Origin of the sequence: Streptomyces sp. NPDC000151 (assembly GCF_040301705.1) — a bacterium.
Taxonomy (GTDB): domain Bacteria; phylum Actinomycetota; class Actinomycetes; order Streptomycetales; family Streptomycetaceae; genus Streptomyces.
Map to the genome: position 1 here is coordinate 1 of NZ_JBEPFC010000058.1, position 40,949 is coordinate 40,949.

The following is a 40,949-nucleotide window of genomic DNA, read 5'->3' on the forward strand; positions in this document are numbered from 1 at the left end:
CCGGCGGCGGCCTCCAGCGCCCGCGCCGTGGCGATCCGCTGCGGTCCCTCGGGCCGTACGAGCCAGGGCGCCATGCACACCAGCCACGCGACGGCCCCGCCCGCGACGGCGAGCAGCAGGTGGAAGGGGATCAGGCCCGGCTGCTGCGGCACGAAGAAGGCGGAGGCGGAGATGAAGGTGATGATGAGGTTGCCGGGCGGTCCGATACGGGTCGCGTCGCACATCATCTTGTGCACCGCCGCCAGCGCCGAGGCGATCAGCACGAGCAGCATGGTGTTGCCGATGAAGGCGGAGCTGACCAGGCCGACGGCGAGGCTGGCGATCATGGAAAGGACCACCCAGGCGACGGTCCGGGCGCGCGCGGCGTACGGCTTGTTGTGCGCGTAGAGCGCGCACATCGCACCGGCCGAGGTGTAGAGGACCAGGTCCATCCGGTCCAGGGCGAGCAGCGCCAGGTCGGGCACGGCGATGGCGGCGGCCGCGCTGAACGCGGGCTTGTGCCAGTGCCGCGTCTCCACGGGGCGACGCAGCCGCACGGTGCTCTTGACCGGCAGCGGCCGCGCCCGGATCACGCCACCACTGCTCTTCGTGTCCTTTTGTCTCAGTCGCGTCGGTCCAGCATGCTTGCCCATACGCAAATATTAACAGGTGTTTTACTAGTGAAGAATTAGCCCGCAGTGAAGGCAGGTCATGGGAGCCCCCGGCGGAGGCGGCTCAGCCCGAAGCGCAGCCGCCCCCGACCAGTGGCTGTCAGCCGCCGTCACTTGCCGTGCGTCATCCTCAACAGGGACGGTTCTTGACGTACAGCGCCCGCGGGTCGCGATCCGTGCCGTAGCGCACGTTCTTCGTCGCGCCCTTCTTCAGCCTGCCGCGCGGATCAGGGCGCGTTGGTACGACGACGGTGTAACAGGCTGTCCGCTTGTCGCACAGGTTCGTCAGCCGGACGTACCGCTTGTGCTTCTTCGTGAAGTACTTGACCACCTTGACGCACTGCGGTGCCCGATGGTGCCGGGACGCGGCCGCGGCCGGCTCCACCGACGCTATGCCCAGAGTCCCGCTCAGTGCGGCGGCAGCGATGACTGCAGCCAGAAATCTACGCATGGGTCCCCCCGTGATCGGTCACTTGACTATCGCATTTTCCGCGAGCCGGACAAGGGGCACCCTGCCCGTACAAGGGAGCACGCTGCGGTACGGGGGGCACGCGGGGCGCCCGACACGGGAGCACACCCACGAGAACGCTCTGGCCGTGCTACGAACCACGGGTTCGGCGGTCTCTCCGCCGCCGGCCGCCGCCCGCCGTAGGTCCGCAACCGGTCGCCGATCGACCGGACCGTCGCCGATCAACCGGATCGTCGCTGGCTGCCGCCCGTCGACCGTCTACAGGTGGTCGATCCGCAGATACCGCAGCGCCCGAGCGGTCAGCGTCATGACGTCCTCTGCCCCATCGCCCCGCGCCCAGTACTCCATCGCCACCGTGATCCCATCGATCAGCGCCGCGGCCAGCAGCCGGGTCTCCATGCTGTGGGGATCGCCGCCGGTACGCGGCGCGAGCACCGGTGCCAGCCGGTCCTGCAGCTCCCGCCCGGCTGCCAGCCAGCGCGTACGGAGCGGCGGTACCGAGCCCATCACCCGGAGCAGCCGCCGCGCCCGGTCCGCGTCGGCCAGGCGGCGCAGGGACGCCGAGTCGGCGAACGCCGCCTCGACGGCCTTGCTCAGTGGTTCGTCGGCAGGCCGCGCCGCCAGCTCGTCGACGAGGCCGCTGACGCTCGCCCTGAAGACCGGCGTGAGCGCGTCCTCCTTCGCCGGGCAGTACCGGTAAAAGGTACGCAGCGAGATGCCGGCCGCCCCTGCAATGTGCTCGACCGTCGTCGCTTCGTATCCCCGCTCGGAGAACAACTCTGCCGCCGCCTCGGCGATCGCCATCCGCGTCGCCTGGCGCCGCCCTTCGTCGATCGACGGCCGCCCCCGCCCCGCTGCCATACGCGTCACCCCTCTCCCGCCCGCTCCCCGCCGTCCCGTACCCCGGCACCGCCGCCGCTCGGGCATCGCCGCCCGGAACCTCGTCACTCTGCCACAGCCCCCACAACACTCACTCCACCCGCGAAGCCCGCAGCGCCCACGTCCCCCTCCCCGCCACCTCCTCGCCGCATTCCCCCTCTCCTCCCTCCTTCCTCCTCCTTTCTCCCTCCTCTCCTTGCCGCCCTTATTGGCACGACATGCCATTTAATCTAGGTTGGTCACTCCACTCGCCCGAGGCCGGCGGCGCCGGCAGCGAAGGAGCCACCGGCCATGCCCCCTGCCTCGCGCACCTACCTCGTCACCGGAGCGGCATCAGGCATTGGCGAGGCCACCGCGGCCCGCCTCCGGGCAGCGGGCCACACCGTCATCGGCGCCGACCGGACCGCCGAGGCAGCCGGCGTCGCGATAGCGGCCGATCTCGCCACGGAACAGGGCCGCGCCGAACTGGCCGCCCGCGCCCGGGAACTCACCGGCGGCCGGCTCGACGCCGTCATCGCCTGCGCCGGCCTCGCGCACTTCACGCCCGACACTCTCAAGGTCAACTACTTCGGCGCGGTCGCCACCCTGGAACGCCTGCGCCCGCTGCTCGCCGCCGGCACCGACCCGCGCGCGGCCGTTGTCGCCTCCGTCGCCGCCGTACACCCCTGCGACCCGGCCATCGTCGACGCCGCCCTGGCCGGCGACGAGGCGGCGACGACCGCGGCAGCGCAGAGCGCCATCGACCGAGGCGAGGGGCACCTCCTCTACGGATCGTCCAAGGCGGCCATCGTCCGCTGGGTACGGCGCACCGCCGTCACCGACGACTGGGCGGGCGCCGGCATCCCCCTGAACGCCATCGGCCCCGGCACCGTCCTGACCCCGATGACCGAAGGCATGCTCGCTGACCCCGCCACGCGCCAGGTCGTCGACACCGTCGTCCCGATGCCGCTCAACGGTCACGCCCGCCCCGAACAGGTCGCCCCGCTCCTGACCTGGCTCACCTCACCCGAGAACACCCACGTGACCGGCCAACTCCTCTTCATAGACGGCGGCGCCGAAGCCCTCCTCCGCCGTACGTGACGCACGAACCGGACCTGGCAGTCGGGCCCGCGACGACTGGAGGATCACGGGTGTCGCGTGGGGTGGACACGCGATACGCGATACCCGTGGCTCCGGCCGCCGCGGCAGCAGCAGAGCCGACCTCGTCACGCCGCTCAGACCGCTCAGTCCGCGCCGACCCGCGTCATGCCGCTCAGTGCGCGCCGACCCGCTCATGCCGCTCAGGCCGCGCCGGCCCGCGTCACGCCGCCGCCTCAGCCCTCTGCGGTCGTGATGGTCTCCTGTTGCTGGGACGACGCGGCGATGACTCGCAGGCCGCGGTCGGTGAACTCCTTTCGCACGGATTCCTCCGCCCTGTCGTCGGTGATGAACGTGTCAAAGACATCGGCGTCGCCGATCCGGGCGAAGCAGCGGGCACCGATCTTGGACGAGTCCGCGACGACGACGGCCCGCCGGGACCGCTCGGCCATGAGGCGGTTGACGCGGGCCTCCGCCTCGTCGTGCACGGTGGCCCCCATCTGCGGGTCCATGCCGTTCGCGCCGATGAACGCGATGTCCACGGAAATCTGCCGCAGCACCAGCTCGCTGAACGGGCCGACGAGCTCGAACGACCGCGACTGCGCGACGCCCCCCGTCAGCACGATCTTGATCTGCGGCCGTACGGCGAGCTCATTGGCGATGTTGAGCGAGTTCGTGACGACCGTCAGATGGGGGTGCGGACCGGCTTCCGCGAACTCCGGCCGGGTGGCCAGGGTCCGGGCGATCTCCGTGGTGGTCGTACCGCCGCTGAGCCCAACGACATCGCCGCGCCCGACCAGTTCGGCCGCTGCCCGGGCCACCGCCTCCTTCTCCGCCGCGCGATGGGCGTGCTTGTAACGGATGGGCAGGTCGTACGCCACGGAGCTCAGCACCGCACCGCCACGCGTCCGGGTGAGCAACTGCTGCTCGGCCAGCGCGTCCATGTCGCGGCGCATCGTCGCGGCCGAGACCTCCAGCGCGGTCGCCGCCTCGTCGACATCCACCCTGCCGCGCTCCCCGAGCAGCTCCAGCAGGGCATTCATCCGTTCATGGCGCTTCATGCGAAGACCCTAACCGCCGCCTGTCCGCCGTTCGCCGCGTTGGTGCGTCGGCTCCGGCACCGGCACGGGCTGTGGCACCGGCTCCGGCACCGGCTCCGGAGTCGGAGTCGGCGTCAGCCGCGGGCCGAGGCCGCCGGGGAGTACTGGCCCGGGAGGGCCGTCGTCGCGCCGAGGGCACTCAGTATTCGGGCCGCCTCGTCGGCGACCGCTGCCCGGGCCGGCTTGACGTACTTCCGCGAGTCCACCAGGTCCGGGTCGTCGGCCAGTGTGTCCCGGAGGGAGCGGGTGAAGACCGAGACCAGGTGGGTCGAGATGTTGATCTTTGTCATGCCGGCGGCCACCGCCCGGCGCAGCTCTTCGTCCGGTACGCCCGAGGAACCGTGCAGCACCAGGGGAACCGGCAGTTTCTCGTGCAGTTCGGCGATGAGCTCCTTGTCCAGTACGGCCGTCCGCTCCCGCATGGCGTGCGACGACCCGACCGCCACGGCCAGCGCGTCCACTCCCGTGGCCGTGACGTACGCCAGCGCTTCCTCCGGGTCGGTGCGCACGCCCGGCGCGTGGACACCGTCCTTGCCGCCGACCTCGCCCAGCTCCGCTTCGACGTACACCCCCCGCTCGTGGCACCAGGCGGTCAGCTCGGTGGTGGTCGCGACGTTCTCCTCGTAGGGCAGGGCCGAGGCGTCGACCATCACCGAACTCACCCCGGCCGCGACTCCCTCGTGCACCAACTCGGGCTGCGTGATGTGGTCCAAGTGCACCGCCGTCCGCGCGGAGGAGGCTTCCGCGAGCGCGAGGGTGGCGCGGGTGATCGGCAGCAGGCTGCCGTGATACCGGACGCAGTTCTCGCTGATCTGGAGGATGACCGGGATGCCCGTGCGCTCGGCGGCCGCGACCAGCGCCTCGGCGGTCTCCAGGTGAATGACGTTGAACGACACCGCGCCGACCCGTGCCTCATCGGCGGCCCGGACTATCTCTGACGTGGGGACGAGGGGCATGGAGCCGGCCTCCCTGGCGTGTGGGCGGATGAGGAAGACATGAGGAAGACAGTCAGGGCGGAGGAGGAATCAGGAAGGATCGCGAATAGGGAGGACAGGGAGGACAGGGGGATCAGGGGGGCAGGAAGGGCAGGGGATCAGGGGGTCGGCGGGGTGTTGTCGAGCATGACCGAGCGGGTGAGGCTGCGCGGGTTGTCGGGGTCCAAGCCGCGGGCGCGGGCCCGGGCCAGTGCGACGCGATGGATCAGTACGAGGTCTGCGAGCGGGTCACGGTCGTGCGCCACGAACCGGGCGCCGGTGCGGGTGACTTCGTCCGTCAGCCCGTCCGGCGCGGCGCCGAAGAGCCAGGTGACGCGGCCCGGGGCGGCGATGGATATCGGGCCGTGCCGGTACTCCATGGCCGGATACGACTCGGTCCAACTCTGCGACGCCTCGCGCATTTTGAGTGCCGCCTCGTTGGCCAGGCCGACGGTCCATCCCGTGCCGAGGAAGGAGAACTGCTCGGCGTCGACCCACTCCTGCGCGACGGGAGTGGTCAGCGCCTCCTCGGCGTCGCGTATCGCAGCGGAGAGGTCTTCGCCGAGGTGGGCGCGGAGCAGGGCCAGGGCTGTGGTGGCGAACCGGGTCTGTACGACGGAGCGTTCGTCGGCGAAGGGCAGCGCGACGGTCTCGTCGGAGAGCTCCCTCGCCGGGGTGTCCCGGTCGCCGAGCAGGGTCACCGTGGGAATCCGGCCCCGGACGGCCTCCAGTACGCGCAGGACCTCCGTCGTGGTCCCGGAGCGGGTGATGGCCACCACCGCGTCGTAACCGCGGTCCGCGCCCAGGAAGCTCTCGGAGGCGGGGAAAGCGTCGGTGACGCCGGCGCCTGCGGCTTCGCGCAGCGCGGCATACGACTGCGCCATGAACCACGACGTGCCGCAGCCGATGACGGCGACGCGCAGGCCGTGCTTCGGCAACGGGCCCGCTTCACCGCCCAGGCGCGCGGCCTTGCGCCACGTCTGCGGTTGGCTGCTCAGCTCCTGCTCCATGTACGACGTGCCGGTCATGGTGATCCCGCCCCTCCGTCAGTCGGCTAGTCGGTCAGTCGGCCGGTTGGTGTTTTGCGTGTTGGCGCTCAATGAGTGGCTGAATGAGTGAGTGAAGATGCAATTTTCGGCTTCGTTGCAATCAACTGTACGCATGAACGAGGAGGGTCGCCATCCCTCGTTCGGATGAGCCGTGGAGGGGATCGCTCGCGGGGGAGGGCCCGGGATGGACTGGGACGGACTGGGATGACTTGGGAGGAAGCGAGTGCGTGCAGAGGAAACGAAGGGGTGCGCGGGCCGGTTCCGGCTCGCGCACCCCTTCGCCGGGCTCTCGCCCGAAGTCTGCTCTTGTCCGTTCTTGTCCGTCTGCTCCCGGTCGTCGTCAGCTGGGCAGCTGCTGCCGGTAGCTCGCCAGGTCCGCGACGGTCTTGGTCGCGATGAATTCCGTGATCCGGTATTCGCACACGCCGGCCGTGACGAACGGGTCCTCCTGGGTGATCTTCTCCGCTGTGGCGCGGTCGTCGACCGAGGCGATGATGACGCCGCCGTCGCGCGGCTGCTTGCGGCCCGAGGCGAGGAAATGCCCGGCGGCGAAGTGCTGGTCCAGCCAGGCGACGTGCTGGTCGAGCGCGGCCTCTACGCGGTCGAGGGGAGCGGTGTAGGTCAATTCGAGTATGAACATCCCTGGAATATAGGACAGGGAATGCAGGGCAGGCGGAACGGGCGAGGGCGCGACGGATGACGGGTGAGGGATGACGGGTGACGGGGGACCGCAGGGGCGGGAGGGCGGTCGGGTGGTCCGTTCGCAGCAGTGGATGGGGCGTCGCGTGGCGGGCGATCGGAGGGCGGCCGAGGATGGAGGCCGCACCTGTCTCCTCACGGTTGGGAACAGCACATGATGCGTCGTCTCACTGTCATGCTCACCGCTCTCTTCGCCGCCGGGCTCCTTGCCACAGGGTCCGCCGTCGCGGCGCCCGCCGACGAACCGGACCAGCTGACCCCGCGGGAGCAGGCGGGGCTGGAGTTCGCCGGTGATGTGCTCGGCGCGCTCTTCGGCGGCGGCCAGGGCTGAGGCCTCGCGGCCACGCCGGCTCCGCACAAGAGGCCGTCTCCGCACAAGAAGGCCGTCTCCGCGCAAGAACGTCGGCACCGCACAAGAGCGTGGGCTCTCCAACGCCGGCTCTCAGGGGCCGTTCACCTCGTTGGCGATGTGGTGGGCCCAGTCGCGGACCCGGGTCGTGTCCCGGTGATCGGCAGACGGTGCCTCGTCGCCGCCGGGCCGCTCCCGGTCCCGGTCCCGGTCCCGGCCCCCGTCCCGGTCCGCCGTCGAGCGGTCGAGCAGGCCGCGGAGGCGGCGGGCCGGGCGGCCGGAGCGGCTGTAGCGACCGGACCGACCGGACCAACCGGGCCGACCGGGGCGGCCGCCGAACGTGATGTGCCCGCGGGCGCCCGCCCGGTTCATCGCGCGGCTCGCGCCGGGGACCGGCGGCACGTCGGGGTCGCTCGCCGAGGCGCTCGAAGTGCCGCTGCTGAACAGCCACACCGGGCGGGAGCGCAGCTGTGCCGCGTGCCGGCGGGCGAAGCGGCGGGCGTCGCGGTGCCAGCGGTGCGCGTGGAGCGCGCCGCCGAGGACGACGGCGTCGTACGGGCCCACGCTGACGACCTCCGCCGCGGGGCGCAGTTCAGTATCGAAGCCGTCCTCGCGCAGCACGGCGGCTATTTCCTCCGCGATGCCGTGGGTGAATTCGGCCTTGGTGCCGTAGGCGTAGGCGATCAGTACGCGGTACTTGGCCATGGCGCTTCCTGGGGTTCCGGGACGGGGCGCTTCCTGAGGGGGATCTCCTCCGTCTCGCGATCCGGCTCGCGAGCCGGCTCCGGGCCCTGGTTCCGGTTCCGCCCCGGCCCCCGCTCCCGTACGAGTTCCCGGTCCCGTACGAGTTCCCGATCTCGTACGAGTTCCCGGTCCCGTCCGAATCCCCGGTCCCGTACGCGTTCCGCGATGACCGCGGCCTGGATGCGGCGGCCTACCTTGAGCTTGGTCAGGATGGCGGAGATCCGGTTCTTGACGGTCTTCTCGGCGAGGAAGAGGCGGTCGGCGATCTGGCGGTTCGTCAGGCCCTCGCCGATCAGGTCGAGGATCTGCCGCTCCCGGGGGGAGAGGCGGGCCAGTTCCGGCGGGCCGGCGGGCGCCACTGGGCCGCGGACGCGGGCCAGGACGCGGGCCGTGGCGCCGGGGTCCAGCATCGACTGGCCGGCCGCCACCGTCCGTATGGCCGTCACCAGGTCGGATCCCTTGATCTGCTTCAGTACGTACCCCGCGGCGCCGGCCATGATGGCGTCGAACAGCGCCTCGTCGTCATCGAAAGAGGTGAGTATCAGGCAGGCAAGGCCGGGGAGCGTGCCGCGCAACTCCCGGCAGACGTCGATGCCTTCGTGATCCCCGCTGTCGGTACTGGAGCCCAGCCGTACATCGAGCACCGCGACGTGTGGCCGCAGTGCGGGGGCGCGGGCGAGCGCCTGGCGGGCGTCGGCCGCGTCGCCGACGACGGTCAGGTCCGGCTCGGCGTCCAGGAGGTCGCGCAGGCCGCGGCGGACCACTTCGTGGTCGTCCAGCAGAAAGACGCGGATGGGGGAGGTCTGCGCACCACCGCCGGGCTCCGTCATGGTCTCGGCTCCGTCCTTGTCCGTGTCCGGTCCTTGCCCGGTCCGTGTTCGGTCTCGCCTGGCCTGTGTTCGGTCCCGCCTGGTTCGTGTCCGGTGCTGCCCGGTCCGTGCCCAAGAGCGGCGGCGTCGGGGGGCGGCGACGTCCGGGCATCGCGTCCCTTCGGGACGACGCCCCCAGCCTGGTACACCCGCGCACGCACCACCATGGGCCGACAGGCCCCATCCGGGACCGGAGAGCCCTCGGAACCCTCGGCAAGAAGGCCAGGAGGGTGTCCGCCACCGAGAGCAGGAGGGTGTCCGCTCCCGAGAGGGGGTCAGTCCGCGACCGTAAGGGCCTGGGGACTGGCCTCCTTCATGCGGGTCTTGATCCATTTGATGTGGGTGAGGGTTTCCTTGTGGTGGGCCGTCACCTCGGTGAGGAGGTCCTGGTCGCGTACCGCCTGGGCGACCTGGCCCAGGCAGATCCAGTGCACGTTCACGGCCTGTGCCGCGAGGAAGAGCTGTCGCAGGTCGCGGAGCAGGAGGAGGCCGGACTCCGGGCGGCGGCCGAGGACCACGGAGGACGTGCGGCGTACGGAGTCCATGGCCGAGGAGACGGGCGCGGGCGGGCGGCGGGGCGGGGTGAGGCGTTTGCCGTAGCGCTCGGCGATGGCGCGTACTCGGGCGGCGTGCGTGTCGCACTGGGTGGCGATGGTGCGGCACGGGGAGGACGTGCCGTGGTCGGCGGCCTGGCGCTCGGCGGTCCTGCGGCAGGCGGTGGCGAAATCGGTCTCCGCATCGTGCAGTTCGGAGAGGAGCAGGCCGATCTTGTTCATGGGGGTCAGCCTTCCGTGGTGGGGGCCGTCGCCTTCGTCACCCGTACCGCCGTCACCTTGTAGAGCGGCTGTTTGGAGACCGGGTCCCACTGGGTCGGGGTGAGTTCGTTGGCCGCGCGGGTGTGAGCGGCGGGCCCGTCGTCCACAGGGCGGTCGAAGTACCCGTAATGGAAGGGGGCGAAGACGACCCCTGGGCGGGGGCCGGACAGGCGTACGGGGGCCTCGATGCGGCCGTGGCGGGAGCTGACGGTGACCGTGTCGCCGTCCTTGATGCCCAGCGGATCCGCGTCCTCCGGGTGCAGCTCGACCCACATCCCGGGGGCCGCGTCCTGCAGTTCGGGGCTGCGGGCGGTACGGGTGCGGGTGTGCCAGTGGTGGACCGTGCGGCCGGTCGTCAGGCGCAGCGGGTAGTCGGCGTCGAGGGGGTCGTGCGGGGGCTGGTAGGCGGCCGCCTTCAGGAACGCGCGCCCTGCCGGGTCGTGGGCGCGGTACTCGTCCTCCTCGTTCTGCGCGCCGGTGAGCAGGTCGTGGCCGTAGTCCTCGCAGTGGTCGGCGTGGGTGGGGAAGACGTGGTCCGTGTAGAGGCGTTCGGTGCCTTCGGGGGCGGCGGCGGTGCACGGCCACTGGATGCCGTCGCCGCCGCGCAGCCGTTCGTACGTGAGCGCGCTCTGGTCGCACGGGCGGCCCGCCGTCACCGCCGTGAAGGCCCGCCAGGCGTCCTCGGGCCGCTTCCACGGGAGCAGCGGCCGGCCGTCCTTGTCGCGGAAGTCCATCCGGTGCGCGTAATCGAGCAGGATGTCGAAGTCCGGGCGGGCCTCGCCCGGCGGGTCGACGGCCTTCTCCGAGAGGTGGACCGTGTGGTCGGCGTTGGTGCAGCAGCCGGTCTTCTCGCCCCACAGGGCGGCCGGCAGCACCACGTCGGCCAGTTCCGTCGTCTCCGTCGCGAACGCGTCGCTCACCACGATGAACAGCCGGTCCTGGCCGTATACGGACCGGATGCGGTGCAGCTCGGGGAGGGAGACGGCCGGGTTGGTGCCGGTGATCCACAGGAACCTGACGGAGCCGTCCTCGCAGTGGCGGAAGATCTCCATGGCGTGGGTGGGCGGTGACCAGTGAGGGACCTGCAGTACGTCGACGTTCCAGGCGTCGGCGAGCTCGCGTACCTGGGCGTCGTTCTGCCAGTTGCGGAAGCCCGGGAGAGTGCCGTTGGCGCCCGTCTCGCGGGTGTTCTCGGCCGTCGGCTGGCCGTTCATCTGGAAGACCGTGCAGCCCGGCCGTCCGATCATGCCGCGCAGCAGGTTGACGTTGTTGACCTGGACGGCGGCGGCCGTCGCCTGGTGCGACTGGTACACGCCCTGCAGCACGGTGGAGACCAGCCGCTGCCCCGCGCCCAGGAGGCGGGCGGCCTCGCGGAGGTCGTCGGCGGGCACGCCGCAGATCTCCGCCGCGTACTCCGGTGTGCAGTCCGCGACCGTCGCGCGCAGCTCCTCGAAGCCGACGGTGTGCTCCTGTACGAAGGCGTGGTCGATCCGGTCGGTGCGGATCAGCTCGTGCAGCAGGGCATTGAGGAGCGCGACGTTCGTACCGGGGCGCAGCGCCAGGTGGACGTCGGCCTCGCGTGCCGTGGGTGTGGTGCGCGGGTCGACGACCACCAGGCGCGGGCGGTCCGGGCCGTGCAGCCGGTCCAGCATCCGCGTCCACAGCACCGTCTGGGTCTCCGCCACGTTGTGGCCGACCAGGAAGAGCGTGTCGCACAGGTCGATGTCGGCGTACGAGCCCGGGTCGCCGTCGCTGCCGAAGCTCTCCACCAGCGCCCATTCGGCCGTCGCCGTGCAGAGCCGGGTGTTGCCGTCCAGGTGCGGCGTGCCGAGGCCGCCGCGGGCGATCAGCGCCTGGGCGTAGTACTCCTCGGCGAACAGCTGGCCGCTGGTATAGAAGGCCAGCGCGCCGGGTCCGTACCGTTCCAGTACGTCCTTGGACCGTTCCACGACGGTGTCCAACGCGGTGTTCCAGTCGGCGGGGCGCAGCCGGCCGCCGCTGCGTACGAGGGGAGTGGTGAGCCGGTCGGGGGAGTTGTTGGCCTGCCAGGCGAACAGGCCCTTCGGGCCCAGTCGTCCGCGGTTGACGCGGTCGCCGGCCCGGCCGCGGACGCCGACCACCCGGCCGTCCGCGACGGCGAGGTCGAGGCCGCAGCCGTTGGAGCAGAACACGCAGGTGGCGGGCGTCCAGTGGTCGACCTGCGGCTCGTCGACGGTGAGGTACTGGTCGACGCGCTCCGGCCAGGGGGTTCCGGGGGCGTACGGGGTCCTGGCGCCCCATACGTCGTCGACGCGGCTCCGGGCAGTGCGGTTACTCGTACCCGCCGCACGGTCCAGTGGCGTCCGGTTCCCGTTCCTGTGGTTCTGCTCCGGCATCGCGCGTGCCCTCCTGCCCTGCGCCGACTGCACCGGTCCTGTACGGGACGCGGGTTCCCGCCCGGCGGCGGTTCGCACCTGCCGGCACTCGGGGCCAGCCTCGCGCCCGCTACGGGGGGCGAGGGCACACGACACGCTTCGGGGACGGCACACCACCTGGACGCCGCCTCTCCACAACGGGGCCCGCGAGGGCCGGGGAGCGGGCCGTCGGGCAGCTCCCTGGACGCCGGATGCCCGGGTTGATCGAATGGTGGGATGACATCGTTCTGGACGGGCGAGCGGGTGCGGCTGCGCGGTATCGAGCCCGACGACTGGCGGATATTCATGGGCTTCGACGAACACTCCGCGCACCAGCGGTCGGGAGACATGATCCGTCCGCCCCGTTCCGCCGAGGGGTACCGCGCCTGGGCGAAGGAGCGGGCCGGGGCCGAGCCCGAGGGCGACCGCTTCAAGCTGGCCGTCGAGGCGCTCGACACCGGGGAACTGGTCGGTACCGTCGCCACCACCCACGCCGACCCCCGTACGGGCCGGTTCGAGTACGGCATCGCCACCGGCGCCGGCCACCAGGGCAAGGGCTACGCCTCGGAAGCCGCCGTACTGCTGCTGCGCTTCATGTTCGGCGAGCGGCGGTACCACAAGTGCGAAGCGCGGATATACGGCTTCAACGAGGCGTCGCTGGCGCTCCATCGTCGGCTCGGCTTCATCGAGGAGGGCCGGTTGCGGGAGCACGCGTTCTGCGCCGGCCGGCACCACGATGTCGTCATCATGGGGATCCTCGCCGAGGAGTTCGCCCGGCTGCACCCGAGCGGCGAGCTGTGATCACTGGTCTCCACTCCTCGCCGGACCCGGTAGCGTGGCGGGATCATGATGAACTCCGGAACGGTCTCCCGCGACGACGAACTGCGCCACTGGCCCACCGACGAGGCCGCCGCCCGCGCCGCCCAGGACCGGCTGCGCCGCCATGTAGTACTCGATGAGCCTGGCCCCGAGCCGGACTTCGACGGCACGGTGGCAGGGGTGGACGTGGCGTACGACGACGAGCGGGGCGTGGTCGCAGCGGCGGCCGTCGCGCTGGACGCCCGTACGCTGCGCGTCGTCGACGAGGCGACGGCGGTCGGCCCGGTGTCCTTCCCGTACGTCTCCGGGCTGCTCGCCTTCCGGGAGATCCCGACCGTGCTCGACGCGCTCGACCAGCTCGAGCGCGTCCCCGACCTCGTGGTCTGCGACGGGTACGGGCTTGCCCACCCGCGCCGCTTCGGGCTCGCCTGCCACCTCGGGGTGCTCACAGGGCTGCCGGTGATCGGCGTCGGGAAGAACCCGTTCACCTTCACGTACGAGGCGCCGGGGCGGGAGCGCGGCGCCACCTCGGCGCTGCTGGACGGCGGCGAGGAGGTCGGCCGCGCGCTGCGGACGCAGCCGGGTGTGAAGCCGGTCTTCGTGTCCGTGGGGCACCGCGTCGGGCTGGACCGCGCGTGCGCCCACACGCTGCGGCTGGCGGTGAAGTACCGGCAGCCGGAGACCACCCGGGCCGCCGACGAGCTGTGCCGGAGGACGCTCGCGGAGGCGTGAGCGGGCGCCGCACTCCGTAGGCGCTGCACTCCCCAGGCGCTGCACTCCGGAGATGCCGCATCCCGTGCGGCGCCCCGTCGGCCCCGCCGCCCCGCCCGCCGCGCCTCAGTCCGTGCCGACCACCCGGAAGCGCAGCCCCGCCCGCGTCAGCCGTTCCCTGAGCGCGTCGCCCATCGCCACCGCGGTCGTCACCTGGCCCGCGGTGTCCGGGAGCTCGTCGTACGCCAGGCTCAGGGCCGACTCGGCGAGCATCTTCGCCGTCTCGTCGTACCCGGGATCGCCGCCCGCCACCTCGGTCACGACCCGCCGGCCGCCGCCCTCGCCCACGAAGCGGACCGCGAACCAGCTGCTCGCCCGGCGCGCCTCGTCCGGTCCCTCGCCCGGCGCGAGCCGTGCCGACAACCACCGGCGCGCGGGCGGGAGCTGGGCCAGGCCGCACGCCGCACCCGCGCCCAGTACGCCGCCGACCGCCACCGGAAGCGACTTGACGCCGGCGTAGTGCCGGTAGTGGAAGTCCGGCCCGTACCGCTCCAGGGCGGCCGCCGAGCGGGCGATCACCTGCGGATCGAGGGTCGGCAGCGGTACGCCCCAGACGCCCTGCTCCCGGGTCGGCGCCCCGAGCACCGCGCGTACCGTACGGCCCACCGGGCGCGGCTCGGCGCGCTGCCGCTCGCGGGCGGCGCGCACCATGCCCAGCGGCCGGGACACCGCGGTCAGCGCGGAGGCCAGCGTGCCGCCCGAGAAGGTGGCGTTGCTGCGGACGAAGCCGGCCAGCCGCAGCGGTACGCCTTCGGGCAACAGCCCCACCGTGTACTGCGCGCCGAGGTCGTGCGGGACCGAGTCGAAGCCGCAGGCGTGCACCAGGCGCGCGCCCGAGGCCCGCGCCGTCGCATCGTGGCGCAGATACATCCGGTCGACGAACTCCGCCTCACCGGTGAGGTCCACATAGTCCGTGCCCGCCGCGGCGCAGGCCGCCACGAGCGGTTCGCCGTACGTCAGGTAGGGGCCGACGGTCGTGGCCAGCACTCGCGTAGCCGTGGCCACGGAACGCAGCGAATCGGGGTCGGCGGAGTCGGCGTGCAGCAGCGGCAGGTCGGCGCAGGCCGGGTGACGGGCCGCCAGCTCGTCGCGGAGCCGCTCCAGCTTCGCCCGGTTGCGCCCGGCCAGCGCCCAGCGGCAGCTCTCGGGCGCGTGCGCGGCCAGGTAGGCGGCGGTGAGCCGGCCCGCGAAGCCGGTCGCGCCGAAGAGGACGACGTCGTACGCCCGCCCCGCGTCGTCCTGTCGTCCCATGGTGTGGCCCCTTCGTTGTGATCGCGCCGGCAAGGCTCGCACGCTAGGGAACAGCTATACGCGGCGTCAACACGACCCCGTGCGCGTCGCGGCACGGCCCCATGTGCGTCGTGGCGCGCCAACACCGGTCGGAGCCGGCCGTGGACGGCGCGCTGCTGGCCGGTGCACACGGTGTCGTCCCCGGGCTCGCCAACGTCGATCCGGAGGGCTACGTCCGGCTGTACGACCGCCAGGGCCGGGCGGTGGCCGGGGGACGCGGCGGAACAGGACCGGCTGGCGGCCCTTTTCGCCACCACCGATGTCGGCGACGAGTCCGCCATGGGGCGCAGCTCCTCCGCGCTCGGCGCGTTCAAGGCGGCGCTGCACCTGCTCGGCGTCATCGACTGCCCGGCCACCGCCGCGCCGCAGCTCCCTCTCGGCCCGGCCGCCGTGCAGGCCGTCCGCCGACTGCTGGAGGACGCCTCGTTGCTCTGACGGCAGCCCACCGAGGGATCAGAGCCTGTGTCTGAACCCCCGCCCGGGCGCCCGCCACCTGGCACGCACTGTCTCCGGCACCGCCACCTGGCACGCGCTGTCTCCGGCACCGCCGCCGGCATGCGGCTGTTGCCCCGCATCGCCGCCGCCCGCTCCCGGTGACCGAGGCCGGGGCGGACGCCGGCTACCGCATCCCCTCGGGACTCTCGGCCGGCCCTGAGGCCGTCAGCGAGGCATCTGCGAGGCGTGCTGGTCGCGCAAGGCGGTCCAGGCGACGCGCTGTTCGGGCAATTCCGTCGCGGGGACATCGTGGCCGGCGCGCCGTAGCAATTCCAGCGCGGTTGCCAGGAATCCGACGGTCAGCGCTCGCTCCACGCCCTGGTCGGTGCGCCCGTAACGGCGCAGTCCCTCCTGGCAGAACTCGCGCAGGATGTCCACATAGATCTCGGAGTCGGCACCGATGCCGGACGGGACACTGAGCAACTGCGAGACGAGCGCAGCCTGCCCGGTGAAAAGGCGGGCGACGTCGGAATCCGCTGTCCACAGCACCGCGCCGGATTCCTCGTCGTCCTCGGCGAGGGCACGGAATTGCACCGTATTCCCGGCAGCCTGCGGAGTACGAGCGCCCTTCTGGATCTGTTCCGCGGAAGCGACGGGGAGTGTTCCGGCGGCGAGCACCGCGCGGACCTGGTCGAGAATGAGCCGGTCCTCCATGGCGACGGACCGCGCGGTGACGTCGTCGACGAGGAGCTGCAATACCTTCAGCCACTCACTGCGGAAATGCGCCTCGGGCACCACCAGTCGGGCGCGCTCGTTCAGCAGGTCGGCGGGGCCGTAGTCGACGCTGTCCCAGCGGGAGTCGATGACCAAGTCGGCGTCGTCCCGTGTGATCCGCCACTCCACCTGGAACCCGGACGGTCCCCAGTGCACGTGAACCGGCGTGTCCGTCCCCTCCGCCAGCCTCGCCAGCATCATGGCGATGTCGTCCACCATGACCTGCACGTCCTCGCAGTACACCAGCGACACCGGCACGCCGTTCCACGAAAGGATCATGCGCTCGGTGTCGACCGGGTACATCTCCGCGATGGCTTCGGGCATGTTGTCCACGACACCGGGGACGTCGCGTGCCTCCGGCGAGCCCGTTTGAATCCAGAAATCCATGACCAGCCTATTTGGTGTAAGGGTACGCGTGAACCGTACCATCCGGACGGACCTTGACATACATCGCGTTCGGCTTTCTCGTGGCCCCCTCCGGCAGGAATTCGATGCAATCGTTGTCCGGTGGCAGATCGAAGAATCCCTGTTTTCCCGGGCCGAGTTCACTGGCCTTCCGGACGGCGTAGTCCACGTCGGCCGGGCTGCCGAACTTCCCCTGCGGATTTCCCGACTGTTTGGCCCGCTGCGGCCCCTCGTTCCAGTCGATGCCGTGTTTGCCGCCCTTCAGGGCGGCTCCCTCGGGCTTATATTTCTGCCCGTCCTCCGTGACACCCTTGCGGACCTCGGCGACCTGCTTGTTGCGGCTCAGATCCGACAGGTCCGATTTCCGCTGCGTGTGGCGGACCTGTTCTTCCTCGGAGATCGGCTTGGGCTCGCCCTTCGAGGTCTCCGGCCCGGACCAGTCGCCCTTCCCTCCGCCACCGCCGCTGTCGGAGGTCATGTCGACCCGGTTCGGTCCGGCCGCGTCCATGGCCAACTGGCTCGCACCGGCGGTGATCAGCCCGACGCCGCCGGCAATCGCGCCGGCCGACACCACGCCGGCCGGCACCCCGAGGACTGCTCCGACGCCGGTGACGTCGAGCATCGCACCGCCGACCTCGCCGCCCGCACCCAGCGTCACCAGCGCCATACCGCCCAGCACCTCGCCAACCTGCCCGGCGTCGTGCAGCATTGCGTTGCCGAGCGACGCCAGGTCGGACAGCGCCACCTCGCCCATGTCCTCCAGGAGGTGCCCGGTGTCCGACAGGACCGTCCCGGCGGTGTCCTTGGCCTTGTCCCAGTTGGTGTCGTGCATGCCGTCGTGCGTAATGGCGCGGCGGATGACTCTGGCCGCTTTCTCGGCGGCACGATCGCGCACTTCCTTCGCGTCCTGCAGGGCGGACTTCGCCTTTTGCAGGTCGGAGGCAGCCTCACCACGTTTCTTCTTCAGCCGCACGCGGTCCGGGTCGTCGTCCGGTGTGTGAGATGGCAGCTTACCTATGGCACTGACGGCGGACTGGTGATCCTCGTGTGCAGCCCGCCCCGCCTTCAGGGCCTTGTCGGCCAATTGCTGGGCATGCTCCAAAGCGGAGGCCCAGTCGGCTGTGCTTTCCGGGCGGACTCGCTCCCCCATGGCGCCGGCGGCCTTGTCGTAGCGGTGATAGGCCTTGCGGAGCGGCTCGATCGTGTCATCTGCGGTCTCGCGGAACTTGTCAGCCGCCTTGGACTGCCAGGACTCGACGGCGGAGAGAGCTTTTATGTCACCCGCCTCGCGTGAGATGTCCTCCGCGGTATCGCGAAGTGACTGGCCCAGCGCAGCGACCAGGTCGGGGTCACCGGGTATGGGGTCTTCGTCCTCGTCCAGGACTGCCCACTCATGAGCGGGAGGGCGCCTCATTTCGCCCCGCCATGGTGCTGCCTCTCGGCGTCCTGCTTGCGCAGGGCTCTGGCGAGTTCGGCATCCAGAGCGTCGTAACTCTTGGCGGCCTTTTCCGTGATGACGCCCAGGGTCTTGATCTTCTCCGCCAGGTCTTCGCGGTGGATCTTCCAGTTGCTGGCGAATTCCCCGAAGGCATCGACGACGCTCTGGTTCCCCAACTCTCCTGTCGAGTAATCATCAGTCGGGTTGGCCCTGGTGGTGAAAGATTCGTAGATCCGGTGCAGCGCGCGTGAACACTCCCGAATCCGCTGCGTGTCGGCTTTCAGGTCGCTCATCGTATGCGCCCCAGCACCACGGCGAAGCGCCGAGCCTGGCGAATCTCCGCACCGTCCGATGCGGCACGCCGCAACCGGTGACCGCAGCTCTCTTCTTGCTTATGTATCAACATGGCAATCGATTCCCCCGATTCCCTCGGTTCGCCGGACAGACGGGTGAACAAAGTCGTTGTGTGCACTGCTTGGTGGTGCCGCGGGTCGCAGCCACCTGTTGTGAGCCCATTCCGGTGTCCAGAACGCGGGTGAGCATCTGGTGGGGGGCGGCTCCACCGTTGCCGCCCATGACCGCTCGCCGGGTACGGCGGCCCCGGCGCACCGCACGCCATCGGCGGTTCCGCCCGTGTGAACCGACCCGCCGGCCGGCAGCACCCGCGCGCGTGCTCCGGTTGCGCCGTCACCTGCGCCACTGCCGCGGGACAACGGGGGAACCGTGGATCGAGCACGCCTAACTCCATGCGTAATGGATTGAAGATCATCAAGACGTTACGGCAGGCCTCCGCCATGCCGCAACGCCTGGGCGTGGCCCCTCACGTGACGGTTGGTTCATGGCGGAGGCGAGACCACTGCAGATGCCGACCGGATGTTCAGGGCGTGTCCGGGTGCGGTCGGCGGATGCCCGGTGGCGAGCGTGTTCCGCCCACCGCCGGGGCCCGCGCGGCTTCTGTGCTCGCCGCTTGGGCCGGCCGGCCGGGCCTCTGCGTGAGGTCTGGCGCCTGGCTGTCGCGCACTGGATGCAGTTCGCCGCCGCTCAGCGACGCCGGCCTGCCGCCTGGACGTCCTAGTAGCTCCTCCCCAAGGCCTTGACGGCCAGGGAGGTGCCTCGCCGTCGGGCCCGTGCACGATGGGCTCGTAGCCAAGGCCTTGACGGCCAGGGATACCCCCATCGAGATCGAGGACCTTCCGGCGCCTTGCGGTCGCACGCATCAGACGACGTGCGCTGATCCGGCCGGGGTTTAGGCACCCGCCCTCACTCCGTACGGTCCGCCTCCCGTCCCAGCGTGATGCCGCGGACGCCGTCCAGTTGGGCCAGGCGTTCGACCAGTTCGTGTGGGGAGGCGATGCCCTCCAGGCGGAGCAGTACTTCGTTGGCGACCCGGTCCGCTTCTTCCGGCGCGGTCTCGACCTGTACGTCGGTCACCTGGAAGCCGCTGCCGGTGCACAGCTCCAGCATCCGGCCGAGCAGGCCGTGCTGGGAGCGGTAGGCGAGTCGGAGTTCGAAGCGTTCCAGGGACGGGGCCATCGACATCCGGTCGGTGATCTTGGGGAAGCCGCGGACGACGAGGAAGTGCACGGCCGTCGAGGCGAGCGCGAGCAGCGGCAGCCCGCCGCCGCAGGCCATGCCGATGGCGCAGGTCAGCCAGATGGTCGCGGCCGTGGTCAGGCCGCGTACGGCGTCCTTCTTCACGAAGATCAGGCCGCCGCCGATGAAGCCGATGCCGGAGACGACCTGCGCGGCGACCCGGGACGGGTCGAGGCCGATGCCGTTCAGTCCCGTGACGGCCCCGAAGCCGTGGATCGACACCTCCATGAAGAGCGCGCTGCCGACGCCCACGAGGGTGTGGGTACGCAGCCCGGCGCTCTTCTGCCGCGCCTCGCGTTCCAGCCCGATGAGGGAGGACAGCAGCAGCGCTATGGCCAGCTCGGTGATCTGGCGCCAGCCCTGGCCGGTGGCGGGGTCGAACAGTGCGGCGGCGAGGTGCGAGTACGGCATCCGGCCATTGTCATCGCTGTCCCCGCGCGGGCAAGGGAGGCGGGTGGCCGAGCCTCGGGAAGGCCCCTCGGGGAGGCCCCTTCGGGCGCCGCCCCGAAAGCCTTCAGGAGGGGCTTGTGGAAACTGGAACACGTTCTTAACATCACGAGTGTTACAGCATTGGTGTCACAAGCTGGGGGCGCGATGGCGCAGACAGGGAACGGCCCGCTGAGCGGAGTGCGCGTGGTGGAACTCGCCGGTATCGGGCCGGGCCCGTTCGCCGCGATGCTCCTCGCCGACCTCGGCGCCGACGTCGTACGCGTGGACCGCCCCGGCGGCTCCGGCATCGGCATCGACCCGGCGCACGACCTCACCAACCGCGGCAAGCGCTCGGTGCTGGTCGACCTGAAGGCCCCGGAGGGACCGGGTCAGGTCCTCGACCTGGCCGCGCGCGCCGACGTGCTGATCGAGGGGTACCGGCCGGGCGTCGCCGAGCGGCTGGGCGTCGGCCCGGAGCCGTGTCTGGCCCGCAACCCCCGGCTGGTCTACGGGCGGATGACCGGCTGGGGCCAGGACGGCCCGCTCGCCGACACCGCGGGCCACGACATCGGGTACATCGCGCTCACCGGCGCGCTCGGCATGACCGGCACCGCGGACGGACCGCCCGTCGCCCCCGCCAACCTCCTCGGCGACTACGCCGGCGGCTCGCTCTACCTCGTCATCGGCGTCCTCGCCGCGCTCCAGCACGCGCGCACCGAAGGCGGGCGCGGCCAGGTCGTGGACGCCGCGATCGTCGACGGCACGGCCCACCTCACCACCATGATCCGCGGAATGCTGGAGGCGGGCGCCTGGCAGGACCGGCGCGCCGCCAACCTCCTGGACGGCGGGGCGCCCTTCTACGGCACGTACGAGACGCTCGACGGCGGCCACATGGCCGTCGGCGCCCTGGAGCAGCGGTTCTACGCCGAGTTCCTGCGGCTGCTCGGCCTGGCGGACGACGTGCCTCCGCGGGAGGACTTCGCCCGGTGGGGCGCGCTGCGTACGGCCATCGCCGACCGGTTCCGTACCCGCACCCGCGAGGAGTGGACGGCCGTCTTCGACGGGTCCGACGCGTGCGTGGCGCCCGTGCTGTCGCTGCGCGAGGCGCCGGACCACCCCCATCTCGCGGCCCGCGGCACCTTCGTCGAACACGCCGGTGTCACCCAGCCCGCGCCCGCGCCGCGCTTCTCGCGCACGCCCGGCGCGGTGCGCGGCGGCCCCGCCCTGCCCGGCGCGGACACCGAAGCGGTGGCCCGCGACTGGGACGTCCCCGCCCTGACCACCACCGCACGTCCCGAGGACGGCACCGAGGAAGGCCCACGATGACCCAGCCCGCACAGCTGCCGCGCCAGATCTTCACCGAGGACCACGACGCCTTCCGCGAGACCGTGCGCACCTTCCTCACCAAGGAGGTCGCGCCGCACTACGAGCAGTGGGAGCGGGACGGCATCGTCAGCCGGGACGCCTGGCGCGCGGCCGGCCGCCAGGGCCTGCTGGGCCTGGCGGTGCCGGAGGAGTACGGCGGCGGGGGCAACGCCGACTTCCGCTACTCCGCCGTGCTGGCCGAGGAGTTCACCCGGGCCGGCGCCGCGGGCCTGGCCGTCGGGCTGCACAACGACATCATCGGCCCGTACCTCACCACGCTGGCCACCGAGGAGCAGAAGCGGCGCTGGCTGCCCGGCTTCTGCAGCGGCGAGATCATCACCGCCATCGCCATGACCGAGCCGGGCGCCGGCTCCGATCTGCAGGGCATCAGAACGACCGCCGAGGACCGTGGCGACCACTGGATACTGAACGGCTCCAAGACCTTCATCTCCAACGGCATCCTCGCCGACCTCGTCGTCGTGGTGGCGAAGACGACGCCGGAAGGCGGCGCGCATGGGTTGAGCCTGCTGGTCGTCGAGCGCGGCATGGAGGGCTTCGAGCGGGGCCGCAACCTCGACAAGATCGGCCAGAAGGCCCAGGACACCGCCGAGCTGTTCTTCAACGACGTGCGCGTGCCCAAGGAGAATCTGCTCGGCGAGCTGAACGGCGCCTTCATCCACCTGATGACCAACCTCGCGCAGGAGCGGATGGGCATCGCGGTGGCCGGCATCGCCGCGGCCGAGCACCTGCTGGAGATCACCACGCAGTACGTCAAGGAGCGCGAGGCGTTCGGGCGGCCGCTCGCCAAGCTCCAGCACATCCGGTTCGAGATCGCCGAGATGGCCACCGAGTGTGCCGTCACCCGCACTTTCCTGGACCGCTGCATTGTCGACCACTCGGCCGGGCAACTGGATGCCGTACACGCCTCGATGGCCAAGTGGTGGGCCACCGAGCTGCAGAAGCGGGTGGCCGACCGCTGTCTGCAACTGCACGGCGGATACGGCTACATGAACGAGTACCGCGTGGCCAAGGCGTTCACCGACGGCCGCATCCAGACGATCTACGGCGGCACCACCGAGATCATGAAGGAGATCATCGGCCGCTCGCTGCTCGGCTGACGCCACGTCCGGCAGGACCGGCGCACGGAAAGACCCAGGGCTCACCCTCACCCCTTTGAAAGGCTGCACACCGTGACTTCCGAAGCGTACGTATACGACGCGATCCGCACCCCGCGCGGCCGCGGCAAGGCCGTCGGCGCGCTGCACGGCACCAAGCCGATCGACCTGGTCGTCGGCCTGATCCACGAGGTACGCCGGCGCTTCCCCGACCTCGACCCGGCGGCCGTCGACGACATCGTGCTCGGCGTCGTCGGCCCCGTCGGCGACCAGGGCTCCGACATCGCCCGCATCGCGGCCATCGCCGCCGGGCTGCCCGACACCGTCGCCGGCGTACAGGAGAACCGCTTCTGCGCCTCCGGCCTCGAAGCCGTCAACATGGCCGCCGCCAAGGTCCGCTCCGGCTGGGAGGACCTGGTGCTGGCCGGCGGCGTGGAGTCGATGTCGCGCGTACCGATGGCCTCGGACGGCGGCGCCTGGTTCAACGACCCGATGACCAACTTCGACACCAACTTCGTCCCCCAGGGCATCGGCGCCGACCTGATCGCCACGATCGAGGGCTACTCCCGCCGCGACGTGGACGAGTTCGCCGCGCTGTCCCAGGAGCGGGCCGCCGCGGCCTGGAAGGACGGCCGCTTCAAGCGCTCCGTCGTCCCGGTCACCGACCGCAACGGCCTGACCGTCCTCGACCACGACGAGCACATGCGCCCCGGCACGACCGCCGACTCGCTCGCCTCCCTCAAGCCCTCCTTCGCCGGCATCGGCGACATGGGCGGCTTTGACGCGGTGGCGCTGCAGAAGTACCACTGGATCGAGCAGATCGACCATGTGCACCACGCGGGCAACTCCTCCGGAATCGTGGACGGCGCCGCGCTGGTCGCCATCGGCTCCAAGGAGGTCGGCGAGCGGTACGGCCTGACCCCGCGCGCCCGGATCGTCTCCGCGGCGGTCTCCGGCTCCGAGCCGACCATCATGCTCACCGGCCCGGCACCCGCCACCCGCAAGGCGCTCGCCAAGGCCGGGCTGACCATCGACGACATCGACCTGGTCGAGATCAACGAGGCGTTCGCCGCCGTCGTGCTGCGCTTCGTGAAGGACATGGGCCTGAGCCTGGACAAGGTCAACGTCAACGGCGGCGCCATCGCCATGGGCCACCCGCTCGGCGCCACCGGCGCGATGATCCTCGGCACCCTCATCGACGAGCTGGAGCGCCAGGACAAGCGCTACGGCCTGGCCACCCTCTGCGTCGGCGGCGGCATGGGCGTCGCCACCGTCATCGAGCGCCTCTGACCGTCCGTCCCGACCCCTTACGGAGAACGCACCATGAGTGAAGCCAGCACCATCCGCTGGGAGCAGGACGAGACCGGCGTCGTCACCCTCGTCCTCGACGACCCGAACCAGTCGGCGAACACGATGAACGACGCCTTCAAGACCTCCCTCGCCGCGGTCGCCGACCGCCTGGAGGCCGAACGGGACACCGTACGCGGCATCGTCTTCACCTCCGCCAAGAAGACCTTCTTCGCCGGCGGCGACCTGCGCGACCTGATCGCCGTCACGCCCGACAAGGCCCAGCAGGCATTCGAGGCGGGCCAGGGCATCAAGCGCGACCTGCGCCGCATCGAGACGCTCGGCAAGCCCGTCGTCGCGGCGATCAACGGCGCGGCGCTGGGCGGCGGTTACGAGATCGCGCTCGCCTGCCACCACCGCGTCGCGCTCGACACGCCCGGCACCAAGATCGGCCTGCCCGAGGTCACCCTCGGCCTGCTCCCGGCCGGCGGCGGCGTCACCCGTACGGTACGGCTGCTCGGCATCGCCGACGCGCTGCTGAAGGTCCTCCTCCAGGGGACCCAGTACAACGCCACGCGCGCGAAGGACAACGGGCTGATCCACGAGGTCGCCGAGACCCCCGAGGACCTGCTCGCCAAGGCGCACGCGTTCATCGACGCGCACCCCGAGTCCCAGCAGCCCTGGGACGTCAAGGGGTACAGGATCCCCGGCGGCACGCCCGCGAACCCCAAGTTCGCGGCCAACCTCCCGGCGTTCCCCGCCAACCTCAAGAAGCAGCTGAACGGCGCGCCGTACCCGGCCCCGCGCAACATCCTCGCGGCCGCCGTCGAGGGCTCCCAGGTCGACTTCGAGACCGCGCAGGCCATCGAGGCGCGGTACTTCGTCGAGCTGGCCACCGGCCAGATCTCCAAGAACATGATCCAGGCGTTCTTCTTCGACCTCCAGGCCGTCAACTCCGGGGCCAACCGCCCGAAGGGCATCGAGGAGCGCAAGGTCACCAAGGTCGCCGTGCTCGGCGCGGGCATGATGGGCGCGGGCATCGCGTACAGCTGCGCCCGAGCCGGCGTCCAGGTCGTCCTGAAGGACGTCACCCAGGAGGCGGCGGAGAAGGGCAAGGCGTACAGCGAGGGCCTGCTCGCCAAGGCGCTCGCCAAGGGCCGCACGACCGAGCAGAAGCGCGACGAACTGCTGGCCCGCATCACGCCGACCGCCGACCCGCAGGACCTCGCGGGCTGTGACGCCGTCATCGAGGCGGTGTTCGAGGACACCGCGCTCAAGCACAAGGTGTTCCAGGAGATCGAGGGCATCGTCGCGCCCGACGCGCTGCTGTGCTCCAACACCTCCACCCTGCCGATCACCGGCCTCGCCGAAGGCGTCCAGCGCAAGGCGGACTTCATCGGCCTGCACTTCTTCTCGCCGGTCGACAAGATGCCGCTGGTGGAGATCATCAAGGGGGAGCGGACCGGCGACGAGGCGCTGGCGCGCGCCTTCGACCTGGTACGCCAGATCCGCAAGACCCCCATCGTGGTCAACGACAGCCGCGGCTTCTTCACCTCCCGCGTCATCGGCCACTTCATCAACGAGGGCGTGGCGATGGTCGCCGAGGGCGTCGACCCGGCCTCCGTCGAGCAGGCGGCGGGCCAGGCCGGCTACCCGGCCAAGGTGCTCTCCCTGATGGACGAGCTGACCCTGACCCTGCCGCGGAAGATCCGCAACGAGACCCGCAAGGCGATCGAGGAGGCCGGCGGCAGCTGGGCGCCGCACCCCGCGGACGCGCTCATCGACCGCATGGTCGACGAGTTCGGGCGGCCGGGGCGCAGCGGGGGCGCGGGCTTCTACGAGTACGGCGAGGACGGCAAGCGTGCCGGGCTGTGGCCGGGGCTGCGCGAGCACTACACGAAGCCGGACGCGGAGATCCCGTTCAGGGACATGCAGGAGCGGATGCTCTTCTCCGAGGCGCTGGACACCGTGCGCCTCTTCGAAGAGGGCGTGCTCACCTCGGTCGCCGACGCCAACATCGGCTCCATCTTCGGCATCGGCTTCCCCGGCTGGACCGGCGGCGTGATGCAGTACATCAACGGTTACGAGGGCGGCGTCGCCGGCTTCGTGGCCCGCGCCAAGGAGCTCCAGGCGGCGTACGGCGAGCGCTTCGCGCCGTCGAAGCTGCTCCTGGAGAAGGCCGAGAAGGGCGAGACCTTCAAGGACTGAGCACCGACGGCGTACGGGGCGGGCCCGCGCGGCCCGCCCCTCTCGCGCTCACCGTCCGCCGAACCACTCCCGCAGTTCGTCCTTCATCGACCTTTGAAAAGCAGTCACCAGCGCCTGCACGACCAGCGGCTGCATGTCGGCGGAGAGGGACTTGCGCCGGGCCACCTCGGCGGCGTCCGGCCCGCCGTTCTCCTGTGCGGCGCCCACCTCGTCCCTGAACAGCCGGCTCAGTTCCCGGGCCGCCGAGCGGGTGTGCTCCAGTACGACCGTACGGGCCGCGAGGATGGTCTCCAGCGCGATCGGCACGTCCAGCAGCCGCACGCCCAGCTGGAGCAGCCCCGGATCCACCTGGAAGACGCCCGCGTCCTCCGTGCGCACCAGCACGCTCATCGCGGCCAGCCGGTCCAGGTCCTGCTCGGTCAGCGACCGGCCCACCCGCCGCTCCAGCTGCGCGAGCGTCTGCTCCTCGGCCCGGTCCGGGAGCCAGCCGGCGACGAGGGCGCGGTGAATGGCCAGGTCCTGGGGGCTGACGTCGGGCGGCAGCTGCTCCAAGTACCGTTCGATCGCCGACAGCGTCATGCCCTGGTGCTGCAGTTCCTCGATGAGCGCGAGCCGCGAGAGGTGATCGGGGCCGTACCTGCCGACGCGGCGCGGGCCGATCTCCGGCGGCGGGAGCAGCCCGCGGGTGCTGTAGAACCGGATCGTACGGACCGTGACACCGGCCCGGGCGGCCAGCTCGTCGACGGTCAGGCTCAGGTCGGCAGTGGACTCGGCGGACTCGGCGGGCTCCCTCATGTTGGACAGTATTGCTGTCTCACCACCGATGTCACCACCGATCTCGCCACTGATGTCCTCACTTGCGCCGTCCTCGTCGTCGCCACTCTCGCGAGTGAGGGAGCGCCGACCACCTTCCGGCCCGCTGTCCCCGTCAGTAGCATCCACTGTTCGTACAGAGCTCTCGGGGGATACATGCTCGAACTCAGCGACGACCCGTTCACCGTCCGAGTACTGGTGGTCGGGCCGTCCGGATCAGGCAAGACCGTCTACCTCTCCAGCCTCTTCAAGCGCCTGCAAGTGCAGAGCAGCGCCGCGATCTTCCTGGAGTGCGCGCAGGCGCAGCGCGTCGAGCTGCTGGGCATCCACCGCCAGGTGCGGGGCCCCGGGGAGTGGCCCGCCTCGACGCGGGTGAACGACGACCGCGAGTACACCTTCGACTGCAAGACCCGGCGGAACGCCACGAACCACTCGGTGCTGCGCATCAAGTACCTGGACTACGCGGGCGAGCTGCTCACCGAGGCCACCCAGGACGACGCCGCCTCGCGGGCCCAGGAGCAGCTGACCGAGCGGCTGGTGGCGGCCGACACGGTGCTGTGCCTGCTGGACGGGCAGTACGTACGCGAGCTGCTGCGGGGCACCAACGAGGGCCTGGACCACTTCCACCACGAAATGTCGATGATCTTCGGGCTGCTGCAGTCCGCGGAGAAGCCGGTGCACTTCGTGATCACCAAGTGGGACCTGCTCGCCGGATACGCCGGTACGGAGGCGGAGTCGCTGGCCGCCGTCCAGGAGGCGCTGTGCGGCATAGAGGAGTTCGCGCACCTCGTGGGGAACGTCGCGATGGCGGGGAACGAGTACGCGCCCGCCGTCCGGCTGCTGCCCGTCAGCTCGGTGGGCCCCGATTACGCGACGCTGGAGCCGGACGGCCGGATGCGCAAGCACCCGGGCGCGCTGCCGCACCCCCAGTACGTCGAGATCCCGTTCCTCGCGATCCTGCCCGACATCTTCTCCTCGATCCTCGGCCGGCTGGACGAGGCCACCCGCCGCCAGCTCATCCGCGAGATCCAGCGCAGCACCGCGCTCACCGCCGCCGAGCGGATCAAGTGGCTGAGCGGCACCCTCAGCACCCGGCTCAGCAAGGCCATCAGCGGCGTCCTGGGCGCCGTGGTGGGCGGCAAGAAGCTCGACAAGGTGAGCGAGGCCGCGGTGGAGATGTTCGCCAGCCGGCTCACGGAGCAGGGCGAGCGCAAGATGGGCCTGCGCGAACAGGAGCTGGGCCAGGTCGACCGGCTCACCGAGGAGGCGGCCTCCGCGCGGCGGATCGCGATGGACCGCATGAACGCCGAGCTGGCCTCCTTCGTGGCCAAGATGCCCGCCTCCGTGCTGCGCGACGGCGAGGCGTCGTGAGCCGCAGGGGGGTACGGGAGGCCGGCTGCTGGCCCTTCCTGGTGGCGCGCGGCCGGGTGGTGGGCCAGCGGACGCTGCTCGTGCCGCGCTTCCTGGGCGAGCGCAACCTCTCCGGGGTGCTGCGCGACGCGATCACCGGCGGCCTGACGCAGACGGGGGAGAGCCGGCACGCGGAGGCGCCGCTGCCGGGCGGCGGGCGCATCGGACTCTCGTACCGCATCGTCCAGGCGTCGCCGCCCGGCTCCGATGGCGTGGTGCTGCGCGACCGCAGCGGCCGGCCCATCGAGCTCGCGTACGGCGTGGTCGTCAGCGAGGGGTCGCGGGCGCGGGTGTCCGTGACGGACGCCGACCTGCCGGGGCTGCGCCCGATGGTGCTGGACATCTTCGCGCGCTTCCTGGAGGACGAGCGGGCGTTCCGGCCCGCGGTCTCCGCGCGGGTTCCGGTGACGGCGCTGGCCGCGGGGACCGTGCCGGTACCGGAGCCAGGGCAGCCGGCGGTACCGGCGCCCGCCACGAAGGGCGCGTCGGCCGCCTCGGCAGGGCCCGGGGAGGCGATGCCGGGACCCCGGGCGGACGAGGGGCCGCAGCAGGGCGACGGGGTCCCCGAGGATCGCCCCGGCCTGGTCGGGCGGCTCGTGGCGCTGCTCAGGGGGCCCGGCGGCGGGCTGTGGGCGTTCGTACTGCTGGCCGGCTGGCCGCTGGCCGCGGTACTGGCGCTGGTACTGATCCTCAAGGACTGAGGAAGACCGCCGACTACCAGCGATCAGGCACATGATCGATCTCGTCCATGTGATCTCTTTCACAGACGGATGTCCGTACTTCGGGGAAGGTGTGCGGTCGGCCCGACTCGCGCGATCCGCAGCAGCCGGCCGTCGCTCCACCGCCCTCCCGAAAGCGAGATGACGCACCTGTGAGCACGCACACCGTCCAGGAAGACGCCTACCGGCCGCCGGACGGGGGGAACGGTAACGCCCCGCACGACGCTGGCGATGCCGGATACAGCAAGGGCCTCAAGGCCCGCCACATCAACATGATCGCCATCGGCGGCGCGATCGGCACCGGCCTCTTCCTCGGCGCCGGCGGCCGGCTGGCCGCCGCGGGCCCCGCGCTCGCCATCGCCTACGCGATCTGCGGCCTCTTCGCCTTCTTCGTCGTCCGCGCGCTGGGCGAGATGGTGCTGCACCGCCCCTCCTCCGGCTCCTTCGTCTCCTACGCCCGTGAGTTCCTGGGCGAGAAGGGCGCCTACGTGGCGGGCTGGATGTACGTCGTGAACTGGTCGACCACCGGTATCGCCGACATCACCGCCATCGCGCTCTACACGCACTACTGGAGCATGTTCACCGACGTGCCCCAGTGGGCGATGGCGCTGATCGCGCTCGCGGTCGTGCTGGCCGTGAACCTCATCTCGGTGAAGATCTTCGGTGAGCTGGAGTTCTGGTTCGCGATCATCAAGGTCGCCGCGCTGGTGATCTTCATGCTGATCGGCATCTTCCTGCTCGCCACCCAGCACCCGGTGAGCGGCCACACGCCGGGACTCGACCTGATCAGCGACAACGGCGGGCTCTTCCCGACCGGCCTGCTCCCGGTCGTGGTCGTCCTCCAGGGCGTCGTCTTCGCGTACTCCGCCGTCGAGATGGTCGGCGTCACCGCGGGCGAGACCAGCGAGCCGCACAAGGTCGTCCCGAAGGCCGTCAACTCGATCATGTGGCGGGTCGGCATCTTCTACGTCGGTTCCGTCGTGCTGCTGACGCTGCTGATGCCGTGGGACAAGTACACCGCAGGCCAGAGCCCCTTCGTCACCGTGCTCTCCAACGTCGGCGTGCCGGCCGCCGGCGACGTGATGAACCTCGTCGTGCTCACCGCCGCCATGTCCAGCCTCAACTCCGGCCTGTACTCCACGGGGCGCATCCTGCGCTCGATGTCGGCGGCCGGTTCCGCGCCGAAGTTCGTCGGCCGGATGAACCGCCACCAGGTGCCGTACGGCGGCATCCTGCTCACCTCGGCGGTCTGTGTGCTGGGCGTCGTGCTGAACTACGTGGTGCCGGGCAAGGCGTTCGAGATCGTGATCAACATCGCGGCGCTCGGCGTCATCAGCACCTGGGTCGTGATCATGATCTGCCACATGGTGTTCGTCCGCCGCACCAAGGAGGGCGTCCTGGAGCGCCCGAAGTTCCGGCTGCCGGGCACGCCGGTCACCGACCTCGTCACCATCGCGTTCCTGCTCGGCGTCATCGTCCTGATGTGGTTCGACAACGGCGTCGGCCGGGACACGGTCATGCTGGCCCCGGTGATCGCCGTGGCCCTGGTCGCGGGCTGGTTCGTGGTCCGCGGCCGGGTGAACCGCCTCGCCGCGGAACGAGCCGCCACCGGCGGCGCGGACGGCCTGGAGGGCCCGCCCGCACCGAAGGTCCCGGGACCGCGCCGCTGACGAGCCCAGCGATCGGGCTCAGCGGCCGGGCTCAGCCCGCTGTCACCGGGTAGTGGTCGGAAAGGTTCGTGTACGTGTAGTCCTTGCCGCCGCTGGTGACCGTCCAGGGCGGGCACTCCTCCTTGACGACCTCGTTCCGCCAGTCGGTGGGGCGGGCGTGGCCGGCGCGGTGCAGGACGTAGTCCAGGTCCTCGCGGGGGTCGGTGGGGTACCGGTCCCTGGCGATGGAGTTCTCCTGGGTGTCGAAGTAGTACGGGTGTCCGGTGCGGGCGTCGGCGGCCGCGAGGCCGGCGGCGTCCAGCATCGCCCCGTACTCCGTGCTCCGTGAGTCGACGTTGAAGTCGCCCGCCACCATGACCTGCTCATCGGCCGGGATGTGCTTGGCGTCGAGGAAGGCGTCCAGTTCCTTGAACTGCTTCGCGCGAATCGCGGCGGCCTCGCCCGCCGCGCAGCCGGGGTCGGTGGACTGCGTGTGGGTGCCGACGACGTGCACCTTCGTGCCGTTCACGTTCAGTACGGCGTAGACGAAGCCCTTGTTGGAGTAGGAGTCGGAGCCGCAGGCGTCCTTGTAGACGTACTGCTCCTTGCGTACCACCGGCCACTTGCTGAGCAGGGTGACGCCGCCGTCCTCCGGGGTGAGCGAGGAGTACGCGCCTCCGGTGGCGTCCCAGCCGTCCTTGCCGCGGCCGACCACCGGGGTCTGGTACGGATACGCGGCGGCGGCGTTCGCCTTCAGGGCGTCGGAGGAGGAGTTGTCGAACGCCTCCTGGAGCACGACGACGTCCTGGCCGCGGAAGAAGTCCGCCGCCGGTATCTCCTTCGCCCGGTGGTCCTGGCCCCAGTTGGGGTAGAGCGTCTTGCTGAACAGGAATGTGTTGTACGTGAGGACCTTGAGCGCGGGGGTGTTCGCGGCGGAAGCGTTGGCCGCTGTGAGGAGCGGCGACGAGGCGACAGCTATCGCGGTGGCGAGGACGGCGGCGCGCATGCGTCGCGGCGTGGAGTGCGGCACTGAATCTCCCTGTGGGGTGGGGGGTTGATCCGGCGCCGCACATCCAATCAGCCGCGATTACCTTCTGGTAACCGCCAGTTGGCGGGAAGATTTACTCCGGCCGGTGCCCGTCGTGCGTGTGGACGTCGCCGTGCGCGTGCACGTCGTTCGTCGCGGCGATCTTCTTCCAGGACTTCGGCTGTGCCGCCGGGGCCTTGCCGGCCGCGATCGTGGCGCCCTGCGCGGCCGGGGCCGACGGCTTGGTGGGCTGGTACAGCCAGGTGTCGAAGAAGGCGGCGAGCGGCTTGCCAGACTTCTCCTCGGCGAACTTCACGAAGTCGGCGACCGAGGCGTTGCCGTACTTGTTCTCGGTCGGCCAGGACTTCAGGAGTGCGAAGAAGGTCTTGTCGCCGAGCTTGTTGCGCAGCGCCTGGAGGGCCAGCGCGCCCCGGTCGTAGACCGCGATGTCGAACTGGTTCTCCGCGCCCGGGTCGCCCGGCTTCACCGTCCAGAAGGCGTCGTCGGCCGGGTGCTGGGCGTAGACGTAGTCCGCCAGCTCCTGCGCGGTGCCCTCGCCCTCCTTCTCCGACCACAGCCACTGGCTGTAGCGCGCGAAGCCCTCGTTGACCCAGATGTCCTTCCAGTCCTTCAGCGAGACGCTGTCGCCGTACCACTGGTGCGCCAGCTCGTGCACGACGACCGAGACGTTGGTGCCCGCGTCGAACGCCTTCTTGCCGTAGAACGGGCGGGTCTGGGTCTCCAGCGCGTAACCGGCCGGGACGTTCGGGACGTAGCCGCCGAGCGCGTTGAACGGGTACGGGCCGAAGACGCCCTCCAGCCACTCCGCGACCTCGGTGGTGCGCTCGATGCTGGACTTCGCCGCGCCCTCGTTGCTGCCCAGGTCCTTGCTGACGGCGTTGATGACCGGCAGGCCGTTCGCCGTGGTGTCCTTGGTGATGTCGAACTTGCCGACCGCGAGCGTGGTCAGATACGTCGCCTGCGGCTTGTCCGAGCGCCAGTTGTAGCGCGTCCAGCCGAGCTTGGAGGACTGCGAGAGCAGCACGCCGTTGCTGAGCGCCTGGGTGCCGTCCGGCACGGCCACCGAGATGTCGTACGTGGCCTTGTCGGTGGGGTGGTCGTTGCTCGGGTACCACCAGACCGCCGAGTCCGGCTCCTGCGCGACCACGCCGCCATCGGGGGTGCGCGCCCAGGCCGTGAAGCCGTCGATCTTCAGCTCGGACGGCTTGCCCGCGTAACGGACGACGACGCTGATGTCCTTGCCCTTGGGCAGCGGCGCGTCCGGCGTCACCTCCAGCTCGTGCTTGCCGGACGCCTTGAAGGCCGCCTTCCTGCCGTTGACGCGAACCTCGCTGACCTTCAGGCCGAAGTCGAGGTTGAAGCGCGAGAGGTCCTGCGTGGTCTTCGCGAGGAGGGTCGCGGTGCCCTCCAGCAGGTCCGTCTTCGGCTGGTACTTCAGGCGCAGGTCGTAGTGGGAGACGTCGTACCCGCCGTTGCCGCTCTCGGGGTAGTAGGAGTCACCCACGCCCGGCGCGCCGGGGGAGTAGTCGGCAGCCGATGCCGGGATCGCCAGCAGCAGGCTGAGCGCGGCGGCGCCCGGCACGAGGAGTCTGTGACGCACGAGTCCTCCAACTCGTCGGAGAGGCCGGTCGGTTCCGGCCTTCGTGGGGGGTGGTGCCGACCCTGGTCGGGGTCGCTCCCGACCCTATGTACTCGCGCGTCCCACGTCAGGTGCATGGCCATATCTGACACATGACCGACATCATGCCGTCATGGTCACTTCCCTGCCTGCTACGTAGGGAAGTCCTGTCTATTGAAGGCTTGTCTTGGGCACGCCGACGATCAGGTGAATGGGTGTGCACGCACCGCACCGCAGGATGTACTCCTGGCTTTGGCGCAGCATCATCCTGTGGAGAGAGCCATGTACATCCGTAGCACCATGACCGCCTGCGGCCTCGCCGCCGCGGCGATCGCCGGCGGAGCCGGCAGCGCCGTCGCGATCGGCGACGGCCCGACCAGCCTCAGCGGCAACGGCGCGCAGTCCGCGTTCGGCAACTCGACGACCCACGGAAAACTGAGCGCGCAGTTCGGGGCGGTCCAGGGCACGCTGAACGCGCTGTGCCTCGGGGTGCCGGCGAAGGCCAATGTCGGATCGCTGGTGGGCATCCTGGTGCCGGTCACGGTCCAGGACGTCAACGTCCTCGCCTCCCCGCAGAACCAGCAGTGCGCCGACAACTCCGGCCAGTCCTCCGGCACCGATCAGTAAGCCATTTCCGTTCGGACACAGACTCTTACGTCGCCCCGGGAGCCCGCGCTACGGTCCCGCGGGTGACCATACGCACGCGGCTGGGCCGCATACCGTGGCAGGCGTTCGTCGTGGCGGCCACCGCCGCCCTGCTGGCCGTCCTGCTCCCACCCGCCGACAGCGCGCGGGCCACTACCGGTGAGACGCGGGCCGTCACCGGTGAGAGCAGACCCGTGTACTCCTACGACCGCGCCATCCGCGAGTCGGTATGGGTGGACACGAAGATCGACGGCGACTCGGACGGCAGGACCGACCGGGTCGCCGTCGACATCGTCCGGCCCCGCGAACCCGCGCAGCAGGGCCGCCGCATACCCGTGATCATGGACGCGAGTCCGTACTACTCCTGCTGCGGCCGCGGCAACGAGAGCCAGAAGAAGACCTACGGCGCCGACGGCCGCCCCGTGCAGTTCCCGCTCTTCTACGACAACTACTTCGTGCCGCGCGGCTATGCGACGGTCCTGGTCGACCTGGCCGGCACCAACCGCTCCGACGGCTGCGTGGACGTCGGCGGCCGCTCCGACGTGCAGTCCGCCAAGGCCGTCGTGGACTGGCTGGCCGGGCGGGCCCGCGCGTACGACGCCCGTACCGGCGGGAAACGGGTCACCGCCGACTGGTCCAACGGCAGGACCGGCATGATCGGCAAGAGTTACGACGGCACGGTGGCCAACGGCGTCGCCGCCACCGGTGTGCCGAACCTCAAGACCATCGTGCCCATCGGCGCCATCTCCTCCTGGTACGACTACTACTTCTCCCAGGGCGCGCCGCTCTACGACTCCGGCCCCGAGTGGCTGTCGGACTACGTCGAGAGCCCCGCGGCCCGCGACCGCTGCGCCGCCGTCCAGAAGCAGCTCGTGGACGGCGCGCCGCGCAACGGTGACTGGACGGACCTGTGGTCCGCGCGCGACTACGTGAAGGACGCGCGCAAGGTGAAGGCCAGCGTCTTCGTGGTGCACGGCATGCAGGACCTCAATGTCCGCACCAAGCACTTCGGGCAGTGGTGGGACGCGCTGGCGAAGCACGGGGTGGAGCGCAAGATCTGGCTCTCGCAGACCGGGCACGTCGATCCGTTCGACTTCCGGCGCGAGGACTGGGTTCCCGCCCTGCACCGGTGGTTCGATCACTACCTGATGGGTTACGAGAACGGCGTCGACCGCGCCCCGATGGCCGACATCGAGCGGGCGCCGGGGGAGTGGTCGACGGACCGCGTCTGGCCCGCGCCCGGCACGGCCGCCCGGACCACCCTGCGCCCCGGTACGGGCGACGCGCCCGGTGTCGGCGTGCTCGGCAGCCGGCCGGCCCCGTCCGGCGCGACCGAGACCTTCACCGACGACCCGAAGCTGAGCGAGACCGACTGGGCGGCGCACGCCGACCAGCCGACCGCGGAGAAGGCCGCGTTCAGCACCGCGCCGCTGGCGGCACCGCTGCGCCTGTCCGGCTCCGGCAAGGTCACCGTGACCGCCACCCCGTCCACCGCCACCGCCCACCTGTCGGCCGTACTGGTCGACCTCGGCCCCGCCACCATCCGCGACTACGCGGGCCAGGGCGAAGGCATCACCACGCTGGACCGGCGCACCTGCTGGGGCGCGAGCCGGGACGGCGACAGCGCCTGCTTCAAGGAGACCGCGCCCGACACCGAGAAAGTGCAGCAGACCGTCTTCAGCCGCGGCTGGGCCGATCTGGGCACGTACGCCGACCCGCACAAGGGCCGTCCGCTGACGCCCGGAAAGCCGTACACGATCACCCTGGACCTGGCCGCCACCGACCATGTCGTGCCCGCCGGGCACCGCCTCGCGCTGATCGTCGGCGGCACGGACGCCGGGCTCATCGACCCGCCGTCCACCCGCCCGACGCTCACCCTCGACCTGTCCCGCACCAAGGCCGAACTGCCGCTGACGGGCGCCGCGCACGCCCTCTCCGGTACGCCGAAGGCCCCGCACACCGGGGCAGGGCCGCTCGCCGGACTGGACGCGCCGCGCCTCGGCCGGCCCGTGCCGGACGCCCGCTGACCACCGGGCCGGGGCCGCATCGTACGCATGTGGCCCCGGCCCGGAGCACCCTGTCCGCTCCACCTATGGGAGGCACCGCTTCGTGAGGTACAGATTCCGCGCCGCGCTCCTCGGCGCCGTCACCACCGCGCTCACCACGGCCTTCCTGGCCGGTCCCGCCCCGGCAGCGGCCGCGGCCACCGCGCACGACGGCCCCCGTACCGGCTTCGAGACCAGCGACGGCCCTCGTACCGGCTTCGAGACCAGCGACGGCGCGCGCTGGACCACCCAGCCCGAGGAGCAGGAGTTCCTCGCCCGCGTCGACCGGGACAGCGCGCGCACGCGCGTCGACCGCATCGGCTCGACGAAACAGGGACGCCCGCTCCAGCTCGTCCGCATCGGCGCCGCACAGCCGCCCACCGCCGACCGTGTACGCCGCGGCAACTCCGTCCTGCTGATCTGCTCCCAGCACGGCAACGAGCCCTCCGGGCGCGAGGCGTGCCTGTCCACGGTACGAAACCTCGCCTACGCCACCGACGCGGCCACCCGCCGCTTCCTGGAGCACACCAGCGTCCTCGTCCTCCCGACCGCCAACCCCGAGGGCCGGGCCGCGAACACCCGCGGCAACTCCGACGGCGTGGACATCAACCGCGACCACCTCGCCCTGAAGACCGCCGAGGCCCGCACGATGGCCACGGTATTCCGCGACTACCGCCCCGACACGATCTATGACCTGCACGAGTACGGAGCCACCCCGCCGTACTACGACAAGGACCTGCTGTCCCTGTGGCCGCGCAGCCTCAACACCCCGGACGCGGTGCACGAGGAGGCCGGCACGCTCTCCGAGCGATACGTACGCCCCACCGTGCAGGACAGCGGCTTCAGTACCGGCATCTACGGCATCTGGACCGATCCGGAGACCGGCGAGCCCGTCAAGCAGGTGGCGGGCGACGGACAGGAGCGCATCCTGCGCAACACGGCAGGCGTGAAGAACTCCGTCGGGCTGCTCGTCGAGACCCGTACGACGCCGCTCACCCAGGCCGAGAAGGACGATCCGGCCGTGAACAACCGGCGCCGGGTGAGCTCCCAGCTCGCCGGGCTCAAGGGCGCGTTCGCCTTCCTCGGGGAGCGCCGTGGCCGGATCGAGGCGGCCACCACCGCGGCGCGGCTGGCAGGCTACGCGGACCGCGGGCCCGTCTACTTCGGCGGCGCCGACAACGACCCGGCGACGGACGAGCAGACCCTCCAGGACCCGCCGTGCGGTTACCGGCTGGACGAGAAGAGCTATGCGGAGGTCGGTGACGAACTCGCGCTGCACGGCATACGGGTCGAGCGTGACGGCGACGGCGCCCTCGTCCGGCTGCGCCAGCCCCTGCGCGCGCTGGTGCCCCTGCTGCTCGACGCACGATCCGCAGATCACCTTACGGACGCGAAGCCGTCAACCGGGTGTTGAACTGTGGTAGGGGGTAATGGCCAGGAGAAATCCAGCCCATCGAAAGGTCACCACGTGACGGACAGAGAGAACGAAACGGAGGGCGGGAGCGGGCCAACGGCCCCGATCGATCTGCCCTCGGAGGCGCAACGTGCCCTGCCCGCCCGGACCGACCGCACGGTCTTCGGCGTCACGGCACTGCTCACCCTGGCCTTCATCGTCTGGGGAGCGACCTCCACCAAGTCACTCGAGAACGCGTCGAGCACGATGCTCGACTGGGTCATCAAGAACGGCGGCTGGGCCTTCGTCCTGGCCGCGTCCGCTTTTGTGATCTTCGCGATCTGGCTGGCGATCAGCAAGTACGGACGCATCACGCTCGGAGCGGAGGGCGAGCGGCCCGAGTTCCGTACGGTCTCCTGGATCGCGATGATGTTCAGCGCCGGTATGGGCATCGGCCTGATGTTCTACGGCGTGAGCGAGCCGCTGGGGCACTTCAGCACCCCGCCGCCGGGCACCCACCCCGATGACGCCGCGCAGGCCATGGACACGGCGATGGCCACCACGCTGTTCCACTGGACGCTGCACCCGTGGGCGATCTACGCGGTGGTCGGGCTCGGCATCGCGTACAGCACCTTCCGGCGGGGCCGCAGGCAGACGATAAGTGCCGTCTTCACACCGCTGATCGGGGCCCGGCGGGCCAACGGAGCGGGCGGCCGGGTCATCGACATCCTCGCGATCTTCGCGACGCTCTTCGGCTCGGCCGCCTCGCTGGGTCTGGGGGCGCTGCAGATCGGTAGCGGTATCAAGGTGCTCGGCTGGAAGGACAGCGTCAGCACGACCCTGCTGGTCACCATCATCACCGTGCTGACGGTCGCGTTCATCCTCTCCGCGGTCTCCGGCATCGCCAAGGGCATCCAGTGGCTGTCCAACATCAACATGGTGCTGGCGCTGATCCTGGCCGTCTTCGTCTTCATCGCGGGGCCGACCATCCTCATCCTGAACATGGTGCCCACCAGCGTCGCCACCTTCTTCGACGAACTGCCGCAGCTGGCCGGCCGTACGGGCGCCAGCAGCGGTGCGGGCGTCGACGCCTGGCTGCGCAGCTGGACGGTCTTCTACTGGGCGTGGTGGATCTCCTGGACGCCCTTCGTGGGCATGTTCATCGCGCGCATCAGCCGGGGCCGCACGATCCGTCAGTTCGTCGGCGGCGTCATCCTGGTGCCCAGCGTCGTGAGCCTCATCTGGTTCGCGATCTTCGGCGAGTCCGCGATGTTCCTGAAGGAGCACAAGCAGCTGTCGGACACCTCCTCCGTGGAGGGCCAGCTCTTCGATGTGCTGCACCAGTACCCGGTCGCCACTCTCATGAGCGTGCTTGTCATGATCCTGGTCGGCATCTTCTTCGTGTCCGGTGCGGACGCCGCGTCCATCGTGATGGGCACCCTGTCCCAGAAGGGAACGATGGAGCCCACCCGGCCCGTCGTCATCTTCTGGGGCGTGGTCACCGGAGCGGTCGCCGCGATCATGCTGCTCATCGGCGGCGGCAGCGGTGACGCCCTCACGGGCCTGCAGAACCTCACGATCCTGGTCGCCGCGCCGTTCACCCTGGTCATGATCATGATGTGTTGGGCGCTGCTGAAGGACCTGCGGAGCGATCCGCTCATCGTCCGCGGCCAGATCGGCGAGGAGGTCATCGAGGCCGCGGTCGTGGCCGGACACGAGAAGTACGAGGGCGACTTCGAGATCCGGATCGGGCCGGCCACCGGCGGCTCGGCGAAGGAGACGACGGTCGTCAGCGACACGGACGGCCCTGCTCCGGCGGGTACGGGGAAGGACTGATCAGCGACTGATCCCCGACTGATCCACGGGCGCGTCATCGGAGCGGAGGGCCGTTGTGCCCTCCGCTCCCGCGTGTTCGGACGCGCTCAGGCCGCCGCCTCCAGCAGCCGGAGCACCTCGTCGGCGCAGCCCCACGCCACCGTGACGCCCGCGCCGCCGTGCCCGTAGTTGTGCACGCACAGCCTGCCGCCGGGCAGCCGCTCGGCCTCCAGGCGCACCGCGGGCCGGGCCGGGCGCAGCCCCACCCGCTGCGCGAGGATCCGCGCGTCGGCCAGCCCGGGGTGGATGCGGGCACAGCGCTCCACGATCGCCTCGGCGACCGCCGGATCCGGCTCGGTGGACCACGCGCCCTCCACGGCGGTGCCGCCGAGCACCACGCCGTACGGCTGCGGCAGCACGTACGTCGTGACGTCCGTGTGGCCGTCGGCGGCGACGAACCACTCCTCGATGCCCGGGTTCTCCACGATCACCACCTGGCCCTGCACCGGGTGTACTGACGGGTCGGGCACCAGGTCGCGGGCGCCCAGGCCCGAGCAGTTCACCACCGCGCCGGCCTCCCGGGCCAGCGCGTCCAGGGAGTCGGCCGGGCGCCGCTCCACGGTGCCGCCCGCCGCGGCCAGCCGCCGCTCCAGGTAGGCGAGGTGCGTCGGCATGTCCACCAACGGGGTGCGGGCCCGCAGGCCCAGAGGTATCCCGGCGGGCAGCTCTTCAGGGCGCGCGGCGCGCAGCCCCGGTACGGCGTCCCGCCAGCGGTCCGGGACCGACGCCGCCGCCATCGTGCCCGCCACCATCCGTACGCCCGCGCCCTCGGTCTCCGCGAGGCCCGCCAGCGCTTCGTAGCCGCGCACCGACCACTCGACCGCTGCCTCCTCCGGGAGGATGCGGTACGGCCAGCACAGCCCGCCCGCCACGGAGGACGTCGTACCGGCGCCCTGGTCCCGGCTGACCACCCGGACCGCGCGGCCGGTCTCGGCGAGCTGGACGGCGCAGGTCAGGCCGGTGACACCGGCTCCCACCACGATCACATCGTTCGTCATGCGAGGACCGTATCGAGGACCGTATCCGGAGTCTCTTCGGTGGTTTGTGATCTTGACTTAACCCTCCGGCAGCGACCCGGACAATCCCGGCACTTAGGCTGGTACCAGCAGACCGTCGGCCGACGACGCCCCACGGACCGTCCGTACTCGTACGCAGCGCAGACCCCTACGCACCGTCCCGCATCCGTACGCAGCCGACTCAAGGAGGCTCATGCCCCGCGCCGTACCCGTCTGGCTCGCCCACCCCTTCCAGTGGCAGCGGCTGCCCGTGCCGTGGCCGGCGGTGGTCAGAGGGGCGCTGTGCGCCGGGCCGCTGCTGGGCGCGGGCATCGCCACCGGACACCCGGCAGCCGGCGTCCTCGCGGGCCTGGGCGCGATGCTCGCGGGCGTCAACGACCGGCCCGGCACCCGGCGCAGGGGCGTCGTGCACATCGGGCTGCCCGCGCTGGCCGTCGCCCTGGGCATGTTCGCCGGCGCCTCGCTCGCGGACGTCGGCTGGTGGCTGGTGCTCGCCCTCTTCGGCATCGGATTCGTCTCCGGCGCCGGCAGCGTCGCCGGACCCGTGCGCTCCACCGCCGGGATGCAGATGCTGGCCGCCGCGATCCTCGGCGCCGGCATGCCGCTGCCGCAGCTCGAGCCGTGGACCAAGGGCCTGCTGACGCTGGCCGGCGCGGGCTGGCTGCTCCTGCTGCGGCTGGTGCTGCGCTCGCCGCGGCCCCCGGGCGGCTCGCTCAGCGGCG

The 40,949-nt window shown here is 71.0% G+C and carries 33 protein-coding genes and 4 pseudogenes; 17 read left to right on the plus strand and 20 right to left on the minus strand.

Features of this window, described 5'->3' with window-relative positions; translation table 11 throughout:
- The 3 genes and pseudogenes from ABT381_RS18015 to ABT381_RS18025 all read right to left on the minus strand — a co-directional run.
- Positions 1 to 572 (minus strand): annotated as a pseudogene (locus ABT381_RS18015) (FUSC family protein); the annotation flags it as partial.
- Positions 573 to 780: 208 nt separating this feature from the next.
- A complete protein-coding gene (locus ABT381_RS18020) occupies positions 781 to 1,101 on the minus strand; it encodes a hypothetical protein (protein WP_351594773.1) in 321 nt (106 codons plus the stop codon).
- A gap of 276 nt (positions 1,102 to 1,377) precedes the next feature.
- The gene (locus ABT381_RS18025) at positions 1,378 to 1,980 is read right to left on the minus strand and encodes a TetR/AcrR family transcriptional regulator (RefSeq protein ID WP_351594775.1); all 603 of its coding nucleotides are present in this window, start codon (positions 1,978 to 1,980) and stop codon (positions 1,378 to 1,380) included.
- A 309-nt stretch (positions 1,981 to 2,289) separates the two neighbouring features.
- Between ABT381_RS18025 and ABT381_RS18030 the strand changes: the two genes are divergently transcribed.
- Positions 2,290 to 3,078, plus strand: a complete 789-nt coding sequence (locus ABT381_RS18030) for an SDR family oxidoreductase (protein WP_351594777.1) — start codon at positions 2,290 to 2,292, stop codon at positions 3,076 to 3,078.
- A gap of 233 nt (positions 3,079 to 3,311) precedes the next feature.
- On the opposite strand, the gene ABT381_RS18035 is transcribed toward ABT381_RS18030, so the two are convergent.
- The 4 genes from ABT381_RS18035 to ABT381_RS18050 all read right to left on the minus strand — a co-directional run bounded on the left by ABT381_RS18035 (position 3,312) and on the right by ABT381_RS18050 (position 6,838).
- Positions 3,312 to 4,136, minus strand: coding sequence for a DeoR/GlpR family DNA-binding transcription regulator (locus ABT381_RS18035; protein WP_351594779.1), 825 nt, complete (start codon positions 4,134 to 4,136; stop codon positions 3,312 to 3,314).
- 113 nt (positions 4,137 to 4,249) lie between these two features.
- Entirely contained in the window at positions 4,250 to 5,131 is an 882-nt protein-coding gene (locus tag ABT381_RS18040; protein WP_351594781.1) for a class II fructose-bisphosphate aldolase, read from the minus strand.
- A 137-nt stretch (positions 5,132 to 5,268) separates the two neighbouring features.
- On the minus strand, positions 5,269 to 6,177 hold the full coding sequence (locus ABT381_RS18045) for an SIS domain-containing protein (RefSeq protein WP_351594784.1): 909 nt from the start codon (positions 6,175 to 6,177) through the stop codon (positions 5,269 to 5,271).
- Between the two features lie 361 nt (positions 6,178 to 6,538).
- Positions 6,539 to 6,838 carry a YciI family protein gene (locus tag ABT381_RS18050; protein WP_351594787.1) on the minus strand — a complete coding sequence of 100 codons (300 nt, stop codon included), beginning with the start codon at positions 6,836 to 6,838 and terminating at the stop codon, positions 6,539 to 6,541.
- Between the two features lie 234 nt (positions 6,839 to 7,072).
- On the opposite strand from ABT381_RS18050, the gene ABT381_RS18055 reads away from it, so the two are divergent.
- On the plus strand, positions 7,073 to 7,228 hold the full coding sequence (locus ABT381_RS18055) for a hypothetical protein (RefSeq protein WP_169749893.1): 156 nt from the start codon (positions 7,073 to 7,075) through the stop codon (positions 7,226 to 7,228).
- A 111-nt stretch (positions 7,229 to 7,339) separates the two neighbouring features.
- On the opposite strand, the gene ABT381_RS18060 is transcribed toward ABT381_RS18055, so the two are convergent.
- The 4 genes and pseudogenes from ABT381_RS18060 to ABT381_RS18075 all read right to left on the minus strand — a co-directional run bounded on the left by ABT381_RS18060 (position 7,340) and on the right by ABT381_RS18075 (position 12,049).
- Complete coding sequence (locus ABT381_RS18060) at positions 7,340 to 7,951, minus strand: flavodoxin domain-containing protein (RefSeq protein ID WP_351594791.1); 612 nt, start codon at positions 7,949 to 7,951, stop codon at positions 7,340 to 7,342.
- A gap of 182 nt (positions 7,952 to 8,133) precedes the next feature.
- Positions 8,134 to 8,820, minus strand: a pseudogene (locus ABT381_RS18065) (response regulator); the annotation flags it as partial.
- Between the two features lie 314 nt (positions 8,821 to 9,134).
- Positions 9,135 to 9,635, minus strand: a complete 501-nt coding sequence (locus ABT381_RS18070) for a hypothetical protein (protein ID WP_351594794.1) — start codon at positions 9,633 to 9,635, stop codon at positions 9,135 to 9,137.
- A 5-nt stretch (positions 9,636 to 9,640) separates the two neighbouring features.
- Complete coding sequence (locus ABT381_RS18075; protein ID WP_351594796.1) at positions 9,641 to 12,049, minus strand: molybdopterin oxidoreductase family protein; 2,409 nt, start codon at positions 12,047 to 12,049, stop codon at positions 9,641 to 9,643.
- Positions 12,050 to 12,304: 255 nt separating this feature from the next.
- Here ABT381_RS18075 and ABT381_RS18080 point away from each other — a divergent pair, with 255 nt between their 5' ends.
- Both ABT381_RS18080 and ABT381_RS18085 read left to right on the plus strand, forming a co-directional pair.
- The gene (locus ABT381_RS18080; RefSeq protein ID WP_351594799.1) at positions 12,305 to 12,868 is read left to right on the plus strand and encodes a GNAT family N-acetyltransferase; all 564 of its coding nucleotides are present in this window, start codon (positions 12,305 to 12,307) and stop codon (positions 12,866 to 12,868) included.
- 45 nt (positions 12,869 to 12,913) lie between these two features.
- Positions 12,914 to 13,618, plus strand: coding sequence for an endonuclease V (locus tag ABT381_RS18085; RefSeq protein ID WP_351594801.1), 705 nt, complete (start codon positions 12,914 to 12,916; stop codon positions 13,616 to 13,618).
- 105 nt (positions 13,619 to 13,723) lie between these two features.
- Here ABT381_RS18085 and ABT381_RS18090 read toward each other — a convergent pair whose 3' ends face one another.
- Positions 13,724 to 14,908 (minus strand): saccharopine dehydrogenase family protein, encoded by a 1,185-nt coding sequence (locus tag ABT381_RS18090; protein ID WP_351594803.1) that lies wholly within the window; start codon positions 14,906 to 14,908, stop codon positions 13,724 to 13,726.
- Positions 14,909 to 15,036: 128 nt separating this feature from the next.
- On the opposite strand from ABT381_RS18090, the pseudogene ABT381_RS18095 reads away from it, so the two are divergent.
- Positions 15,037 to 15,382 (plus strand): annotated as a pseudogene (locus ABT381_RS18095) (dihydrodipicolinate synthase family protein); the annotation flags it as partial.
- Between the two features lie 225 nt (positions 15,383 to 15,607).
- Here the strand turns inward: ABT381_RS18095 and ABT381_RS18100 are convergent.
- The 4 genes from ABT381_RS18100 to ABT381_RS18115 all read right to left on the minus strand — a co-directional run bounded on the left by ABT381_RS18100 (position 15,608) and on the right by ABT381_RS18115 (position 20,003).
- Positions 15,608 to 16,543 carry a DUF6086 family protein gene (locus ABT381_RS18100; protein WP_351594806.1) on the minus strand — a complete coding sequence of 312 codons (936 nt, stop codon included), beginning with the start codon at positions 16,541 to 16,543 and terminating at the stop codon, positions 15,608 to 15,610.
- Between the two features lie 7 nt (positions 16,544 to 16,550).
- Positions 16,551 to 17,975: a putative T7SS-secreted protein gene (locus ABT381_RS18105; RefSeq protein ID WP_351594809.1), complete on the minus strand. Its 1,425-nt coding sequence runs from the start codon at positions 17,973 to 17,975 to the stop codon at positions 16,551 to 16,553.
- Positions 17,972 to 18,292 (minus strand): hypothetical protein, encoded by a 321-nt coding sequence (locus ABT381_RS18110; protein ID WP_351594811.1) that lies wholly within the window; start codon positions 18,290 to 18,292, stop codon positions 17,972 to 17,974. The genes ABT381_RS18105 and ABT381_RS18110 overlap by 4 nt, the downstream gene beginning before the upstream one ends.
- Before the next feature lie 967 nt (positions 18,293 to 19,259).
- On the minus strand, positions 19,260 to 20,003 hold the full coding sequence (locus tag ABT381_RS18115; RefSeq protein WP_351594813.1) for an MgtC/SapB family protein: 744 nt from the start codon (positions 20,001 to 20,003) through the stop codon (positions 19,260 to 19,262).
- Between the two features lie 183 nt (positions 20,004 to 20,186).
- On the opposite strand from ABT381_RS18115, the gene ABT381_RS18120 reads away from it, so the two are divergent.
- The 4 genes from ABT381_RS18120 to ABT381_RS18135 all read left to right on the plus strand — a co-directional run bounded on the left by ABT381_RS18120 (position 20,187) and on the right by ABT381_RS18135 (position 25,996).
- Positions 20,187 to 21,347, plus strand: coding sequence for a CaiB/BaiF CoA transferase family protein (locus ABT381_RS18120; protein WP_351594816.1), 1,161 nt, complete (start codon positions 20,187 to 20,189; stop codon positions 21,345 to 21,347).
- Positions 21,348 to 21,361: 14 nt separating this feature from the next.
- On the plus strand, positions 21,362 to 22,504 hold the full coding sequence (locus tag ABT381_RS18125) for an acyl-CoA dehydrogenase family protein (RefSeq protein WP_351594842.1): 1,143 nt from the start codon (positions 21,362 to 21,364) through the stop codon (positions 22,502 to 22,504).
- A gap of 72 nt (positions 22,505 to 22,576) precedes the next feature.
- The gene (locus ABT381_RS18130) at positions 22,577 to 23,791 is read left to right on the plus strand and encodes an acetyl-CoA C-acetyltransferase (RefSeq protein ID WP_351594818.1); all 1,215 of its coding nucleotides are present in this window, start codon (positions 22,577 to 22,579) and stop codon (positions 23,789 to 23,791) included.
- Between the two features lie 33 nt (positions 23,792 to 23,824).
- Positions 23,825 to 25,996, plus strand: a complete 2,172-nt coding sequence (locus tag ABT381_RS18135; RefSeq protein WP_351594821.1) for a 3-hydroxyacyl-CoA dehydrogenase NAD-binding domain-containing protein — start codon at positions 23,825 to 23,827, stop codon at positions 25,994 to 25,996.
- Positions 25,997 to 26,044: 48 nt separating this feature from the next.
- Here ABT381_RS18135 and ABT381_RS18140 read toward each other — a convergent pair whose 3' ends face one another.
- The gene (locus tag ABT381_RS18140) at positions 26,045 to 26,791 is read right to left on the minus strand and encodes a MerR family transcriptional regulator (protein ID WP_351594823.1); all 747 of its coding nucleotides are present in this window, start codon (positions 26,789 to 26,791) and stop codon (positions 26,045 to 26,047) included.
- 174 nt (positions 26,792 to 26,965) lie between these two features.
- Here ABT381_RS18140 and ABT381_RS18145 point away from each other — a divergent pair, with 174 nt between their 5' ends.
- The 3 genes from ABT381_RS18145 to ABT381_RS18155 all read left to right on the plus strand — a co-directional run bounded on the left by ABT381_RS18145 (position 26,966) and on the right by ABT381_RS18155 (position 30,608).
- Complete coding sequence (locus ABT381_RS18145; protein ID WP_351594826.1) at positions 26,966 to 28,180, plus strand: TRAFAC clade GTPase domain-containing protein; 1,215 nt, start codon at positions 26,966 to 26,968, stop codon at positions 28,178 to 28,180.
- The gene (locus ABT381_RS18150; protein ID WP_351594828.1) at positions 28,177 to 28,920 is read left to right on the plus strand and encodes a hypothetical protein; all 744 of its coding nucleotides are present in this window, start codon (positions 28,177 to 28,179) and stop codon (positions 28,918 to 28,920) included. Before ABT381_RS18145 ends, ABT381_RS18150 begins: the two co-directional genes overlap by 4 nt.
- A 290-nt stretch (positions 28,921 to 29,210) precedes the next feature.
- Entirely contained in the window at positions 29,211 to 30,608 is a 1,398-nt protein-coding gene (locus tag ABT381_RS18155; protein ID WP_351594845.1) for an amino acid permease, read from the plus strand.
- A gap of 31 nt (positions 30,609 to 30,639) precedes the next feature.
- On the opposite strand, the gene sph is transcribed toward ABT381_RS18155, so the two are convergent.
- A complete protein-coding gene (sph, locus tag ABT381_RS18160; protein ID WP_351594831.1) occupies positions 30,640 to 31,617 on the minus strand; it encodes a sphingomyelin phosphodiesterase in 978 nt (325 codons plus the stop codon).
- Positions 31,618 to 31,708: 91 nt separating this feature from the next.
- Positions 31,709 to 33,235 carry a M1 family metallopeptidase gene (locus ABT381_RS18165; RefSeq protein ID WP_351594833.1) on the minus strand — a complete coding sequence of 509 codons (1,527 nt, stop codon included), beginning with the start codon at positions 33,233 to 33,235 and terminating at the stop codon, positions 31,709 to 31,711.
- 300 nt (positions 33,236 to 33,535) lie between these two features.
- On the opposite strand from ABT381_RS18165, the gene ABT381_RS18170 reads away from it, so the two are divergent.
- The 4 genes from ABT381_RS18170 (at position 33,536) to ABT381_RS18185 (ending at position 39,172) form a co-directional block, all read left to right on the plus strand.
- Positions 33,536 to 33,880: a rodlin gene (locus tag ABT381_RS18170; protein WP_467754423.1), complete on the plus strand. Its 345-nt coding sequence runs from the start codon at positions 33,536 to 33,538 to the stop codon at positions 33,878 to 33,880.
- A gap of 68 nt (positions 33,881 to 33,948) precedes the next feature.
- A complete protein-coding gene (locus ABT381_RS18175) occupies positions 33,949 to 35,925 on the plus strand; it encodes a Xaa-Pro dipeptidyl-peptidase (protein WP_467754441.1) in 1,977 nt (658 codons plus the stop codon).
- A gap of 82 nt (positions 35,926 to 36,007) precedes the next feature.
- Positions 36,008 to 37,357, plus strand: a complete 1,350-nt coding sequence (locus ABT381_RS18180) for a M14 family metallopeptidase (protein WP_351594836.1) — start codon at positions 36,008 to 36,010, stop codon at positions 37,355 to 37,357.
- A gap of 54 nt (positions 37,358 to 37,411) precedes the next feature.
- Positions 37,412 to 39,172 carry a BCCT family transporter gene (locus ABT381_RS18185; RefSeq protein WP_467754424.1) on the plus strand — a complete coding sequence of 587 codons (1,761 nt, stop codon included), beginning with the start codon at positions 37,412 to 37,414 and terminating at the stop codon, positions 39,170 to 39,172.
- An 86-nt stretch (positions 39,173 to 39,258) separates the two neighbouring features.
- On the opposite strand, the gene ABT381_RS18190 is transcribed toward ABT381_RS18185, so the two are convergent.
- The gene (locus tag ABT381_RS18190) at positions 39,259 to 40,209 is read right to left on the minus strand and encodes an FAD-dependent oxidoreductase (protein ID WP_351594839.1); all 951 of its coding nucleotides are present in this window, start codon (positions 40,207 to 40,209) and stop codon (positions 39,259 to 39,261) included.
- Between the two features lie 211 nt (positions 40,210 to 40,420).
- Between ABT381_RS18190 and ABT381_RS18195 the strand changes: the two are divergent.
- A pseudogene (locus tag ABT381_RS18195) lies at positions 40,421 to 40,949 on the plus strand (FUSC family protein); the annotation flags it as partial.

Coding starts and splice junctions, on each gene's coding strand:
- ABT381_RS18020 (WP_351594773.1), bottom strand. CDS start 1,101: ATGCGTAGATTTCTGGCTGCAGTCATCGCTGCCGCCGCACTGAGCGGG.
- ABT381_RS18025 (WP_351594775.1), bottom strand. CDS start 1,980: ATGGCAGCGGGGCGGGGGCGGCCGTCGATCGACGAAGGGCGGCGCCAG.
- ABT381_RS18030 (WP_351594777.1), top strand. CDS start 2,290: ATGCCCCCTGCCTCGCGCACCTACCTCGTCACCGGAGCGGCATCAGGC.
- ABT381_RS18035 (WP_351594779.1), bottom strand. CDS start 4,136: ATGAAGCGCCATGAACGGATGAATGCCCTGCTGGAGCTGCTCGGGGAG.
- ABT381_RS18040 (WP_351594781.1), bottom strand. CDS start 5,131: ATGCCCCTCGTCCCCACGTCAGAGATAGTCCGGGCCGCCGATGAGGCA.
- ABT381_RS18045 (WP_351594784.1), bottom strand. CDS start 6,177: ATGACCGGCACGTCGTACATGGAGCAGGAGCTGAGCAGCCAACCGCAG.
- ABT381_RS18050 (WP_351594787.1), bottom strand. CDS start 6,838: ATGTTCATACTCGAATTGACCTACACCGCTCCCCTCGACCGCGTAGAG.
- ABT381_RS18055 (WP_169749893.1), top strand. CDS start 7,073: ATGCTCACCGCTCTCTTCGCCGCCGGGCTCCTTGCCACAGGGTCCGCC.
- ABT381_RS18060 (WP_351594791.1), bottom strand. CDS start 7,951: ATGGCCAAGTACCGCGTACTGATCGCCTACGCCTACGGCACCAAGGCC.
- ABT381_RS18070 (WP_351594794.1), bottom strand. CDS start 9,635: ATGAACAAGATCGGCCTGCTCCTCTCCGAACTGCACGATGCGGAGACC.
- ABT381_RS18075 (WP_351594796.1), bottom strand. CDS start 12,049: ATGCCGGAGCAGAACCACAGGAACGGGAACCGGACGCCACTGGACCGT.
- ABT381_RS18080 (WP_351594799.1), top strand. CDS start 12,305: ATGACATCGTTCTGGACGGGCGAGCGGGTGCGGCTGCGCGGTATCGAG.
- ABT381_RS18085 (WP_351594801.1), top strand. CDS start 12,914: ATGATGAACTCCGGAACGGTCTCCCGCGACGACGAACTGCGCCACTGG.
- ABT381_RS18090 (WP_351594803.1), bottom strand. CDS start 14,908: ATGGGACGACAGGACGACGCGGGGCGGGCGTACGACGTCGTCCTCTTC.
- ABT381_RS18100 (WP_351594806.1), bottom strand. CDS start 16,543: ATGGATTTCTGGATTCAAACGGGCTCGCCGGAGGCACGCGACGTCCCC.
- ABT381_RS18105 (WP_351594809.1), bottom strand. CDS start 17,975: ATGAGGCGCCCTCCCGCTCATGAGTGGGCAGTCCTGGACGAGGACGAA.
- ABT381_RS18110 (WP_351594811.1), bottom strand. CDS start 18,292: ATGAGCGACCTGAAAGCCGACACGCAGCGGATTCGGGAGTGTTCACGC.
- ABT381_RS18115 (WP_351594813.1), bottom strand. CDS start 20,003: ATGCCGTACTCGCACCTCGCCGCCGCACTGTTCGACCCCGCCACCGGC.
- ABT381_RS18120 (WP_351594816.1), top strand. CDS start 20,187: ATGGCGCAGACAGGGAACGGCCCGCTGAGCGGAGTGCGCGTGGTGGAA.
- ABT381_RS18135 (WP_351594821.1), top strand. CDS start 23,825: ATGAGTGAAGCCAGCACCATCCGCTGGGAGCAGGACGAGACCGGCGTC.
- ABT381_RS18140 (WP_351594823.1), bottom strand. CDS start 26,791: ATGAGGGAGCCCGCCGAGTCCGCCGAGTCCACTGCCGACCTGAGCCTG.
- ABT381_RS18145 (WP_351594826.1), top strand. CDS start 26,966: ATGCTCGAACTCAGCGACGACCCGTTCACCGTCCGAGTACTGGTGGTC.
- ABT381_RS18155 (WP_351594845.1), top strand. CDS start 29,211: ATGATCGCCATCGGCGGCGCGATCGGCACCGGCCTCTTCCTCGGCGCC.
- ABT381_RS18170 (WP_467754423.1), top strand. CDS start 33,536: ATGTACATCCGTAGCACCATGACCGCCTGCGGCCTCGCCGCCGCGGCG.
- ABT381_RS18190 (WP_351594839.1), bottom strand. CDS start 40,209: ATGACGAACGATGTGATCGTGGTGGGAGCCGGTGTCACCGGCCTGACC.